The 50,362-nt window shown below is 54.7% G+C and carries 38 protein-coding genes; 14 read left to right on the forward strand and 24 right to left on the reverse strand.

Going from position 1 to position 50,362, the window contains the following annotated elements; genetic code table 11:
• Positions 1-343 precede the first annotated feature (343 nt).
• The 3 genes from HQL52_10050 to HQL52_10060 form a co-directional block, all read right to left on the reverse strand.
• Positions 344-1,336 carry a sigma 54-interacting transcriptional regulator gene (locus HQL52_10050; protein ID MBF0369787.1) on the reverse strand — a complete coding sequence of 331 codons (993 nt, stop codon included), beginning with the start codon at positions 1,334-1,336 and terminating at the stop codon, positions 344-346.
• A gap of 119 nt (positions 1,337-1,455) precedes the next feature.
• Entirely contained in the window at positions 1,456-2,127 is a 672-nt protein-coding gene (locus HQL52_10055) for a sulfite exporter TauE/SafE family protein (protein MBF0369788.1), read from the reverse strand.
• 348 nt (positions 2,128-2,475) lie between these two features.
• Positions 2,476-3,786: a serine protease gene (locus HQL52_10060; protein MBF0369789.1), complete on the reverse strand. Its 1,311-nt coding sequence runs from the start codon at positions 3,784-3,786 to the stop codon at positions 2,476-2,478.
• A gap of 613 nt (positions 3,787-4,399) precedes the next feature.
• On the opposite strand from HQL52_10060, the gene larC reads away from it, so the two are divergent.
• A complete protein-coding gene (gene larC / locus HQL52_10065) occupies positions 4,400-5,659 on the forward strand; it encodes a nickel pincer cofactor biosynthesis protein LarC (GenBank protein MBF0369790.1) in 1,260 nt (419 codons plus the stop codon).
• A gap of 58 nt (positions 5,660-5,717) precedes the next feature.
• Entirely contained in the window at positions 5,718-6,521 is an 804-nt protein-coding gene (larB, locus tag HQL52_10070; GenBank protein MBF0369791.1) for a nickel pincer cofactor biosynthesis protein LarB, read from the forward strand.
• 46 nt (positions 6,522-6,567) lie between these two features.
• On the opposite strand, the gene HQL52_10075 is transcribed toward larB, so the two are convergent.
• The 3 genes from HQL52_10075 to HQL52_10085 are packed head-to-tail and all read right to left on the reverse strand — an operon-like array spanning position 6,568 to position 9,945.
• Positions 6,568-8,658 (reverse strand): hypothetical protein, encoded by a 2,091-nt coding sequence (locus HQL52_10075; protein ID MBF0369792.1) that lies wholly within the window; start codon positions 8,656-8,658, stop codon positions 6,568-6,570.
• Between the two features lie 43 nt (positions 8,659-8,701).
• Entirely contained in the window at positions 8,702-9,532 is an 831-nt protein-coding gene (larE, locus tag HQL52_10080; protein MBF0369793.1) for an ATP-dependent sacrificial sulfur transferase LarE, read from the reverse strand.
• Complete coding sequence (locus HQL52_10085; GenBank protein ID MBF0369794.1) at positions 9,532-9,945, reverse strand: hypothetical protein; 414 nt, start codon at positions 9,943-9,945, stop codon at positions 9,532-9,534. Before HQL52_10085 ends, larE begins: the two co-directional genes overlap by 1 nt.
• Positions 9,946-11,673: 1,728 nt before the next feature.
• On the opposite strand from HQL52_10085, the gene HQL52_10090 reads away from it, so the two are divergent.
• The 3 genes from HQL52_10090 to HQL52_10100 all read left to right on the forward strand — a co-directional run bounded on the left by HQL52_10090 (position 11,674) and on the right by HQL52_10100 (position 20,511).
• The gene (locus HQL52_10090) at positions 11,674-16,200 is read left to right on the forward strand and encodes a response regulator (protein ID MBF0369795.1); all 4,527 of its coding nucleotides are present in this window, start codon (positions 11,674-11,676) and stop codon (positions 16,198-16,200) included.
• A 211-nt stretch (positions 16,201-16,411) separates the two neighbouring features.
• Positions 16,412-18,121 (forward strand): response regulator, encoded by a 1,710-nt coding sequence (locus HQL52_10095; protein MBF0369796.1) that lies wholly within the window; start codon positions 16,412-16,414, stop codon positions 18,119-18,121.
• A 494-nt stretch (positions 18,122-18,615) separates the two neighbouring features.
• Entirely contained in the window at positions 18,616-20,511 is a 1,896-nt protein-coding gene (locus HQL52_10100) for an ATP-dependent endonuclease (protein MBF0369797.1), read from the forward strand.
• A 50-nt stretch (positions 20,512-20,561) separates the two neighbouring features.
• Here HQL52_10100 and HQL52_10105 read toward each other — a convergent pair whose 3' ends face one another.
• The gene (locus tag HQL52_10105; protein MBF0369798.1) at positions 20,562-20,849 is read right to left on the reverse strand and encodes a type II toxin-antitoxin system RelE/ParE family toxin; all 288 of its coding nucleotides are present in this window, start codon (positions 20,847-20,849) and stop codon (positions 20,562-20,564) included.
• Positions 20,839-21,057, reverse strand: coding sequence for a hypothetical protein (locus HQL52_10110; GenBank protein ID MBF0369799.1), 219 nt, complete (start codon positions 21,055-21,057; stop codon positions 20,839-20,841). Before HQL52_10110 ends, HQL52_10105 begins: the two co-directional genes overlap by 11 nt.
• 470 nt (positions 21,058-21,527) lie before the next feature.
• Between HQL52_10110 and HQL52_10115 the strand changes: the two genes are divergently transcribed.
• Together HQL52_10115 and HQL52_10120 are read left to right on the forward strand one after the other, a co-directional pair.
• Positions 21,528-23,231 (forward strand): response regulator, encoded by a 1,704-nt coding sequence (locus tag HQL52_10115; GenBank protein MBF0369800.1) that lies wholly within the window; start codon positions 21,528-21,530, stop codon positions 23,229-23,231.
• A gap of 94 nt (positions 23,232-23,325) precedes the next feature.
• Positions 23,326-23,913, forward strand: a complete 588-nt coding sequence (locus tag HQL52_10120) for a hypothetical protein (GenBank protein MBF0369801.1) — start codon at positions 23,326-23,328, stop codon at positions 23,911-23,913.
• 86 nt (positions 23,914-23,999) lie between these two features.
• Here HQL52_10120 and HQL52_10125 read toward each other — a convergent pair whose 3' ends face one another.
• The 11 genes from HQL52_10125 to HQL52_10175 form a co-directional block, all read right to left on the reverse strand.
• On the reverse strand, positions 24,000-24,209 hold the full coding sequence (locus HQL52_10125; protein MBF0369802.1) for a hypothetical protein: 210 nt from the start codon (positions 24,207-24,209) through the stop codon (positions 24,000-24,002).
• A gap of 83 nt (positions 24,210-24,292) precedes the next feature.
• Positions 24,293-24,988, reverse strand: coding sequence for a Crp/Fnr family transcriptional regulator (locus HQL52_10130; GenBank protein ID MBF0369803.1), 696 nt, complete (start codon positions 24,986-24,988; stop codon positions 24,293-24,295).
• A 403-nt stretch (positions 24,989-25,391) separates the two neighbouring features.
• Positions 25,392-26,027: a NapC/NirT family cytochrome c gene (locus HQL52_10135; GenBank protein MBF0369804.1), complete on the reverse strand. Its 636-nt coding sequence runs from the start codon at positions 26,025-26,027 to the stop codon at positions 25,392-25,394.
• Positions 26,024-27,457, reverse strand: coding sequence for a hypothetical protein (locus HQL52_10140; protein MBF0369805.1), 1,434 nt, complete (start codon positions 27,455-27,457; stop codon positions 26,024-26,026). Before HQL52_10140 ends, HQL52_10135 begins: the two co-directional genes overlap by 4 nt.
• 449 nt (positions 27,458-27,906) lie before the next feature.
• Entirely contained in the window at positions 27,907-28,404 is a 498-nt protein-coding gene (locus HQL52_10145; protein MBF0369806.1) for a nitrate reductase cytochrome c-type subunit, read from the reverse strand.
• Positions 28,405-28,453: 49 nt separating this feature from the next.
• Entirely contained in the window at positions 28,454-29,281 is an 828-nt protein-coding gene (gene napH / locus HQL52_10150) for a quinol dehydrogenase ferredoxin subunit NapH (GenBank protein MBF0369807.1), read from the reverse strand.
• Positions 29,278-30,180, reverse strand: a complete 903-nt coding sequence (gene napG / locus HQL52_10155) for a ferredoxin-type protein NapG (GenBank protein MBF0369808.1) — start codon at positions 30,178-30,180, stop codon at positions 29,278-29,280. Before napG ends, napH begins: the two co-directional genes overlap by 4 nt.
• Complete coding sequence (gene napA / locus HQL52_10160) at positions 30,180-32,690, reverse strand: nitrate reductase catalytic subunit NapA (protein MBF0369809.1); 2,511 nt, start codon at positions 32,688-32,690, stop codon at positions 30,180-30,182. The genes napG and napA overlap by 1 nt, the downstream gene beginning before the upstream one ends.
• A gap of 181 nt (positions 32,691-32,871) precedes the next feature.
• Entirely contained in the window at positions 32,872-33,225 is a 354-nt protein-coding gene (locus tag HQL52_10165) for a chaperone NapD (GenBank protein MBF0369810.1), read from the reverse strand.
• A 230-nt stretch (positions 33,226-33,455) separates the two neighbouring features.
• The gene (gene napF, locus HQL52_10170) at positions 33,456-33,959 is read right to left on the reverse strand and encodes a ferredoxin-type protein NapF (GenBank protein MBF0369811.1); all 504 of its coding nucleotides are present in this window, start codon (positions 33,957-33,959) and stop codon (positions 33,456-33,458) included.
• Positions 33,960-34,990: 1,031 nt separating this feature from the next.
• A complete protein-coding gene (locus HQL52_10175) occupies positions 34,991-35,524 on the reverse strand; it encodes a cytochrome c (GenBank protein ID MBF0369812.1) in 534 nt (177 codons plus the stop codon).
• Positions 35,525-35,916: 392 nt separating this feature from the next.
• Between HQL52_10175 and HQL52_10180 the strand changes: the two genes are divergently transcribed.
• Together HQL52_10180 and HQL52_10185 are read left to right on the forward strand one after the other, a co-directional pair.
• Positions 35,917-37,455, forward strand: coding sequence for a sigma-54-dependent Fis family transcriptional regulator (locus HQL52_10180; GenBank protein MBF0369813.1), 1,539 nt, complete (start codon positions 35,917-35,919; stop codon positions 37,453-37,455).
• Between the two features lie 363 nt (positions 37,456-37,818).
• Positions 37,819-38,004, forward strand: coding sequence for a hypothetical protein (locus tag HQL52_10185; GenBank protein ID MBF0369814.1), 186 nt, complete (start codon positions 37,819-37,821; stop codon positions 38,002-38,004).
• Positions 38,005-38,106: 102 nt separating this feature from the next.
• Here HQL52_10185 and HQL52_10190 read toward each other — a convergent pair whose 3' ends face one another.
• A complete protein-coding gene (locus tag HQL52_10190) occupies positions 38,107-39,204 on the reverse strand; it encodes an ADP-ribosylglycohydrolase family protein (protein ID MBF0369815.1) in 1,098 nt (365 codons plus the stop codon).
• 191 nt (positions 39,205-39,395) lie between these two features.
• On the opposite strand from HQL52_10190, the gene HQL52_10195 reads away from it, so the two are divergent.
• Positions 39,396-39,926, forward strand: coding sequence for a hypothetical protein (locus tag HQL52_10195; GenBank protein MBF0369816.1), 531 nt, complete (start codon positions 39,396-39,398; stop codon positions 39,924-39,926).
• A complete protein-coding gene (locus HQL52_10200; GenBank protein MBF0369817.1) occupies positions 39,923-40,495 on the forward strand; it encodes a metal-dependent hydrolase in 573 nt (190 codons plus the stop codon). Before HQL52_10195 ends, HQL52_10200 begins: the two co-directional genes overlap by 4 nt.
• A gap of 77 nt (positions 40,496-40,572) precedes the next feature.
• On the opposite strand, the gene HQL52_10205 is transcribed toward HQL52_10200, so the two are convergent.
• The 4 genes from HQL52_10205 to HQL52_10220 all read right to left on the reverse strand — a co-directional run bounded on the left by HQL52_10205 (position 40,573) and on the right by HQL52_10220 (position 47,635).
• Entirely contained in the window at positions 40,573-42,594 is a 2,022-nt protein-coding gene (locus HQL52_10205; protein ID MBF0369818.1) for a transglutaminase domain-containing protein, read from the reverse strand.
• The gene (locus HQL52_10210; protein MBF0369819.1) at positions 42,591-43,943 is read right to left on the reverse strand and encodes a DUF58 domain-containing protein; all 1,353 of its coding nucleotides are present in this window, start codon (positions 43,941-43,943) and stop codon (positions 42,591-42,593) included. Before HQL52_10210 ends, HQL52_10205 begins: the two co-directional genes overlap by 4 nt.
• A gap of 11 nt (positions 43,944-43,954) precedes the next feature.
• The gene (locus HQL52_10215) at positions 43,955-44,908 is read right to left on the reverse strand and encodes a MoxR family ATPase (GenBank protein ID MBF0369820.1); all 954 of its coding nucleotides are present in this window, start codon (positions 44,906-44,908) and stop codon (positions 43,955-43,957) included.
• 240 nt (positions 44,909-45,148) lie between these two features.
• Positions 45,149-47,635, reverse strand: coding sequence for a PAS-domain containing protein (locus HQL52_10220; GenBank protein ID MBF0369821.1), 2,487 nt, complete (start codon positions 47,633-47,635; stop codon positions 45,149-45,151).
• 467 nt (positions 47,636-48,102) lie between these two features.
• Here HQL52_10220 and HQL52_10225 point away from each other — a divergent pair, with 467 nt between their 5' ends.
• From HQL52_10225 to HQL52_10235, 3 genes are all read left to right on the forward strand, one after another.
• Complete coding sequence (locus HQL52_10225) at positions 48,103-48,768, forward strand: transposase (GenBank protein MBF0369822.1); 666 nt, start codon at positions 48,103-48,105, stop codon at positions 48,766-48,768.
• A 41-nt stretch (positions 48,769-48,809) separates the two neighbouring features.
• Positions 48,810-49,853 (forward strand): mannan-binding lectin, encoded by a 1,044-nt coding sequence (locus tag HQL52_10230; GenBank protein ID MBF0369823.1) that lies wholly within the window; start codon positions 48,810-48,812, stop codon positions 49,851-49,853.
• Positions 49,854-50,091: 238 nt separating this feature from the next.
• On the forward strand, positions 50,092-50,328 hold the full coding sequence (locus tag HQL52_10235) for a tetratricopeptide repeat protein (GenBank protein ID MBF0369824.1): 237 nt from the start codon (positions 50,092-50,094) through the stop codon (positions 50,326-50,328).
• Positions 50,329-50,362: the final 34 nt, after the last annotated feature.

Here is a 50,362-nt window from a genome sequence, read left to right on the forward strand (position 1 = left end):
TCATTCCCGCGAATGCGGGAATCCAGGGTGCCAGACACGAAACTTTCCAAATCTTGCTTCACTTTCAACAAAATACCGACCTTGCTGAAGGTTTTGTTTTTTCCTTGAGGGTTGTGATTCTCTCTCTGGATCCCCGCCTTCGCGGGGATGACGAGTCAGGGAAGAGTGTCCAACTCTGAGGTAGACCTACTATAAAATGGCACATCAGTCTTGATTGATGCGGTTCGCACAGCTCACCACATCCTACGCATGCGTTCCCCCCCAGAGAGATGAACAAAAAAACCTTGAGAGAAGAGAATTCCCCCCAAGGTCTTTTTTAAATCCCTTAAAGCCAGAAACGTTTTTAGATCGGCAGGGCGTATTTTTTAATGCGGTAGAGGAAGGTATCCCGGGTGAGACCCAGGAGTCTCGCAGCCCGGGTTTTGTTGCCCCGGGTTTTTTCCAAGGCCTGATGGATCAGATCCTTTTCCAACTGCTCCAGGGAAATCCCTTTGGCGGGCAAGTGAAACGGAGAAGCCATCCCTTTTTCACCGCCACCACTCTCCGGCGTTAAAATTTCCGTCGGCAGGTGACCGGGACGCACGGTTTTACCGGAACAGAGCACCACCAGACGCTCACAGAGATTGCGCAACTCCCGCACATTTCCCGGCCAAGGGTGCTGCTCGATCAAACCAAAAGCCTGGGCATCGATTTGAGGGGCGCTCAGTTGATGCTCCCGGGCAAATTGGGAAATAAAACGCTCCAGCAACAGCTTGATATCTCCCTCACGCTCCCGCAGGGGAGGCAAGGCCAAAGGCACCACGTTGAGGCGGTAGTAAAGATCTGCCCGAAATTTGCCTTCCCGAACCTGAGTCAGCAGATCCCGATTGGTCGCTGCCACCACCCGCACATCCACCCGTTCCGGGGCAGGACTCCCCACCGCCTGGGTTTCGCCGGATTCCAAAAACCGCAGCAGCTTGGGCTGAATGGAGAGAGGAATTTCGCCGATTTCATCCAGAAAGAGCGTACCCCCCTCTGCCGCTCGAATGGAGCCTGTCTGGTTGGCAATGGCTCCAGTGAAGGCGCCCTTCAGGTGACCGAAAAGGGTGGATTCCGCCAAGGTTTCCGGCAAGGCCGCACAGTTGATGGCGACAAACGGACCCTTTGCCCGGCGACTTTCTTTGTGGAGATCCCGGGCGAGGAGTTCCTTGCCGGTGCCGGATTCGCCGGTGATGAGCACACTGACATCCGTCGCTGCCACCACTCGGGAGGAGCGCAGTACAGCCTGGAATTCCGGGGCGTTGCCCCAAAGGTGTTCAGACATGTTTTGTTCGCTTTTCAAAAAGGAAACCACCATCGCTGGATAAAATATATCGCTCGCTCAAAAAAGGGAGAGCCCCTCCAGAGAGACCACCCGGATGACGATTTGGTTCCCACAAAAATCGGGATGCGTCATCACTGCCATCAAGCCGGGACTCAGTGTCCATCGATCCCAAATAGACTCAATAGATTGTGCCAGGAGGCGTGTCCGGGGTCGTGACCGATCAGTCCCAACGTGACCAAACCCAACAGTATCAGTATAACACCCAAAATTTCCTTGATCCAGGACAAGTTGGACCAATGCAGCACCCGTCCCGACACCAAACCCGCCACCAGGGTCACCGGTAGTGTGCCCAGGCCAAACCCGAGCATCACCATGCCGCCACCAAAAAAACCATCGGCACTGGCAGCCATAAACAGGGCGGTATAGACCAAACCACAAGGCAACCACCCCCACACCACCCCGAAAAGCCCGGCATGCAGGAGGGTTGAAGCGGGTAGAAAACGCTTTCCCACCGGCTCGATATGACGCCAGAGAAGATGACCCACCCGCTCGATCATGGCCCAGCGTTTAAAAAGCCCCACCAGATGCAGCCCCAACCCCACCAACACCACAGCCGCTAAAGCCTGGGCGATCAGGTGACCGTGACGGGGGCTTAAGGCTTGAAACAGGGACTGCCCCAGATTGCCGATGATCAGACCTGCCAGAACATAACTGCCGATGCGACCGATATTGTAGGCGATGAGATAGCGAAACAGGCGTGGGGGATTATTGCGCACCTCGGGGGGGAGGCTGAAGCTCAACGCCCCGATGATCGCCCCGCACATACCCAGGCAGTGGAGGGAACTGACAAATCCCACCAGCAAAGAGATATAAAAATGATGGTCGGGTTGATCCAACAAGAGAAAACGCGGCTCCGGGGCTTAAAGAAAATTCTGACTGGGGTGACAGGGTGCACGCCTTCACCACGACAAGCGCGCCCCACTTCAACCACTATCTTGATTCACTGAGCCCCACGAAACAAGCCCCCATGCCCGAAAGAGTGCCACGATCCCTTTCAGGCTACCCCCAATCTCCCCTTTAGTTATTCTCCACAGGAATCAGCCAGCCCACGAAAAAAAAGCCGCCGAACCCAAAAGGAACGGCGGCCAAGGAGAGCTAACTGTGATGAAGCATTAGTTTTGGGGCGGGGGAGTCCCTTTGAGCATCAGGACAAAGCCGCCATCCCGCTGGAAGGATTCGAAAGTGATGCAACCGTCCTCATCAACTTGAGAGACCTGGGGATGCGCCCCTCTCTGCCTGAGGAGTGCTTCATGAATTTCACGACCATCGGCGATCTCAAAGCAAGCCCGAATCGCCACATTCGATCCCTCGGCACTGGCGGTATAGGCGGTGAAGGTGGCATCCGTGGTCAAAACCTCCTCACCAAAAACCGAATAGAGACGGGTATAAACAGTGGAACCATCTTCCGGGAGATCACTCACCGTCAACCGGGTTTCGGTGGTCTGGCTGCCGCCATAAATGTCATATCCACCCTCGCTGGAGCCCACATCCAGCTCATAATAATCAGCGCCGACGTTGTCCCAGGTGAAAGTCACTTCGGTGCCCTTGAGGGTATCGTCCACAGCAGGCCGGGTGATTTCAGCAGCGACCGGCTCGGCATCGCCCAAATAGCCATCCATCCAGTCGTCATACATGGAAACCCGGGTATAGACCCCATAATAATCAGGCATGGCACAGCCATAACCCCAGCTCACCACCCCGGCCAAGGAAAAGCTGCCGTCGCTGGCTGGAACCATCAAAGGGCCGCCGCTATCACCGGAGCAGGAATCCTTGCCCCCATCGTCATAGCCCGCGCAGAGCATGTTGTCGGTAATCTGGCCGTTGTAGCCGTTGTTGCAGGCGTCGTTGGTCACCAGGGGTACCTGCACCTCCTGCAAGGCATCCGGATAGTTGGCTTGCCCCGTGCCTTGGGTGTTGCCCCAACCGATGACGGTGGAGAGCACCCCTTCGGCGGTGAGTTCATCGGCGTTATCACCGGTCACCATACTGATGGGCTCCTGGGAGGCGGAGGAAGCCAGGTGTAAAAGCGCAATATCGTTATCCATGGTGTGGGTGCTGTAGTCGGGATGGACGATGATTTCCGACACTTCCAAGCGCTCGCCACTCTCTTCCCGCAGGTTGTGGATATCCAGCACCACATCCACCTGATTGGGGCGCTCTCCCTCCACACAGTGGGCCGCCGTCACCACCCACTCGGGGGTAACCAGCGTGCCGCCACAAAACTGACCGTGATACGCACTGGGGCTTGCCGCGTTGACCAGAGCCACCATCCAGGGATAACTGCCAGACTCCGCTTCGTTGCCGCCGACGATACGGGTTTCAGCCACACTGGAAGCGGCAAACAGGTCTGGAGTTCCTGGAGCAGCATAACCAATGAGGCCGGCGGTCAACATCAGAGCGGTGGTCATTTTGCGATTCATCATTCTATCCCCTTACAAACGAAACGCCCCGAAAGACGTATGGATCCGGATCTTACCTGACGGCCCCCACTTGGGGTGAAATTGGGTGAAGAGAAGAGTTTAATCGACTTCTGCTTTTCACCTGCCCGGCATGACCTATTGGTATGGATAGTTTGCAAAAGGTTCACCAGTTTTTTTTATTATTTGTTTTCAACATGTTGCATAAACAATCCACCTTCATCACCCCACTTGGCAGACCCGTCTGGATACATTTATTTTTACACACTGTCCAGTTTAGGTGACACATCAAAAAAACCGTCCAACCCAGTTTACACCTTCACAGAACTGTCCAACCTGGTTTACATATTGCCAATCATCCACACCCCCGGCCAAGCTCCAACCCCCTCCAGCCAAAGGCCATCACCAATCCTACAAGCCCCCCTCAAGCAACATACCGGCAGACCTTTGAGGGCGTCCAGCAAAACCCGAGCTGAGGCAAAAATTCAAACCAATCCGATACCCCAAACACCCCGCCCCCCTCCTCCACAAATCTGAAAACAGGGCGTGGGGGTTGCAGCAGGCTTGTGGCAGGCCTAATCTTGGCGTCGGCTATTACTGACTATGACAAGGTTAGAGCATGAAAATTCATTTGGACACCCAGAGCGGCATTGCCGGGGATATGTTTTTGGGAGCTTGCCTGGATTTGGGGCTGGACCAAGCCGCCTTGACCCAGGCGTTGACGGGGCTCGGAGTGGATGGCTGGTCCTTTGATCTCAGCCAAGAACGGCGCGGCGGCATTCGGGGGATGCGCCTGGAAGTGATCGCCCCGGAAGAAAAAAAACATCGCCATCTGCGCCATATCATCGCCCTGATCGAACAGGCCCACTTTCCCGCCCCTGTGGCAAAGCGGGCGAAAGCGATCTTCCACACCCTGGCTGTGGCGGAAGGGGCCATGCACGGGGTCTCTCCGGAAAAGGTCCACTTCCATGAAGTCGGGGCGGTGGATGCCATCATCGATATCTGCGGGGCGGCTTTTGCGCTCTGGCATCTGGGGGTGACCGAAGTCACAGCCACCCCCCTCCCCCTCAACAGCGGCCAGGTCACCTGCGCCCACGGCCAGATGCCCCTCCCTGCCCCAGCGGTGACGGAAATTTTAAAAAGCCATCAAGTCCCCCTGCAACCAGTCGCTTTCGACCGGGAGCTGGTCACCCCCACGGGGGCTGCGATCCTGGTCAACATGGTGGATCGCTTCGGCCCCCCCGACCTGACCCGCATCGACCGGGTAGGCTATGGCCTGGGTGGCCGGGAAATAGCGGGGCAAGCCAACGCCTTGCGGATTTTGGCCCAGGAGGCAACCGCCCCCTCCCCCGCTTCGGCCACCCCATCCGCCTCTACCACCCCCATCCCCACGCTGGATCGAGGATGGGTTGGCGAGCTGACGACCCATGTGGATGACATGAACCCCGAATGGTACGGCCCCCTCTGGGAGACTCTCTTTGCCGCAGGCGCCCTGGATGTCGCCCTCATTCCCATGACCATGAAAAAGGGGCGTCCCGGGGTGCGTATCGAGGTGATGACCCCTCTGGGACAAGAGGAAAAGCTGGCCCGACTGCTCCTCACCCACACCACCGCCCTGGGGGTGCGGTTCAATCGCCGGGAACGCTTCACCCTGCCCCGCAGCCATCGCCTTTTCGAAACCCCCTGGGGTAGCCTTAGGGCGGTGGAGGCTGGAGAGATCTGGCGGGTGGAGCAGGATGATCTGGCCACACTCGCCAAACGACAAGGATGGAGCCTGCCCCAAGCCCGACAGGAGATCGCCCCCCATCTCCAAACCGCCATCCAGCAGGATGCAGCAGCCCCGACAACCGAATCAAACTCCCAAGCCACTGAAGGGTAAGCCAACCAGGCACAACGCCTGAAAACCGTTTTCCCCCTGAGCGAAAGCCATTTTAAACATGACCCCCAGCCAGTTAAAAAGCCTTTTGACCGATCTCAGCCAAGGGCGTTGCAGCCTGGAGCAGGCCCTCTCCATGCTGCAACGTTTTCCCATGGATCCCGTCGCCCAGGAGGGGGGGGTGGTGGCCCGGCTGGACACCCACCGCCAAGTGCGCCACGGCTTTCCCGAGGTGGTGCTGGCCCAGGGAAAAAAATTCAAGCACCTGCGCGCCATCGTCGAGCGCTCCCTCACCCATGGGGGAGATCTCCTCATCACCCGCCTGGGCAAAAAACGGCGGGTCAAACTCCAAGGGCTCTTTCCCGAATTGAGCCACGAGCCGAGCACGGGATGCCTCTACCGACAGATGGAAGATCAGGGTGAGGAAGGGTTGGTGGCAGTCTTTTCTGCGGGCACCAGCGATATTCCGGTGGCGGCCGAAGCGGCCCTGGTCGCCCGGCTCATGGGGGCCCGGGTGGCGACCCATTTTGATTCCGGTGTGGCGGGGCTCCATCGGCTGCTGGCGGCGGGGGATCTGTTGCGGGAAGCCCGGGTGTTGGTGGTGGCGGCCGGCATGGAGGGGGCGCTGCCGTCGGTGGTGGGGGGGCTGGTGGATAAACCGGTCATCGCCATCCCCACCTCCCAGGGCTATGGCTCCTCCTTTAACGGCCTCTCAGCCCTCCTGGGCATGCTCAACAGCTGTGCCGCCAACGTGACAGTGGTCAACATCGACAACGGCTTTGGGGCAGGATATGTGGCGGGACTGATCAATCGCCTGGGGAATAATCGGGAAGCCCATGGGGAAGCAGGTGAGGAAAACAGTTGAATACCCCGACCCCGTTTTTCAGACTCCATCCCCCCTCCCACCGACATCAACCCCTTGGATCGGGATGCACCTCCCAGAGCTGATAATCGAGACCTTCCAACAACAGAGGCGTAAAATAACCATCCCGAGGGCGCTGGAGCAGCATCAGCTGGATCAGGGTGGAGCGCTCCACCCCCAGGTTCATGATGAACCCCTCATGGTCAGGCTCCAGCATCAGCAGGGTCCGGTCGAGTTTTTTATCACTGCGGCGCAGCCAGCGGGCGGTTTCAGAGCTTTGATATTGGTTGAGGGAATCTGCTGGCACCCGGAATGTCCCATCTGGTGAAACATACCCCCCGTCTGACACCTTCTGCACATTTTTCGGGATGGACTTGAAAAAAGAGTCCTCCCCGCGCCGATGATCGATATCCCAACTGCCGAAGGGATACCACCATCTGACCATTTTCAGCATCCTCCCGGGCAGGAAAAGATAGCTGGGCTTGGCACTTGCCGGAAAAAAGAAATCCAACCACCCCTCCACCCCACGCCACTCCCCCTGGGGAATCAAGTGCGCCCCACTGATCATCTCCCGGGCGGCCTGCGGCCCCGCCGCCAAAATCCCCTTCACCAGCTCCAGCCCCTGCTGCCGCTCTCCCCCCACAGCCCGATAAAAAAGCTGCATCCCCTCCCGCCCCCGCTCGGCATAAAAGCGGATAAAGTTGGCTGCCAGGCGTTGATCAGCGGTAGCCAGGGGAATAGCGGTATAGACGATGTGCTCACCGCTCGTGACATCGGAGTGGCCATCGCTGATCACCCGATTTTTGGTCCAGTAACGCAAGAGGTGGCCAAAATCCCACCAAGCCCAGATCACCCCCTGCTCCGACACCAACTCCCGGGCCTGGACCATCCCTTGGACCTGGGTCGCCTCAAATTTTCCGGGGAGGTAGGTGGTGCGATAAATGCGGGTTTGGCTCTGATACCAGGCAAGCCCCAACCCCAAAATCACCAGAGCCACAGAGGTGCGAAACTGTTTATCCCCCCAACGATCCAGGAGTGTCTGGAGCAGGTAACCGTAGCCCAAAACCATGACCGGTCCCAAAAAAATCAAAAAACGCTGGGTAAACAGAAGCCCCCAAAGCCCCAGCCCCACCGCCGGGAGCAAAAACAGTACCCCCTCTCGACGGCGCTGCCATAAAAGCAAGGCGAGCCCAATCCCGGAGACCAAAAAAATTTGCGGGTTACCAGAGGTCGCCCGCATCGAATAGTCAAAGGTGGGGGTTCTGAATTCAGAGATGGAGGCGGAAAGGTTGGGGAACCCCCCTGCGGCGGATTTGCTGAAAAAAGTCAAATTTCCAAGCAGGTTGCCAGGAATCCCCAGGAGATAATCGAATCCCAGCCACCCCCCAAGCATCCCCAACGCCAGGAGCGCCGTCCCGGCTAGAATCATCTGTTCCCGTTTTTGCCGATAAGGGCGATGGATCCCTGCCAGCACCAACAAAAACAGAAAGATGGCGGTAATCTGGGCCGGGGCCTGCTCCCACCACCAGACAAAGCCACCATAAACCGTAAGCGCCCCTCCCAGCCAACCATACCCCCGCCCCGGCTCGGCTTTGGAAAATCGCAAAAAGCAATAGACAAGCCCCATCAACCAGGTAACATTCAAGACATCGGTATCACACCACCCCAGGCTGGAACGCTGCACATAAAAGGGGGAGATGATGCCGAGAAAAGCCCCACTGAGCCCCATCACCACCCCGCCCAAGGCACGCCCCAGCAAAAAAAGGGGGATCGCCAAAAGCGGCCCCAAAAAAGCCGGAATCAATGCCGCAACCCAGAGGGGAGAATAAGCCGATATTTCGGAGCCTTTGGCGATCATCACTCCGAGCAGGGGCACCCGTTCGGGGCGGGGAAAGGTGTGTTGCACCTCCCCCTCCCGGGGCAATCCAGCTTCATAGGTGCCCTCCAGCAGATCCCGGCCCAGATCCAGATAATAGTAGCCATCCGCCCCCCGCAACAGCGGCTCTTCGGCATAAAAAGCCCGCTCAGGCTGAGCACTCCAATCGGCCAGATCATCCATACGGGCAAACCAGCCCGCCATCATGATCAGGAGCAGAGACAAAAAGGCGATGAGCCCTTTGGCGCTGGAGTGGGTGGGCATAGCGGTCAGGTGCCTGGATGGATTGGGTGGGAGAGAAAAAAAGTCATGGTGCGGATGGTTCCACCGGGATATCGATCACCCGATTGAGCTTGCCGCTCATGAATCCCTCCAGATCGAGGGTGACAAAGCGAAAGCCAAACCCTTGCAGGGTAGCGCTGACCTGCCTGCGCAGATCCCCTTCGAAAAACCGGTCCATCTCCCCTTCGAGCAACTCGATCCGGGCGGTCTCCCCCTGTTTGCGCACCCGCAGGGTGGTAAAGCCCAACTCTTTGAGATGGATCTCCGCCTGCTCCACCATCCGCAATGCGGCCAGCTCAATGGGATCCCCGTAGGCGATCCGGGAGGAGAGGCAGGGGGAAGCGGGTTTATCCCAGGTGGGCAGGTCGAGCTGTTTGGAAAAGGCCCGGATCTCCGCCTTGGTGAGCCCCATGTCCAGCAAAGGGCTCAACACCCGAAACTGATCCTTGGCCTTGAATCCGGGGCGGTAGTCATCGATATCGTCGGCGCTGGAGCCATCCAATACCCCGTCAAACCCTTCTGCTTCGGCGAGCCGGGTCAATCGACCAAACAGATCGCTCTTGCAGTAGAAGCAGCGATCTGGTGGATTTTTAACAAAATTATCGTCAGACATCTCACCGCTTTCGATAATGCGGTGATTGATCCGGCGGGCAGCAGCCCCTCTTTTTACTTCGGCCAGATCGTGAGCCGGCATGGTGGGCGAGGTGGCGGTCACGGCGAGATAGTCGATCCCCGATTCCATGACCGCCGCCACCAAAAAGGTGGAATCCACCCCCCCCGACCAGGCCACCACCACCCGGCCCAGGGTGCGCAAGTGATTGAGCAGGTCTTGATATTTTTGTTGAACCTCAGCCATCAGCGTTGCCACCTCCCCTTGCTTGTTTTTCGACTCTCTCCCCCCGGCCCGGCTCCGCCCCCTTTTCCCGATCCCGGCCCCTGGCGGGAGAGAAGGCGCACCATAAAGAAGGCCACCAACGTCCCCATCAACAGCGCCAGAAGGGTGATGACGGTAATCAACAGGATGGCACTACGGCTTCTTTCATCAGCCACCCGCTTGAAGGTACGGGTCTGGTGAAAAACCTCCTCCACCTGGGGATCCGTCGCCGGAATCCCCGCGAGGGAACGCTCCAGCCGCTCCATCTCATAGGCCAGATAGTTTTGTTGGGAGATCAAGAGATTAACCGACAACCCCGACACCATCGGCACCAGCAGCAAAAGCATCACAGCCATCACCGCGATTTTTTTGTGCAACGGCCATTTGTCCATCATCCCACCTCATTGATAAAGCCCTGATAAACGCCCCAATCGACCCCCAAGAAGATAGCCCAATCCAACAAACCGGTCGATCCCTCTTTCCTTACCTGCTGAAATCCCGGACACAGGGGTATGGGCACGATGAGCTGGGGGGAGTGCCATCCGGAAAAGGACAGATATAATGGATTTAAACTGTACGTCTTTTGCGATTTCTGAATGAAGACCAATATCATGAATAAAATCTCAATCGCAACTATTCAGCACCCTGTGAAAAGATTATTTCCAACGCATGAGATAGCCACCTCTGGATTCCTGCAAATGACGATCTTTATTCGCGGGCTTGTTCTGGCATATTTGCCAACGTCATTCCGCAAATTGGAGAACCCAGGAAAACTTCAGACCTCATCCTCTGTTCGATTCCAGGCATCATCCAACAGGGTGCTGAATAGATACCATAGGGCTACCAAATCCATCGTCTCTCTGGTTAAACCCTTTTTCAGGTCATAATAAACAGCTGGATGAATTGGGGGTGGCCAGACACTTCGTCCTTGAACGAAGGGGGGGTGGGTAATTTTTCACTTTGTAAAAATAATCACCACCCCCCAAAATCTGTCCGATATTCAAGGTTTTTTGCCGTTAATGAGAAGCAATCCCCATTCAGCGACTATATTTTTTTCACCCCCCTCCCCCCAGCTCACCCCCCAAACAATTTTGCCAGTCAATTGTTTTTGTTGGATCTTATATTCGAAAAACAATGTGGCACAGTTTGTGTTATCTATTTAAGGGTAAAAACAAGGAAGTATCCATCAACACGGAAGATGATGGATCCCGGGTTCTCCGGGATTCCTGCCAAAGGTTGGACTTGGCCCCCCCTCTCCCAACCAACCTTTGGCAAACTTTTACAACAATAACCCGGGAACTCCCAAGCAGACTTTGGGGCTGGATCCAAAAGCCCATCGCCTCCGAAAAAAAGAGCCCTACCCGGTTTACATAGAATACCCCCACAAGGGTTCAGAAAGGGCCGTAAGTTTCTTGCGTCCCAGACCGGGGCTGCTGAGAGAAAAATCCCCCCCTCCCTTTTCTCTCACCAGCCCCTGGTTCCTGCACAAATACACAATAAAACACAATATGTTGCCATACCTGATGGCCACTGACCCACAGGGCTTGGACAGAGAGGGAAGCGGCTGCGCATAACAGAATATCTTGATATTCTTAATTTAGATTTATTAATATGGCGATTATTGGATTTTTTTGGATAAACTTAACTTTCCAATCATCAAAAAATTCTTGGAAACAGTCGGTAGGCCCATCCAGTCCCCAGACCAGGCCCTATCCCGACACCCCACATTCCATTAAATTATTTATCCTCAAACCCAGCCAGCAAAAACATAGGCTCATAGGGGCTAAAGACACGGATCAAGAGGGGGCGACCAGTCCAGAGCGCCTGACTGCCAAATCGAAAGTTCAATCGAATTTTCAAGCGATGAAACGATTGTAGTGGAGAATGGCCATGGCTCACCAAATACCGTGCTCAATCAAGAGGCTTACTCCCTCGTTTATCAGGATTTATCAGCCGATTCACCCACGCCCCTTCTCCCCACCCCAGCGCCACACAACCTTCACCACTGATCAATCGCCCTGCATAACTTCTTCAATAGGGTTCCTCTCTTTACCGGCCAAGATCGCCTCAACCCGCAGGTCATTCCCCCCCAACCAAACCGGAAAGGGAGTAGCCAGTCGGATATGACGGATCTCGATCCCAAACAAGCCGAAAAAATCCCCTTCTATCAGGGTATCGGCAGAAGGCTTCTGCTGTGGTTCATGACCATCGCCATCCTCCCATTGGCTGGGGTGATGTGGGGAAGCTATGAAAATGCCAAAACAGAGATCCTCACCAATGCCGACCAGATTCTCACCAACTCCCTGGTCTTGAAAACCCGCTATATCGAAAAATATCTGGATGAGGAGTTGATGGAGCTTGACTGGATTTCCCGGTCACCCACCACCCTCCGGTTTCTCGAAGATCTCATCGCCTCCCACGAAAAAAGCGGGCTCACGCTCCAGGCGTTTACGCAAAGCGCTGCTTGGCAGGCCTTGGCAACTCAACACAAAAACGAGCTGGAAAATTTTCGGGAAAGTTTCGAATATACCGATATCTATCTGCTGGATCTGGACGGAAACGTTCTCTTTGCCCTGAAAGATACCATCTGCCTGGGAACCAATGTCCCGACTGGTGACAAGGGTGACACCCCCTTTGGGTTGGCCACCAAAGAAGCACTCCGAGGCCAAGGAGCGGTCATTTCTGATCTGGAAATCCATGAGGCGAGCCGGGGACAGGCCACTTTCCTGACCATGCGCCAAGTGAAGGATGGTGCAGGCCACCCCATCGGCTTGGCAGCCATCCGCCTCACCAGCAACGAAATCAATGAATTTCTCTCAGACCGCACCGGGTTGGGCTTGAGTGGCGAGACCTACCTGGTGGGCCGGGATGGTTTCATGCGCTCCAACTCCCGATTCGAAACCGAACCGACCGTTCTGAAAAAAGAGATCGACACCTTAGCCAGCCACCTCTGGTTCCATAACGAAATTGAAACACATGGTTCCGCATGGACCGGTCGGAAACCGGACATGAGTGCTCAAGTCCATGACTTTGAAAAAATGACGGAGGAACCCCTCACTCCGCTTAGTGAAATAAATGCCACCATTTTCAAGGTCGCCCAGCCCTATCCAGACTATCGCGGGAAGATGGTGCTGGGCTGGATCGTGGATATCGCTTTTATTGAAACATACGGTCTGGAGTGGGCTCTCATTGCGGAAATCGATGCCAATGAAGCTTTTGCGCCCATCGCAGAGCTTAAGGCACGGATGATCTTTACCCTGGCGGCCACCACGATTTTGGTATTTCTGGTGGCGGTTTTGGTGACTGGCTCCATCGTCGGCCCCCTGCGGCGTTTGACCCAATGGTCGAAACAGATCGCTGCGGGAAACCTGCAATATGCCGACATCAAAACACCCCCCGATGAGCTGGGGGCGTTGAATCAAAGCTTTCGGGAGATGGTGGACTCCTTATTGGATGTCTCGGAGGTGTGCCAGGTGATCGCCCTGGGAGATATTGGCGCCCCCCTCACCATCCGCAGCACAGAGGATGTCACAGGTCGCGCAGTCAACCAGATGCGAGAAAATTTAAGCCAGGTGATCGAGCAGGCCAACGCCATCGCCCAGGGTGACTATTCCATCGAAATCACCCCCCGCTCCAGCCGGGATACTCTCTCCACCTCACTTCTCAGCATGACCCACTCCCTGAGGGAGATGAGTTCCAGAAACGAACGGGATCAGTGGCAAAAAAGCGGCCAGACCATCTTGAACGACCGTATACGGGGGGAGCAGGAACCCGCCGCCCTGGCTGCGACCATCATTCGATTTTTGGCTGACCATATGGAAGCCCGGGTGGGCACCTTCTATCAATCCAAAGCGGAAGGAGCCCTGGAGCTACTGGGTAGTTATGCCCTGATTCAGGATCAATCCCCTGCCACCTATCAGCCTGGAGAGGGGCTCGTGGGGCAGGCCGTAGTGGAAAAAGAACCGATCCTCGTCACCAACGTCCCGGAGCACTATCTCCCCATTCACTCCAGCCTGGGAGAGGGGACTCCCCGGAATATCCTGATCTACCCCATCGTCCGCAACGGCTCGGTACTGGGGGTGTTGGAGCTGGGTAGCCTCAATGAATTCAACTCCGAGCATCTGGCCTTTTTGGATTTGGTGACAGAAAGCATCGCTCTGGCCATCATCGGTGCGGTCTCCAACCAGCAACTCAAGGAGATGCTTCAGCAGACCCGTCAGCAGGCTCTGGAGCTGGAGGCCAAGGGAAGGCAGCTCACCCACACCAACCAAAAACTTCAGGAGCAGACCGAAGAGCTGCAAGCCAGCGAAGAGGAGCTCAAGGAGCAGCAGGCGGAACTACAAGCCACCAACGAAGCCCTCATGGCCTCGGAAGAAGAGCTGAAGAAACAGCAGGAGGAGATTCGAGCTACCAACGAAGCTCTGTTGGAAAAGACCGAACACCTGGAAAATAATCAATCCGCCCTGGAAGAGGCCCAGCACGAAATCGAGGAAAAAGCCCGGCATCTGGAGGAGGTGAGCCGCTACAAATCCCAGTTCCTCTCCAACATGTCCCACGAGCTGCGCACCCCACTGAACAGCTTGCTGATTTTGGCCAAAAATCTCACGGAAAACGAAGAAAACAATCTCACCTCAGAGCAGATCGAGGCCGCCCAGATCATCCATGCCAGTGGCTCGGATCTACTCAGCCTGATCAACGACATTCTGGATCTTTCCAAGGTGGAGTCCGGCAAGATGGAACTCCACACCAGCTGGGTGGAAACCGACGACATGGCGCTCTTCCTGAAGCGCCACTTCACCCATGTGGCCAAGGACAAGGGGCTGACACTCCAGGTGGATGTGCTGGACGGCACGCCGACGGGGCTTTCCAGCGATGAAGGCAAAATCAGCCAGGTTTTGAAAAATCTGGTCGCAAACGCCATTAAATATACCGACCAAGGCACGGTTTCGGTCCGCTTCCGCCCCCCACCCACAGATCGCCGTCTTTCTGAAAATGAGCTGAGGCTGGCCGCTCCGGAACATTTGGCGGCCTCCAAGGCGCTGGCCATCGAAGTGGAAGACAGCGGCATCGGCATCCCTTCCGAAAAGTATGAATCCATCTTCCAGGCCTTCAAACAGGCAGATGGCACCACCAGCCGGAAGTATGGCGGCACAGGTCTCGGACTCTCCATCTCCCGGGAACTCACCCGCCTTCTGGGAGGAGAGATCCGCCTCATGAGTCGGGAAGGTCAGGGAAGCGTCTTCACCCTGCTCCTCCCCAAAAAAATCGAAGAGGCCTGGTCCGAGCCAGACACCCCCCCCACCACCCCCATGGGCAATCCCCTCACTCGCCGGGCTTCGGATCGGCGAGCCCCAAGATCGCCCCCGGTCATCACCTCCCCCCCACCCGCCTCACCACCCGTGGTGGACGATCTCAAAATAATCACCAGCGGGGATCGGGTCATGTTGATCGTCACCGCCGACCAGAATGAGGGTCAGGTTCTCCTGGAGATGACCCGGGAAAAAGGCTTCAAGGGCATTTTGGCCAAAGATGGCACCTCTGGACTGGCACTGATTGCCAAACACGAACCCACAGCCATCCTCCTGGACGCTTCCTTGCCGGGTCTGGATGGTATGGAGGTGATGGAGCGTCTCAAGCAGGATCCCGAAACCCGCCATCTACCGGTCCACATACTCTCCGACGATATCCAGAAGGATCAACTGGGCCTCAAAAAAGGGGCGGCGGGATTGATCCAGCGACCGGTCAACAAAAAACGGATGGCCGAAATTTTCCGTCAAATCGAACGTCTGACCGGTCCCGAGCCCCGGCAGCTGCTCATTGTTGAGGACAACAGCGTCGCCAGGAAAGAGCTGGGACGAATTTTTGCAAGCCCCGAAGTGCAGGTTATCGCTGTCGGTAATGGTGAAAAAGCGTTGAATCTCCTTAAAAAGAGGGATTTCGACTGCCTGATTCTCGATCTGGGGCTACCGGATATGACCGGCATGGAAATGCTGGAGCGTATGGCGCGGAAAAAATATGCCGCCAAAACCCCGGTGATCGTCCACTCCGCCCGGGATCTGAGCCGGGAAGAGATTCTACTTTTGCGCAAATATACCGAAAGCATCGTCATCAAAGGGGTGCACTCCCAGGAACGACTCCTGGATGAAGCGACCCTGTTTTTACATCGCCCCACCAAAAAGCTCCCCAAAAAACAGCGCTCCATGCTGGAAAAACGCCAGGATCCGGCACAAGCCTTTCAGGGTCGGACCATTTTGTTGGTGGATGATGACATGCGCAACACCTTTGCCCTGAAGAGAATTCTGGAACCAAAGGGACTTAAGGTGGTACCTGCGAGCAATGGCCGGGAAGCCATGGAAGAGTTGCAAAAATCATCCGACATCGATCTCATTCTGATGGATGTCATGATGCCGGAGATGGATGGCTTTGAAGCGATTCGCAACATTCGTGGGGATGCCCGATTCCAGGAGATCATCATCATCGGTCTCAGCGCCAAAGCAAGCCCCGAGGATCGTAACGATCTCCTCAAGGTGGGGGCCAACGACTATCTCTCCAAACCGGTGGATCAGGCATTGTTGCTGGCCAAGCTGCGTAACTGGCTGGAAAAATATCCGACAAAAGAAGAGACTGATCATCCAGGGGAACAGGCCTAAAGGCTATGGCGTATCTCTCCAAAACAAAAGAGAGCGTCGTGCTGGCAGGCTGGCTAGACATAGAATATATGAATGAATCATTAATTCCATACCATCTGTTACATCTTAATGGCTGACAGACCTTTACCATCAAGCAAAATGACCCATAATCTCACCCCAGTCCAAAAAGCCGCACCGATCCCTGTAGAGCGAACGGTTTGTCTGATCAAACATGGATAACAGCCTCCCCAAAATCCTCATCATCGACGACAAGCCGGCCAACCTCACGGCCATGAAAAGCATGCTGGCCAAAGTCGACGCCCAACTTTTCACAGCCGAATCAGGCAATGAGACCCTGGCTCTCTGCCTGAAAAACGACTTTGCCCTGCTGCTTTTGGATGTCCAGATGCCGGACATGGATGGCTATCAGGTGGCGGAATTTCTCCGGGACGAGCCCCAAACCCGGCACATGCCGATTATTTTCGTCACCGCCTATTATGCGGAAGAAAAAAACAAGCTTAAGGCCTACTGCTCCGGGGGGGTGGATTTTATTCTGAAACCCATCGATACCCGGATTTTGCTCTCCAAGGTGGAAATTTTTCTCAATCTTTACAATCAAAAACACCAACTCCAACGGCAGGCCACCCTTCTGGAAGAACAAAACGCCCGTCTGGAGCGGGAGTTGATCCACCGCCAAGAGATGGATGTGAAAATCCAAAAGGCGCTCAAGGCTGCGGAATCGGGCAACCGGGCCAAAAGCCGTTTTTTGGCCGCCATGAGCCATGAAGTGCGCACCCCCCTGAATGGTGTGCTGGGCTTTGCCCAACTGCTCACCAATAGCGAACTCAACGAAAAACAGCGCCGCCATGTGGATACCATCATTCGCTCCGGCAACGATCTGCTCCTGATTATCAACGACATTCTCGATTTTTCCAAAGTGGAGTCGGGGGTGGTGGAGCTGAACAAGGTCGCTTTTGATCTGGGGCCGTTGGTTGAAGAGGTGATCAATCTGCTCACTCCCCGAGCCCGACAACAGGAGGTTGAGCTTCTCTGGCAATTTTTTCCCGATATACCCACCCGGCTGATCGGCGATCCCCAACGACTCAAGCAGGTGTTGGGCAATCTGATAGGCAACGCCATCAAGTTTACCGAGGGGGGGCTGGTGACCCTCTATATCAAGCTCAAGGAAGCGACTTCTTCCCGGGCGGTGCTGGAGTTTATGGTGGATGACAGCGGCATCGGTATTCCCAAAGAAGCGCTGGATCAACTGCTGGTGCCGTTTTATCAGGTGGATGGTTCCAGCACCCGCAGGTTTGGTGGTACGGGCTTGGGGCTTGCGATCTCCTCGGGGCTGGTGGAGCTGATGGGGGGTGGGATGGAGGTCAAATCCACCGAAGGCTTGGGCTCCTCCTTTCGTTTTTCAGCCCGCTTCGAAAAACCGACCCAACAACCCCTCCCCTCCCCGATTCGCAAACCCGCCACGCCCCCGGTCGACCAACACACCCAGCGTCCCCCGGTACCCTTTGGCGGCCTCAACCTGCTGGTGGCGGAGGATGAACCCATGGCCCAATCCCTGATCGGGGAAATTTTGGTCCGGTTGGGTTTTGCCAAGGTCGAGGCGGTTTCTAATGGCCAGGAGGTTTTGGATCGGATGGAGGCTGGGCGCTACGATCTCATCATCATGGATTGCCGGATGCCGGTGATGGATGGCTATCGGGCCACCCAGGAAATTCGCCGTCTGGAAAAGGCGCAAAATTTCACCACCCGAATCCCCATCATCGCGCTAACGGCCAACGCCATGCAGGAGGAGCAAAAGGCCTGTTTTGATGCGGGAATGGATGCTTTTGTTGCCAAGCCTTTTCGGATTGAAGAGTTAAAAGCGACCATTCAGAAGATGGTTTCGACTTCGATGGCCAAGGGTGCTATTCCCTCCCCGGAGTGATGCTTTGGGATGGTTCCAAAGCACCCCCCTCCCCCCATTATTCCCCCAAGGCCTCATCCCGGGCCTTTATCGATAATTCAGCTTTGTTCCTATAGCCCAACCCTCAATACAACAAAACCTGGACCCACTCCCCCTAACGACGGCATGCTTTACATATACCACAAAAAAACATCAAGGTAATTTCAGAAAGTCACAAAATACACTGTAAAATGACGAAAAATTTTCAATAAATTCCCTCCCAGACAAGACTCACCTTCCTCTCACATATTGACCCAACCTTGGTACTAACAAAGGAATACATTGCCCGCACTATACATACAGACCAGACTATATACCACTTTCTTCATTGACAGACAGCTGTGCACCGCACACAATACCTCTTGAAGTTGTAATGCAGTCAGTCCGCATACAAGCCTAAACTGTGAAAGCACAAACTGAAACAAGCTTTTCTTGTCTCAAGATACACCCTCATCACCTCAAGGAAATCATTAACGATGATCATCAAATCAGTGATAGTTAATGGATATAAAAGCTTAAACGTGGCAAACATTAAGTTTGAAAAATTCACCCGGATACTAGGGCCGAATAACAGCGGAAAATCAAACCTGATTTCGGCCATTGAGTTTTTTGTTTCCACAAAAACAAAACCTTCTCCACAAGACGTGTTCGTTAACCACAAACACAAAAGTCCAATCTGGGTTGAGATCGTTTTTTCTCATTTAACAGCAGACGAAAAAGACACCTTTAAAAAGTATGTGCGGAATGATGGAAGCATAAAGATAAGAAAAACAGCAACATTATCTGTTGAAGGGGCAAAAGTTTCCTATAATGGGTACATATCTGAGCCTGCAGAAAAATACCTCAAGGAATCAGAAGCTAAAAATCTAACCGACAGAGAGGAGATAAAAAAAACACCGCTACAAAATCTGGTTCCAGAAAAAGGAAAACTCACCAAGAAAAAAATCCTGGAGGCACAAGAACAGTATATACAAAACAACCATAATGACATTGAGTTTATCGAATCTATTGAGTCTGGGCCTTTTATGGGCCAAATGAATGTTGCTGGCGGATTATTGCCAGAATTAATAATCATCCCTGCAATACGTGATTTGTCAGAAGAAACAAAAATAAAAGCGACGACATCATTTGGCCGACTACTAACTAGAACCATAAAGGAAATGACTGAAAACAATAAAAAATTTCAAGATATTCGAAACCAATTGGATGGTTTGGTTAGAAGTTTGAACTCGAGAGAAGATGATGGTGAAAGTGAGGAAGAAGAGTTTGCCAATGAGTTGATTGAGTTGGAGAAGGCTCTTGCAAGTGAGCTTATCGATTGGAATGTAAAGGCTCAGATAAAAATCAACCCTCCAGAAATTGAGAAAATATTTGAACTTGCATCTGAATTGCACTTAGACGATGGTTTATCAACACCAGCTGACAGAAAAGGACATGGACTACAAAGAGCAGTGATTTTCGCTTTACTTCGAGCATGGTCAAACACTTTGCGAAATGCTAGTGAAAAACAAAAACTTAAAAAGGGTGCCAGCCAAAAAAGATCAGCTTCTGAATCTGTAATATTTGCAATGGAGGAGCCAGAAATATTCCTCCACCCACAGGCACAGAAAAGACTAGCAAAGTCACTTCAAGAAATATCTAAAACTGACGGACACCAAGTTATCATCTCAACCCACTCCCCTTCTTTTGTAAACCTTGATTTTTACAAAGAAATAATCATTGTTTCAAAAGAGTATGGGGAAGTTGAATCAAAAATCCGGCAATGCACTAAGGATTTGTTTGAGGGAGACAGCCATCAGGGAAGAAAAAACAATTTCAATATGGTTCACTGGGTAAACCCTGACCGATCAGAAATGTTTTTTGCGCGAAAGGTTGTTTTCGTTGAAGGGATAACAGAAAAAGTTGTAATACCTTTTGTGGCTGAACGAATTGGATTGTTTGACCCAAGCATTTCAATCATTGATTGTGGCTCCAAATTCAATCTCCCCATTTACACTGAAATAGCAAACTCGTTTGATTTTGAATATTTTGTTGTACATGACCAAGATCCACTACCAGAAACATGGCCAGACAATTGGAATGAGGACAAGAGGAAGTCGAAAAAAAGAACTTATGAGTTAAATGCTGAAATTGCTGACAGAGTTAATGGTCATAATGGCAATGTGATCATGTTTTCTCCAGACTTTGAAGGTAACATTGGTGTCTCCAAAAACCAGGGCGAAAAAAAAGGAAAAGCTCTTGCAGCTCTCGATTTCCTGAAAGATCTTGATCCAGAGAGCATACCTGACAACCTTTTATACCTTATTGACTATGTGAAAAAAATATATAAACCCGTGCAACCTGAGCAGAAAATGACAACTCTTCCTGGTTGAAAGCCCAGCTGACCTGAATATAATCTGAATTCCTTCTGGTGTTGAAAAAACTACCGGAACCGATCCTGTGATGTATGCCAGATAGTGAGGATTTCCACGATCTGTTCGTCCTCTTTTACGCGATACCAGATGACGAAAGGATAGCGAGGGACCACGGCCTCCCGAAACCCGGAAAACGCCCTGCTTTGTGGGGAGAGGTAGGGATGTTCGGCGATTTTATCTACGACACGTCTGATAGCTGTTATGACCTTCTTTGCAGCCTCTGGGTTTTCCTTGCGGATATATTTTGTTCCGTCATAAAGCCTGTATTCAGCTCTTTTTGTCCATCTAACCCGCATCCGAATTCCATCTATCAAAAAAAGCCTCTATTTCTTCCGGATCGGCATATTCCCCCCTATCCCCTTGCGTGGCTGATTCAGCCAACTCTTTCCCCAGAATCTGTTTTTCCAAGGCCGTTTGAGCCGCCTTTACGATGAAATCATTGGCATCCGGCTGCTCTCTGACCCTTTTGCCCAACTCATCCGGAAAGTGGATAACCATATCCATGGTTGCTCTCCCCTCGGTTACTGGTCTGAAAAAAGGTTGATACACCTACCAGAAGATAGTCCTTATTCTGGTCGCAAGAAAGACAAATCATTTCGCCCATCCTCCCCCACAAGCTCTCGCTGGGCTCCTACTCATGGGGCTCAGGCTGGAGTGCGTCAATCCCACTCAACCAACGACAGCCTTGGTTCAGGCTGCCATCCTCTTCCGGCTCATAAAACGGGGTGGGATGTTGAAAGAGGCATCCTATCCCTGGACAAATGGGAGAAAACCCCAAAAGATGGGGGGATCAATAAGATCAGATCGGTCGCCCACCAAGCACCACGGATCTTTCCTTGATTTTACCCGCTTCACCACCCAGATCGCACCTCGATCCATGGCAGATCATCCTGTGATTTCGTTCTACACCTCTCCACGCCCTGGGTTGCCTGGCGTGGGCCTCATCTTAACATCCAAGAGGCCCCGGGATCGTCATGTCTGAAGCTTCCCCCAAAATCCTGATCGTCGATGACAAGCCCGCCAACCTGATCGCCCTGAAAAGCCTTCTGGCGAACGTTCCAGCTGAGATCGTCACCGCCCAATCCGGCAACGAAACCCTGGCGCTCTGTCTTAAAAACGACTTTGCCCTCCTGCTTCTGGATGTCCAGATGCCCCAGATGGATGGCTATGAGGTGGCGGAGCTGCTGCGGGGGGATCGGCAAACCCGCCACATTCCCATCATCTTTGTGACTGCGGTCTATGCTGAGGAAAAAAACAAGCTCAAGGGGTATGACGCCGGGGCGGTGGATTTTATTCTGAAACCCATCGATGACCGCATTTTACTCTCCAAAGTGCGAATATTTCTGGATCTTCACCAACAAAAGCGGACTCTCTCCCATCAGGCGGATTTGCTGGAAGATAAAAACAACCAGCTGGAACAGGAGATCCGCCAACGACGCCAAGTGGAGCAAGAGTTGCGGCAGGCCAAACAGGAAGCCGAAGCGGCCAACATCGCCAAAAGCCGCTTTTTGGCCGCCATGAGCCACGAAATCCGCACCCCCCTTAATGGCGTACTCGGATTTGCCCAGCTGCTGATCTCCAGCGCCCTCGATGAAAAACAGCGCCGTCACGTGGATACCATCATCCACTCCGGTCAGGGTCTGCTCACGGTCATCAACGATATTCTCGACTTTTCCAAGGTGGAGTCCGGTGCCATCCATCTGGAAAAAATTCCCTTCGACCTGGCCCCGGTCCTGGAAAATGTCAAAACCCTCCTCACCCCCCACGCCACCGAAAAAGGGGTGGAGATGTTATGGCAGATTTTCCCCAACGTCCCCACCCGGCTCACCGGTGACCCCAACCGTCTGCGGCAAGTGCTCCTGAATCTCCTGGGCAATGCGGTCAAATTTACTGAAAAAGGAATTGTGTCGCTCTATGTAGAGCAGGTAGAGGTAACTGAATCAGAAGCGCTTTTGCGTTTTTTGGTGGATGACAGCGGCATCGGTATTCCCGATGAAGCCAGGAGCAAGCTCTTCTCCCCCTTTTATCAGGCCGACAGCTCCACCACCCGCCGGTTTGGCGGCACCGGCCTGGGGCTGGCCATCTCCTCGGGCCTCGTGGGAGTGATGGGAGGGAGCATGGAGGTGGATTCCATCGTCGGCAAAGGCAGCTCCTTTCGCTTTACCGCCCAATTCGGCCTTCCCAGCACCCAGGCACAATCCCCCCAGCCCAAAACCGGTGGCGATGTCCAGCAGCCCCATATCGATAACGTCCGCTTGCTGGTGGCCGAAGATGATCCCATGGCCCAATCACTCATCGGTGAAATATTGGAAAGAATGGGGTTTGCCCAGGTGGATCTGGTCTCCAACGGCCAGCAAGTGATCGAAAAATTGGCCAAAGCCCCCTACGATCTACTCATCATGGATTGCCGGATGCCCCTCATGGACGGCTATGAAACCACCCGTGAAATCCGCCGCCTGGAAAAAAATACCGATACTCCCCCCCTCCCCATTCTCGCCTTGACCGCCAACGCCATGGAAGAGGAACGCCAAGCCTGCTTTGCCGCTGGCATGGATGATTTCATCACCAAACCCTTCCGCATGCAGGATCTGCGGGAACGCATCCAACACCTCGTCCAAACCAGGGTCCAAAACACCCCATGCACAAAAAAAACCGGCCACAGCCGCCCCCCCCCATGACTTGATGCAACCAACCAGCAACCGAAGCCGAAATATCGAAACCGCTGTTTAACCAATAAACTCACTCAACCTTTCATATCCGGAGCCCACGATCATGTTCCCAGATACCCCCGTCATCCAATTCCAAGACCCCCTGGGAGATCTCCTGGGAGCTGGAGAGGACGCATTCCACTACACCTTCAACGATGCCGTCAAGCTCGCCGGACACGCCTGTCCCACCGTGGCTGGAGCCTTTCTGCTGGTCAAAAGAGCGGTGGAAATTCTCTATCCCGACTCCCCCCCCCAGCGGGGAGATATTGAAATCAAGGTGAGTGGTGGGGTCGCGGAAGGGGTGAACGGTCCCATGAGCCAGGTGATGACCCTCCTCACTGGCGCAGCGGCGGAAAACGGCTTTAAGGGATTGGGAGGACTCCACGCCCGGGAGGGATTGCTCAGTTTTGATTCCGGAGAGCCCCACCCCCCCACCCGCTTCACCTTCAAAAGCCGCTCCAATGGCCGCTCCACCTCCCTGGTTTATTCACCCCAGGGCTTTCCCCCAGCACCAGAGATGGGGCCTGCTCTCCAGGCCATCCTCTCCGGCAACGACGACCCGCAGGTCAGGGAACAGTTTCAAAATGCCTGGCGGGGACGGGTGCTGGCGATTCTGGCCGATGGGGGGGAAACCACGGTGGGGCAAGTCTAACGGGGAAAAAAGAGCACCTGGGTCCGGAATCGAATAAATGGTTCACAGGAACATTCCGGATCCAGTCCGCTTGTATGAAAAAGGGATTATTCTTCGATACGAAATTCCGGGGCATCCACCGAAACCACCTCCACCCCATAGATGGTGGTCAATCCCTCGCCGGGATCAAAGCCATAGAGGTGGTGCAGCTCCCGCCGTATAATCTTAGCCTGTTCAGCCGTGAGATGAATCCCCCCGGCTTGGCGGCCATCTGCTTCAAACGCCTTTTTCAACACCTTGATCTCTGCCAGTGTCATTCGTCGGTCATCCCTGTTCCGAGAGTGAATTTCTTAAAAAAAACCGTTTGCCATCATCGTCATCCCCATTCCCAAAAAAAAACTCACGCCTCCGTGGTACCATACTCCCGCAGCGCCTCGACATCCGGAATACAGATGGTCTTGTCCTCCACCTCAATCAACCCTCTCTTGCGCAGCTTGCCGAGAATTCTGGAAAAGGTCTCCGGCTGAATGGAAAGCCTGGAAGCGAGCACCCGCTTTCTGGCCCCCAATTGAAACCGGCAAGGACCGACATTCCCTTCGGGAACCTGATTGAGCAGATAGCGCACCAGACGACCCGAAGCGGTGTTGAGGCAGAGGCTGTCGATCTCCGCCACCTGATTAAAGAGCCTTCGGCTCATGTCAGCCAGCACCCGGAAGCAGGTTTCCGGAGACTCCTTGAGAATATCCAAAAACTGGCGGCTATCGAAGGAGAGCACCACACTCTCCCGGGTCGCATCCGCACACACCGGATAGAGCCGGGTTTCCATAAACATCACGGCGGTCGCAAAAAGTTCCCCCGGATCAATAATCTTGATGATTTTTTCCGCACCATTGGCTGAGAGCCGAAAAAGCTTTACCTGCCCCCGGTAGAGCAGAAAAAACCGTTCAGCCTGCTGTTGATCGTCAAACAGGTTTTCATTTTCAGCCAGCACCACCACCCGCATCCCCTGGCGCATTCTGGCAAGCTGTTCCTCGGAGAGGGCGGTAAAAAGAGCTGTCTCGCGGAAAGTCCGGTCGCTGATCTGACTTGCTTTCATCAATGGTTTCCAGCCTCCCGGGAAAAAAAATCCATCAGCCGAGCCAATCCACTACCGGGCATATCCACCGATCGGAGGCAGGATCGATGTTTGGCTTGAACCACAGGGAATCTAGCCCCATCGGCATCGAATTGGAAAGGGGTTTCCTACACGGAGCGGGCAAAATTGAGGAAAGTTCCCCCACCACCCAAATCCTCTGAGAGCCACGGGATTTCAGAAGAAGGGTGAATCAGGAAAAGCTGAAGAGAAAACAGGGCGTGAATACGGAAAAGGACGGGAAAGGATTTTTTCTTGGATCATGCCTATCTGGCACTTGGAAACCGAATCCCACAGGGGGAACGGCTCCCAAGGCCAGAAAGGATTGCCGATCAGTGAGGCCAGGCTTTAAATCGGCCTCCCTTGATCAGGAGGTGCGTTCAAAAATTTTCGCTGCTTCACCCGGCTCCAGGTTGAACTCCTGTTCAATCATCTCGTTCCAGGCATCCCGCTTGAAGGTTTTGCGGTCGGGTACCTTGCGATGGACCAGGTTGTAGTGACATTCGATGCAGGTTTTACCCTCCTGGACCTCCTTGGTGTGCAGCTCTCTGACGTGGGGACGGCTGCCGATGATCGCCTCATTGACGTGACACTTCAGACAGGTGGCCGAACCGGTTTTCTTAAACCAATCCCGGGTCTTGAAGGCCATTTCGGGGCGGTGCAGTTCAAAAACCACCTCATCGCCGTAATCACCGGTGATCTCCGCCACCAGATCCTTGTAGGCCATGATGTGATCCCAGGTGGCCGCAAAGATGCCCGGGGAGACATGGCAATCACCGCAGATGGCCCGCACCCCGGAACGGGAGTTGTAGTGAACCGAGGTGCGATATTCATCCGCTGCAAAATCCATGGAGTGGCAGGTGGTGCAAAACTCTTCGGTGGCGGTCAAATGGTCGAACTCCACCAAAAACACAATCCCAGCCATCCCCACTACGATGCCGCCAGCCAGCCAGGGCAGCATGCGTTTATATTTGGTGAAAAGCCCGACGATCCAATTCTTCATTGAGCGCCTCCCTTGGCTTCACCGGTCTCCTGTATATATTCATCCATCTGCATGTGCAGGATGGGATCATCGATGTTGTGATGATTCATCCACTCGTGGTGCTTGCTTTGGCCCACATGGGTCGCCACCAGGTCACTGCCCAGCTGGAAGCCGGCCACTTGATGCACCTCGGGGAGAAACTTGGTGTAGAAGTTACGGGCCACCTGATACATCCCTTCCCACCAGACGTGGTTGGGGCTCCCCATGGAAGCGCCGTGCCTGGCACGGGCACCTTCATCATGCCACAGCTCCCAATAGGTGTATTCGATGGGCTCGTCAAAGGGGGTCGGTGTCAGCTTACCCCGCTTGTAAAGCTCCTGCATGATGGCCAGCGCCGGCTTGCCGAACTTTTCGTTGTAGAGCACCACCACATCGTCGAAAAGCTTCATGAAGCCGTTGGCAAACGGGGTGCCGTGACATTCTACACACACCTTCATCATGGCTGCCCGACGCCGTTTGGGGCCAGCCACCACCTTGACGATACCGGTCGTGCCATCCCGTTTGGCCAGGCCGTCGCCTTTTTTCGGAGGCTCCTTGCTGACGGGCCAGTTTTGTTTGTCGCCATCCTCAAAGATGATCAGGTATTGCTTTTCGGACACCGGGGTATTGAGCTTCCAGGCGTTGCGCATACCCACATCATGGGTTCCCCGCAGGGAGGGCGTGGCAGCCATGTGGCAGGTGACGCAGGTGGGAGCGACGTTGTTGTCAACACCGGTGACCCAGCTGTCGCTTTCAAAATTCATTTCATGTTGCCGGGAGGAATAAACCATGCCGTGCTTGGAGGCGTCATAGATTTCCTTGTCCGGGGAGTCCAAACCGCTGTGGCAGCGGGAGCAGGCCTGGGGATCCCGAGCCTGGGCCTTGGAAAAAGAGTGGCGCACGTGACAGGAGGAACAAGAGCCCCGGGAACCATCGGGGTTGATGCGACCGATACCGGTATTGGGCCAGGATTCGGGCTCCAGAGAGCCATCACCCCGCACCTTCACCCGGGAGCCGTGGCACTGGGCGCAACCGGCATTGACCACCGCCGGGCCACTGACCAGATTACCCAGGGTCTTGACATATTTATCCAGACGCACCACGGCATCGGCATGGGTGGAGCCCTGCTGCTGCTTGAACTCCTTGGGATGGCAACGGGCGCAATCCTTGGGAGAGACGATCAGGGAGATGATATTCCCCTTGTGCTCAAAAGCATCGGCATCGCTCTCCTCAGCCCGGTGGCAGTCATAGCAGTTGACGTTGGCCTTGCCATGGGCTCCCCCTTTCCACTGTTCAAACAGGCCGTGGGAAGATTTTTTGTGACACTTGACGCACTGGCCTCCATCCTCATGCCCCCAATTGGAGGGGTCCAGGTCCACCTTCTCGGCATATGCCGGTTGAACCAGGGCCATACAGACCATTGTGATGGACAATACTGCAAAAATTTTCCTTAGAACGCTCATAAACATCTTCTTTCCCATGGCTCCCTCCCCGTTCAAGGGGCGCTCGTTTGCAAAAGGGGGTCATCAGTGCCATCTGTATTTTAAGAGAGGCCCTAGGCCCCCTCTCTCAAAAGCCAGCCACCCTCCCCCACCACTCCGCTCTCTCTCCAACCCCACCACCCATGCCCTCGCTCCGGTCATCGGGGAGGGGGATTGTGCCACTGGTTGCGGCAAACCTGCCACCAGCTTTCTTTGAACCGTTGTCACTGTCTCAATCAGGCTGCTGCCTGGCCAAATCGAATACCCCCGTCACATGCCATCAGCCTATAATGGCCATCCGTTGGGGAAATTTGAAACGCTATGAAGGGAGGAGTCGCCTCCCCCCTTCATATTCAAACAATGCAACAGATCAGGATGCGCTAAAAGATATCATCCTGGGCTGCTTTTTTCTTGGCAACCTTCTTCGTGGCCACGTAGGGGATGCCCTTGAAGGTGTTACCCACCAGAGGCTTGCCATCCACCATCTGCACGTGACACTGGGAGCAGTTGTAGCGGCCCTGATAGAGCTTATCCAGCGCCTTGCCGGTGCGATCCTTGTAGTGGCTCTCACCCATCACCGGGGCTTCAGCCATTTCATAGGTGGAGATGTCATGGCACTCCAGGCAGGTGTTCTTGCCCTTGAGGATCACCATTTTGTCCTGGGTGTGGGGAATCTGTGGGGGGGCGGTGTTCCAGGCCCGACTCATCACCTTCTGCTTACCGGGCTTGTCTCCCAGATAAGGCTTGTCCGGAGCTACCACTTCATCGGCAAAAAGACTCTTGTCACCACGCAGTGAAACTATGCCACTGGCCGCAGCCAGGCCGCTCATGCCCAGCAGCACGAAAGCGGAAAGTAGAACCATAAACTGACGTTTCATGAAACCTCTCCTTAAGATTTTCCTCTGATATCCCGTTCAGGATCAAGGCTTAAGATTGGCGTTTCCCGAAGCGGAACACCTCTTGGGGGCAGATATCGATACAGCGCCCGCAGTTGGTGCACATCGCATCAAGAATCGTCACATCCTTACCTCGAATTGCCGGTACGATCACCTGGGGTTCGGGACAGATATAGTAGCAATCGCCGCACTCGTCACACTTTTCCTTTTCAGAACGAATCCGCAAAGGACTCCACTGACCAACCAGGCTGTAGGTGGCCCCCATGGGACAGAGATGGGAACACCAGGCCCTTTCAGCAAAAAACGCATCCAGCAGGAAAATCCCTACCAGAATGGTCCAGCCCATTCCCAGACCGAAGATGATCTCCCGGTGCATGATGGAAACGGGATTGACCGGCTCCCAGGCGATGACCCCCAGCAGAGCACTCACCAACAGCACCATACCGAGTACCCAATAGCGCAGATTGCGAGTCAGTTTGGCATAGCTTTTCAGCTTCAGCCGCCCCCGAACCCAATGTGCCCCATCGGTGACCAGGTTGACCGGGCAGGCCCAGGAACAGAAGAGCCGGCCCCCAACCAAGCCATAAAAAACCGTCACCACCAGCAAACCAATCCAGACCTCTTTTGCCAATGTCCCACTGGCGAACCACATCTGTAGAGCCAGCAGGGGATCGGTCAGGGGAACCGTATCCAGAATGAGACTCGCGGAAAGATTCCCCTTGATGATCCAGATGCCGAACCACGGTCCGAGCAGAAAAAGTGTGAGCACGAAAAATTGCGACATCCGCCGCACGAACAACCATTTGTTGGATTGCCAAAAACCTTTTGCTTGAGACTTGCCCGGAGTGGATGTGGTCATTCCCCCACCTCCGACCCCTGGTTGAGAATATCCATGGCGGAAGGACCGAAACGGGCCTTCAACTCCGCCGGGGTATCCTCTGGCTGCACCAGGCCAATGGTGCCGTGTTGATAGCTCACACCGTCAGGGAGGTTGTAGCGATGAGGCACGTCAGGCGCGACCAGACTTTTCCCGGCCTTACGCTTCTCTTCCCACCCTTTGCGGTAATGTGCACCCAGCTGCCCCTTGGCCAGCTTGATGGGCAATACCTTGATGGCCGCCTCCTCCAGAATGCAGGCGCGTTCGCACTTGCCGCATCCGGTGCAGGCGTCGGAGTGAACCACCGGTATGAACTGCGCGTGCACCCCGGAGCGAACGTTGTGCCGGTATTCCAGGGAGATCGCCTGATCAATCGCCGGGCAGACCCGATAGCACACTTCGCACCGAAGGCCCAAAAAGGCGATACAGGTTTCCTGGTCGAGCAACACCGCCAGCCCCATACGGGCTTTGTCGATGTCGGTCAATTCCGGATCCAACGCCCCCGAGGGGCAAGCTTTCACACACGGGATATCCTCACACATTTCGCAAGGAATCTCTCTGGCGTGAAAGTAGGGAGTCCCCAAACTCACCCCATCTCCCACCCGGGAGAGTTTCAGGGTGTCAAAAGGGCAATCCCTGACACACAATCCACAACGCAAACACTTGGCCTGGAAATCAGCCTCCGGCAGGGCGCCCGGAGGCCGGAGGGCTTCGGCGGGCAGATCTTTCTTTGCCCCTTCCGCCTTCCAGGCCACCAGCATCCCCACCAGGGAGACGGTGCAAGCGGTCTGCACCGTCTCCTTGATGGCTTGTCGGCGAGTCAGCTGCCGACGACCATCAGGAGGGCTTGCCTTCAGCTCCGATTTCCGACTTTCCGCCATTAGACCTTAACCAGTTTGACCGCGCACTTTTTATAGTCGGTCTCTTTGGAAATAGGACAAGTGGCATCCAGGGTGACTTTGTTGATCAGCACCCGGGCATCGAACCAAGGCACATAGATCAGACCCACTGGAGGCCGGTTGCGACCACGGGTTTCCACACGGGTGGTCACTTCACCCCGACGGGAGACCACTTTCACCTTGTCACCCCGCTTGAGACCCCGTTTTTTGGCGTCGTCGGGATGCATCTCCACCAACGCGTCCGGGAAGGCCCGATAGAGCTCGGGAACCCGTCCGGTCATGGAGCCGGAGTGCCAATGCTCAAGGACACGACCGGTGCACAGCCAGAGATCATACTCTTTGTCGGGCATCTCTGGGGGAGGCTCATAGGGAGCGGCGATGATCCAGGCCTTTTTGTCGGGCTTGCCGTAGAACTGGAAGTCGCTGCCCTTCTCCACGTGGGGATCGTAGCCTTCTTTGAAGCGCCACAAGGTCTCCTTGCCGTCGATCACCGGCCAACGCATGCCACGGGCCTTGTGATAGTCGTCGAAGGGGGCCAGCTCATGACCCTTCTTGGGACCGTCGGAAGAGAAGCGACGATACTCCTCGAAGAGACCCTTCTGGATGTAAAATCCGAAGTGTTCCATCTCGTCGTTCTGGTAGGTGTTGCCAGCGCTGTCAGTGACCTTGGTCGCCGGGAACCGATCCACCTGACCGTTGCGATAGAGCACATCATAAAGGGTCTTGCCACGATATTCCGGCATCTGCTTGATCAGATCCTCGGTCCAGACATCCTCAACCTTGAGATATTTGGAAAATTCGACGATCTGCCAGAGGTCGGATTTCGCCTCACCCGGAGCTGAGACCTGCTGACGCCAAAACTGGGTGCGCCGCTCGGCGTTGCCGTAAGCCCCTTCTTTTTCGGTCCACATGGCGGTAGGCAGCACCAGATCCGAAGCCTGGGCGGAAACCGTGGGATAGGGATCGGTGGTGATGACAAAGTTTTCCGGATCCCGGGCGCCTTTGAGCCAGGGATTCAGGTTGGCAAAATCCTGGAAAGGATTGGCGCATTGGACCCAGAGGACGTTGACCTTTTTGTCTTCCAGGGCGCGCATCATCGCCACAGCATGGGTACCGGGTTTGCCGGGGATGGTGCCGGAGGGGAGCTTCCAAACCTTTTCGGCAAACTTCCGATGGGGCTCTTTCATCACCACCAGGTCAGCCGGGAGACGATGGGCGAAGGTACCCACTTCACGGGCGGTGCCGCAGGCGGAGGGCTGACCGGTCAGGGAGAAGGGACCGTTGCCGGGCTGGGAAATCTTACCTGTGAGCAGATGGATGTTATAGACCAGGCCGTTCATCCAGGAACCCCGGGTGTGTTGATTCATACCCATGGTCCAGTAGGAGACGATCTTGAGCTTGGGATCGGCATACATCTTGGCCAGCTCTTCCAGCTTCTCTTTGGGCACCCCGGAAATTTCGGCGGTGTGCTCGAAGGTGTAGGTGGAGAGAAACTTGGCGTAAGCATCCATGTCGATGGGCTGGGAGCCAACCTGGGCCTTGCGGGGGCTGGAATTCTTGGCAGCCTTTTCCAGGGGATGGTCGGGCCGGAGGCCATAGCCGATGTCGGTGTTGGCCAAGCGCAGGTTGACGTGCTTGTTGACAAAGTCGCTGTTGACCGCACCCGACTGCACGATGTAGTTGGCAATGCAGTTGGCAATGGCCAGATCGGTCTGGGGCTTGAAGACCATTTCCAGGTCGGCCAGATCGGTCACACGGTTGGTCAAGGTGGTGAGATTGACCAGCTTCGCACCCTTGGTGAGCTTGGTGTCGGTCAGACGGGAGAAGAGAATAGGATGCATCTCCGCCATGTTGGCGCCCCACAGCACGAAGGCGTCGGCATGCTCCAGATCGTCGTAGCAACCCATGGGCTCGTCGATGCCGAAAGCCCGCATGAAACCAGCCACAGCTGAGGCCATGCAGTGACGGGCGTTGGGATCGATATTGTTGGAGCGCAGGCCTGCCTTGTGGAACTTGGCAGCGGCATACCCTTCCCAGATGGTCCATTGACCGGAGCCGAACATGGCCACCGAGGTGGGACCCTTTTTCTTGATGGCGGCTTTGTATTTTTCAGCCATCAGCTTGAAAGCGGCATCCCAGGAGATGGGGCCAAATTTCCCATCCTTGGCAAACTTGCCATCTTTCATACGCAGCATGGGCTGAACCACCCGGTCGCTGCCGTACATGATCTTCGAGAGGAAATAGCCCTTGATGCAGTTGAGACCCCGATTGACCGGTGCGTCCGGATCACCCTGGGTACCCACGACCTTGTCATTTTTTACACCTACCAGAACGCTGCAACCCGTACCGCAAAAACGGCAAGGGGCTTTGTCCCAGCGCACATCACCATGGCCGTCGGCCATGGCTGTTACCGGATTGAGTTCCACACCGGCCGCCGCTGCTGTGGCCGCCACTGCGGAGGACTTGATAAATTTCCTGCGAGTTAGATTCATGCTTTAAGTCTCCTCCCTTGCTGTTGACATCCCGAACAAATTTTTATTGATCTCCGTATAGTCACTGCCGGTCGCCAGACCGGTTTTTCCACTTTTTTAAAACGCCTCACCTTCCAGTTGATTCCGACCTCTCAGCCTCCTTGGGTCAGATCACGGCCATTTCTTCGACCGGGGAGACGCTTCAGCGCTGAGACTCCTTTTTCTTCTGCTCTTCCCGCTCGCTGGTCTCATCGTTCTCTTCCTTGACCTGCAACGCCTTGATCACATTATCGGTGAGCTTCATCTGTGCCGCCCGCTCATCGGATTCTTCCTCAAAATAGTGGTAGACCATCGCCGCTGAAATCACCCCGGAGGTGTGGTGCAGATTGCTGATGAGCCGGGCTTGGGTCCCCATCCCCGTGCTTTCGTAGGTGATGATGATTTTACCGTTGTCGAGCACCTCATGAACCTCGATGCCCTCCTGCTCACCCAGATTTTCGGCCACCTCATGCTGTCGACCGGGTTTGGCGTAAACCAGAATGCCGCTGATATTCATGATGCAAAACCTCGGGATCGATTCAGGGTGGAATGGGCAGAGGAATCCTGGCAGTTACCAGGGAGCAGTCCGGACGGTGTGACAGGGGTGTTCGATGGGGGGGGTAGGTCGGTTGGTTCGAAACAATAGATCCCAGAGCCGGATGGCATCCTGGTGGATAAAACAGGGTGGTGTCCGTGGTGCGTCAAGAGGTTCGAGCCAAGGTTCATCGTCATCCGTTCAATCCGATCCTAGGCGGCATGGGCCTTCGCCTCCGTTGCCATGGTGATGGCGTTGGTGGGGCAGGCTGCAACACAGGCCCCACATCCGCTACAGCTTGCCAGATGGACTTCCGGCAGCTCAGCCGCCCCCAGACGGGGTTTGAAGCGCAAGGAGCGGGGCTCACAACAATCTCCGCAAGCCCGGCAAAACACCCCTTTGTGGGCCAAACAGCCGCTGCCGATATTCGCCTTGATGTACCAAGGTGGGGCACTCTCCCCGGCTGGCGGCGCCAGCAACGCCCCGTCCTGGCAGATTTCCAGACATTTTTTGCAAAAAGTACACTCTCCCCGGCTGAAATCGACCTGGGGAAAACCGGCCCGATCCAGGGTGAGAATCCCCTCAGGACAGCTTTTTATACAGTCGCCACATCGGGAGCAGAGCGTCGTAAAGCGGGAATCGGAAACATGCCACGGCGGGCGGGTGGGAGGCGTTCCCCGAAAAAGGAGGTTTCTTCTGGAGATGGCCTGCGGCATTGTTGTCCGGTTGGCAGGGGGTGGAGTCATTCATTTTGGATGGCTGGTAACAGCCGATCCGTCCTTTACCTAAAATGGTACGTGCATCCGGCGCGGCTCTCCATGATTCACCATGGCAACCCTGAGCCCGATGATGGTTCGGTACGACCTGTCTCAGCCGATCCGAATCCCTCCCCTCCCCCTTTGTGTCCGGTAATGATCCCAGCCTGAAAAAAACCAAGCTTGGGTGGCTCCCAGCTGCTTTTGACGGCAACCTGGAACATTCACCGCTACCTCTACCTGACATTTTGCGAGACTAACGGAAAAAAGGCACGGGTTCTATATCAGAAAATGTAAATTTTTTGTAACTGCACGTAAACAAAAGAAAAAAACGTTTGTATTCACTGATATTTATCAATCTTAGGCTGGGATGATGCACCCAAAAAACATTTTCAAAATTGATCGGCGTTAATTTTTTGCCGTTATCCATTTTTTCTGTCCGCAAAGCGCTGGCGCTTGTAAAGATGGCTGGTCATCTCTCGAAAAACAACCCGTCTGCGCACTGGCAATGATATTAATTCTCAATACGCTCCGATTTCTTTTCAATCAGCACAATTTCGAAAAGTCCCCCTGAAAAACAGTGATGCCGAAAGAAGGCAGCTCCCCAAAAAAAAGCGACTGCCAAATCTGTTTTTGATTGGTGCTACATTCCAGACAGGAAAAAAGATCGGCACTCAAGGAAGGAAGGGAGAGACAGGGAAGGGAAAAGCTGGGCGGGAGAGAGACCATCAGGAGAGGACTCTTGACGGTAATGATGTGCTTCCATCGCACCTCCCTCTCACAGGAAGGTGCTGCTCTTTTCAGCCAAATTCCCGATAGAGCAGACGAAACGATAAAACCGACGGAACCCAATCGCTTCGTCAGCCAACGCATTGGCTTGGGACCATGCCCACAGCAAGCATAGCCCCCCAAACCATAAAATGGTTCCGTCAGCCGAAACCCGGGTCCAAACCCAGGCTGGTTTCACCACAAAAACCGGATGCCTGGAAACATTACAACTGTTGCAAAAAGAGAATGATCTGCCAAATTTGCCGGGTGGTGAGTCTCTCCTTATAGGCTGGCATATCCGATCCCAAAGGTATCCCACCCTCGGCAATGCTCCAAAACAGATACCCCCCTTCATCCCCGATCCCACGACCGATGAACGCCAGGCGGGCTGGGGGTGGGGAGAGTGTGGCGGAGTGATAGCCGAAACCAAAGCCGTCCGCGCCATGGCATTCAGCACAAAACTGCCGATAGAGATCCCCTCCAGCCACGATATGGCCACGGGTGGCTGGGTACGGATTGGTAACAAACAGATAATCAGCCGGTTGCCCTTCGGCATAATAGTCCCGTCGATAGCTGTACCAGTCCCGCTCCTCCTGGGCAGAAGGGGCCGCCAAGACCAACGGCTCCCAACCCCCGGTCACAAGGCCTGCCGTGACCCAAAAAACCACCACAGCCACAACGCCCACCCCCCTTTTCAACCAGGATGGTGCCCCAGGCTCTCCCCGAACTCTTTCTGTTATTTCCTGCCGCTGATTCATAGCCCCCTCCAGGCTTTATTTTACGGACCTTTTACTTCTGTTGGACACCCTTTTTCGGTTAAAAAATCCCGGATAAACGAGACTGTCCACGCCCCATTTTCAGATATCCATCACGCCCCAAACCCCTCCTGTTCCAGGCCCGGACCAAAAGCAGACACACCCCAAAACAGCACTTCTTTCAGCAACCACCCTCTCCATTTGATATAATAATTGAATGATTACGTGCACCTCTTTCGGGAAGAGGGAGCCCCCTCAACCCGGGAAAAAGTGTAAACTATTTTTTTGACATCTCCCAATCCCTCGGTTATCTCTAGGATTTCCAGCCATACCTGGGACCGGATAGCCAGCGAACAAGAGATGCTGGACGATCAGCGCGTCCCGGGAAATCTACCATGCGTGAGCCCATGGATATTCATCAACGATTAATCAGACTGAAATCCAACCTGGAGCGTGTCAACCGGGCCTGGACCCATGACGACTATGACCAGCTGATGGGTTTTTTCGTCGATATTTTTCCCCAACTCATCGGTGGCCAGCGCTGTTCCATTTTCATCGCCGACCGGGATAGCGAAGAGGTGTGGCTGAAGTTTGGCACCAACCTCACGGAAAAACAGATCAAGGCCCCCAGAACCGGTTCCATCGTCGGCAAATCCATCAGCACCGGACGGGTCATCATCCAAAACAATCTCGACACCCAGGAGGGATATCACTCCGTCACCGACCGCAAGACCGAATTCGTCACCCGCGACCTGATCTGCGTGCCCATCAAAAGCCTCTTCGATGACACCTATATCGGTGCGGTGGAGGTTCTCAACAAGATTTCCGGTGAATCATTTTCCCAGACCGACGCCAAACTCCTGCAAAGAGCGGTCAAATATCTCTCCCTGGCCATCGAAAGCAACTCCGTCTCCGAAAGAATTTCCACCATTTCCCAGCAGGTGGAAGAGGATATCGAAAAATCCGGGGAGGATCTTTTCGGCTCCAACCGGGTAATCGCGGAGAGCGATGGCATGCGCAAGGTGATCCAAATCACCCAGCAGGTGGGTGCGCTACCGGTCAATATTTTTATCTCCGGAGAGAGCGGCACCGGCAAGGAAGTGATCGCCCGGATGGCCCATCATATGGGGGATAAGAGGGGACGCCCGTTCGTCGCTGTCAACTGCTCCTCCATCCCGGAACAGCTGATGGAGAGTGAATTTTTCGGTCACGAAAAAGGGGCTTTCACCGGCGCGATGAACAGCCGTCAGGGCCGTTTTGAAGAGGCTGAAGGAGGCACCCTGTTTTTGGACGAAATTGCCGACATGCCCGCCTCCATTCAACCTAAATTTTTACGGATTCTGCAAGAGATGGAAGGCGCCCGGCTCGGAGGCAACCGAGTCCGTAAATATAACTTTCGCCTGATCAGCGCCACCTCCCGGGATCTGCGGGGAGAGGTGGAAAAGGGTAAGTTCAGAGAAGATCTTTTCTTCCGCCTTTTCGCTGTGGATATCGACATCCCCCCCTTGCGGGAGCGGCGGGACGATATTCTACCCCTGGCGTTGATGTTCTTGCGGCGAACCAACGAAAAATTTGAAAAACGGGTGGCAGGCTTTTCCCTGGAAACCCTGCAACTCTTCGAGTCCTATTATTGGCCCGGCAACGTCCGCCAGCTGCAACACGAAGTGGAACGCCTGGTGGCGCTGACACCAAACAATGAAACCATCTCCCCGGAAAGCTGCTCCCAAAAGCTCCTGCCCAGCATGAGCAAAACCAACGAACCCACCTTCGACACCCTCTCCCTGCCGACCCAACGGAAAAACCTGGAAATCCAGCTCATCAAAAAAGCCCTGAAACGGGCTCGGGGCAATAAAATCAAAGCGGCCCAGATGCTGGAAATCACCCGGCAATCCCTGCACAACAAAATCCGCCAATACCAGCTGGAAATGGCCTGATTACCCTACCCCGGGTTGAATCTCACTTCAACCCGGGAAATGGCGGAAGCCACCCTCCTCTCACCCTGTTTTCTGGACAAACCTTTCCCACATAATGCCCCCAGAACCCACTTCCATGCCCTATCCGCTCAAACCAAGCCGTTATTTTTACCCTTATTAAACAATAGATTCAGCTTGACACCCCGCTCACCAAGCCACTATTTATTTTCCGAATACACCCCATGAGTTTGATATTGACAAAAACGGTACAAGACGTTACATTAGAAAAACACATTGTAACGTTAAGTTAATTTTTCTCCATCCTGGTGGAATATTTTTTACTAGAGATGGCCATGGAATCCATACGCTGCCAAGGGGCAACCAATGGAAAACCGCATCATTTCTCAATCTCAATCTCGATTCCAACCGCACACGCCATTCATCGCCCCCCAAGCGACCTCAGAGCGGCGCTGTGGCCAGGAACGTCGGAAAGACTCCTTCGTCTTTCGGGATGAGGAAACCGAGCGCCGGGGATTTTTTCAGCGGCGTCAGCACAGTCGGCACGCCTAAAAGCTTCACGCTGAACCCTGCCTCATCCATATAATGTATCGACCATCCCCCGAGAGTCTGAAACGAGGGCCGCTCATGTTTTTTTTGTGGCCTCTCATTCCCTCACCAAGGGGGTAAAAGTCGCCGAAAGCCGTGTAACAGAACCACTATAAAAAACAGAAAATTGCGCAGGGGCAGGAACAAAAAGCCCCCACTCGATGGAAACCTCTCCTCTCTACCAACCAACCTCCCGGCAAGCACCCGAGCCACCCCCCGCATCCAGACCACACTCCTTGGCCACTCCCACACCTCGTCAAGCCACTTTTCAGGAATGCCCTCCTCCCCCACACCCGCACCGAGAATTCCCCCCAGGATGGCTGCGGTCGTATCCGTATCCCCTCCCAAAGCGATGATTTCTCGAATGCCTCGCGGATAATCCCCGGGAAAACGCAGCCAAATCTGCAACACCACCGGCACGGTATGGAGGATGTAACCACTCACCCCTTTGTCACACCCCAGGCTCTTGGCAAAATGATGGGGCGCCTCCCCCCTCCCGGCACTCTCAACCGCCCCTCTGACCGCTTCCAGAAACGTGTCGGCGCCACTCCCCCGGAGCACCCCCGTCAGTTGGGCCAGATAATCCTCTCCGGAAACACTCCCCCCGGAACGAAAGGCCATTGCCGCCGCCAGCGCCACCGCCAAGGCTCCCTGCTCTGCCAGGGGATCGGTGTGGGTCACCCGGGTGGAGCGTCGCACCAGATCCCGAAGGGTGTCGATATTTTCCCCGTAAGCGACCCCCAAAATCGGCGCCCGCATGGCCGGACCGTTGCCAGCGGAAAAAACCCCGCTTTTCACCGGTGAAAACCCCAGCCAAAGCTTGATGATCGCCTTCCCTGTGGCCATCCCCACCCCGGCTGGCAGCCCCATGAGCCAAAATCGCAGCCGCCACCCCAAACTCCGGGAAAAACGATCCCCCTCCCCCTGTGAGCGGATCAAGGCCATGGCCGTCATGCAGGCGTGTTCGGTATCGTCGGAACAAAACCCCTTGCCGAACAAAAACCGATAGCCGTCATGGTCAGGCTTAAAGCGGGTCTGCCGCCCACGGGAGATCCCCTCCCAGGGCAACCCCATGGCATCCCCCACCGCAAGCCCCAGCAGAGAACCGGTGATGGCTGCCGAAAGTCCCGCTGAATCTCCCTTGCCGCGATCCGTTTCCCCCATTTTCCCCTCCTCCATAGTCCCGATACACTCAAAGTCGTCATAAAAATGGAGAACGCCACCCCCCATTTGGGATATCCTGTTGGCAGCCTGGGGCAGATAATCCAAAAGCAGCGAACACCTGGGCAACCGCTCTTGGCAAACCAAGGGCGTTCATTCCATTTCAGGGATAACCGACTTCAGGGATAACCATCATGCCCATCACCCCCCTTCATTTTGGACCGGGACTGGCTCTCAAGGGGATCGCTCCCAGAGGGGTGAGTTTTTTGGCCTTCGCAGCAAGTCAGGTGATTACCGATACCGAGCCCTTCTACTGGATTTTTATCGCCAACGAATTTCCCTATCACCGTTTTTTCCACACCCTCCCCGGAGCCTGTGTGGTGGCCTTTCTGGCGATACTCACCACCTGGCCCATCCTGAAATGGCTGGGGCCCTTCTGGAACCAAAGACTACCGGAACAATTAACCCCGGCCTGGAGCGTGCCCCCGGGCTCCCCGCCCCTCCCCAACCTGGCCATGGGGGCCTTTCTCGGCAGCTTCAGCCACGTTTTTTTGGATATGATCATGCATAGCGATGTCCTCCCCTTCGCCCCCTGGTCACCCTGGAGCGGCCCCTTGGGATGGCTGTCGCCGGGGGGATTGATGCTTGTGTGCCTGGTGAGCGGCATCATAGGGCTCACCCTGATCCATTTTCGCCACTCCCCTTCCCACAAGAGCCCGTCATGAGCCCCATCACCCACGGCCTCATAGGCTGGATTGTCGCCAACAGCTCCCCCAAGCTCAATCCCAAGGAACGGGGCATCATTACCCTTGCAGCCCTGGTGCCGGATCTGGATGGCCTGGGAATCATCATGCAATATATTACCCAGGATTCCGATCACCAGGCGACCTGGTATTTCGACTATCACCACACCTTCGGCCACAATCTTTTTTTCGGAATATTTTTGATGGGGGTGGCGTGGATGGTGACGGAAAAACGGGGAGTTGCCGCCCTTCTCACCGGCTTGAGCTATCATCTCCACCTGCTGGGAGATCTGGTGGGCTCCCGGGGAACCCATGTGGACGACAAGTGGCCCATCCCCTATCTCTTTCCCATCTCAGATGAATGGACCTGGAACTGGTCGGGGCAGTGGCAGCTGGTCTCCTGGCAAAATTTTACGGCCACAGCTCTCACCCTGGGGATCACCTTTCATCTCGCCTGGCGCCGGGGCTATTCTCCTCTGGAGTTGATTTCAAACAGAGCAGACCAAGCGTTCGTAACGACCCTTCGCAAGCGTTTTCCCGCTTCCGGATAGCGGCATGCAACCACAGGCCTGGATAGCCGACTCATTGGGATAGCCAACTCACCGACAGACCCTGCCAAAATCACCCCTCACCCAGCCCGCTCCTGACCATGGCCACCCCCTGAATTTTTCTCCCTCCCAACCCCGGACAACCAGTTGGAGAGAACCGCCTCTAGCTCTTTCCGGCAAAGGCTGCGATCCACCTCCGGGTCAAAACGGTAACGATAGTAGAGGGTGATCACGGGGATAAGCTCCGGTCGTTTCAGACGCCTGATCCAATCACCAAGGGATTCCCCAGCCTGGCGCTCCTGCCCCAGGCCTGCCAGATGAGTCAGCAGAGGATCAAGAGGTGTCTGCCTGGGGGTACTGCTGGAAAGGGCTGTACGTGGACGCCTTCTACCCAACCCGGCCCGCACCGCTCCCCCCTTTTTCCACAGCCGCTTGCCGAGAATATAGCCAGGGATCAGGACCAACCAATAAAACCCCGGAATCTCCCTTAACCCCCGAGCCCCCTGCCACTGGGAAAAGTGAAAGCGCGCCTTGCTCCAGAGATCCATCAACCCCTGCCAAAGCTGCGCTCGGGCCTCCTCAAAATCAATCCAGGCCCCGGGGGTGTTATCCACATCCTGCCAGTGGCCGTTCACAAAAGCCGTCGCCCAGGCGTGGGCGTGACGACCCCGCACCACATAGACCCCCTCCTCCTCCCAATATTCCTGCACCGACCAGCCAGAGGCATAACGCGCTGGAATGCCCGCCGCCCGCAGCAGCAAAACGGAAGCGGTGGCAAAATATTCACAGTGGCCCGAGCGGGTGTGGCGCAAAAAATCTCCCACAGGGGTGGCCTCTTTGCCGGGAGATTCCAGATAGAGGGAATAGCTGAATTGATTGACGAAAAAAGCTTCCAGACGCCCCAGGCTCCCTTCAGGATCATCCGCCGTCAAGCCAAGCTCCTGGACGATCTCCTGCAACACCGGGAGTTCCTCAACAGGCACCTGAAGATCCCGATCATCCGGGGCATCGCTTTGGGACTGTTTTTTTTGGTAGAGGAGTCCATACCCCGGAAAGGGCGGCCCTTCATCCACCTTCACCGAGGCGAAGCGGTTGAATTGCATGCGTTGAACCAACAACTCCTGCAATTGGTAGGTACCCAGTGGGATCGGCAGCACCCCCCGCCCCCGGGAAAAATCCTTCCAAACATGGATCCGAATCGGCTTCCCTGCCCCCTTCTCACCCAGTTGCCAGGTTCCGCTCTGGTTGAGAGGTGTCATGGCCCGAAATCCCGGTCGGGAAGCGTGCCACTCGGAGCCCATGAACAGATTAAAACTCCCCTCCCGCAAGAGCAGAGGTTCCACATCCAGGGGGTTGGCCTGCACCCGAAAAAGAATCCGCCCGGAGCCCTTCAGCCGCCCCACATCCCCAATCGCCGTGCGCCGCTTGAAGGAATCCTTTTCCCCGGCAAACATCTCAATCAACCATTCGGAATATTGTTCCGCCATCACCTCCTGAAGCTGGTTCAAGCCCGCCTGCCCCACATAACCCATTCCCACAGCCAGACTCAAAAACATCCCCCACACCCAAGCCGGGATCCATCTGCCCCGCACCGGCCAAAGGGACCAGGCGACCAAAACCACGATGCCGACAAAATACCAGGGATTGCGGGCCTCCACCGCGCCAGCCGCCACCAGACAGATACCAAAATAGGGATACGCCGGGGCAATGCCTTTGGCCGTCTCTCCCACGGCTGGTTTTTTCTTGCGGAGGGAAAAAAACAGACTGCTCAGGGGAATCGTTTTCCGGTCGCTGAAAAGAAGGGCGGTCATCAGCAGAAAAAAAACCAGCGGCAACATCCGCAGCACCCCAATCACCGGGGCATCGCTTCCCTGTACGAAAAAGGCCCAACCAAGCACCATCACCAACAGCCCGGTGGAAAAATCGGCCACCCGATAAAAATCCCGATCCGTCGCCGACCACTGCCAGGGAACAAAGGGGCGGCTTTCAATCACCACCGCCAGCACCATCCCCAGCACCAAAAAACCGGTCTGCCAACCCCAAAAAAGAATCCCCGCCCCCAGCAAAACAGGCGGCATTTTCACCAGAGATGGCCCGTTCATAACTTCGCCAACCCTTCCCCAATCTGCCCGGCCTCCAGCACATGAAACCGCTGGGGTGCACCCGCCATGGGGCCGGGATTGAGCCGCTCCCCCCCTCCCCGAGGCTGAATCACCATCACCTCCAGGGGCAATCCCCGGGAGAGCAGTTTGGAGACCAACTCCTGGCGCTCTGCATCCCAGGCAAGGAGTATCAGCAGCACCCCGCTCAAAACCGCCACATGATCCAACACCCAGGCGGCGAGTTGGGAAAAGGGTTTGTTCAGCTCATGGGGCACCGTCGCCAAAATTTCCAACACCTGCTCCGCTCCCCCCACCCCCCGCCCGGTGGTCACCTGAATCGCTGTGCCCGAGAGCAACATCCAGTCGAGCAACGCCTCCCCGGAATCCAAGGTCACCGCCATACTGGCCGCCACCGAGACCGCCTCTTCGAACACCTCTTCCGGCCCCTGGAGAAAGGTGTCGAGAATCAACGCGTGGCGGGTAAAATATTCTTCCTGAAACTCCTTCACCACCGGCTTGCCACTGCGCGCCCAGGCAGGCCAATGGATATGGCGAGGAGAATCCCCATCCCGATACTCTCTTAAAGAAACAAACTCCTCGGCATCTCCCACCGATCCAGCCAGGGACTCCCCTCCCGGCTGATATTGGCGTCCTCCGGGCAGATTAAAACTCACGGGAAAGGGGTGGCGGCGAGGCAGCACCAGAAGGGTTTGGGGGCTGGGAACTCTGGCAAACCCCTTGAACAATCCGAAAGGATCAGCCCGGGTGACGGCAATGGCGGCGAATGAGATACGCCCCCGGCGTTTGGGGGTGGCGTGCATTTTGATCCGCACCTCCCCTTGGGGAGCCAGGGTGGGAACCTGTTGGGAGCCCGTTTTGATGCCCACCTTTTTGGCGATCAGCCACATAAAGCGATGGAAGCTCACCTTGCGATCAAACCAGTTGCGCTCCTCCTCCCCCGGCTCCCGGGCTTGTTGAAACTCGGCCAACGTCGGACGGGGATCGGCCAGCTCCTCTTCCACCCCCAGCCCGATCCAGCGTTTGTCAGAGGGATTTTCCAGGACGATTTCATAGGAGAAGGATTCCCCGGCGGTAGCGAATTGGGGAAGCTGCCGGGAGGCTCTAAAACGGCCCCGAAAAAAGAGCGTGGAGAGCATGGCCGGGATCAACAGGGCCATGAGCCAGGCAAAGAGCTGATAGTCGAGGGTTTGGGAGGTATCGATGCCAAAGATGGCGGTGACCCCGATACCGGTGATAACGAGGAGGCCGGGGGAGGTAAAACGCCTGCGCCAGCGGTGGGTCATTCCCGCAAAACGCCGAAACAGGGGATAGAGCAGCCGACGGATCATCCCGCCCCCCGTCAAGTTGGAACAGGGGTGGAAGCGAGGATTTCCCCGACAATGCCTTCTGGGGTTTCTCCGGAAAATTTGGCTTGGGGATCCAGCTGCAAGCGGTGGGCGATGCAGGGTATGGCCGCCTCCCGAACGGGATCCGGGCTCACAAAATCAAGACCATCGGCCAGGGCCAAAGCCTGGGAGATGCGCATGAGGTTCAATGATGCCCGGGGGCTGGCACCGAGCTTGACTCCGGGACGGGTGCGGGTGGCTTGCACCAGATCCACCACATAGCGTTTCATCTCATCGCTGATACGTACCCTGGCAACACTCTCCTGCAAAGCGATCATCTCCTCCAGGGTGGCTGCAGGTTGCAGATCGGCCAGGGGGTTGGCGTGGCCCTGGTTGGAGAGAATCTCCACTTCCATTTCCGGGGAGACATACCCCAAACCAAAGCGCATGGCAAAGCGGTCCATCTGGGCTTCGGGGAGGGGATAGGTGCCGTGAAACTCCACGGGATTTTGGGTGGCGATGGCAAAAAAGGGTGCGGCCAATGGCTTCACCACCCCGTCAACACTCACCTGCCCCTCGGCCATGGCTTCCAGAAGGGCGGATTGGGTGCGGGGGGAGGCGCGGTTGATTTCGTCGGCCAGGAGAATGTGGGTGAAGACCGGCCCTTGGCGAAAATTGAAGGTGTGGGCGGAAGGATCAAACACCGACACCCCGACAATATCGGAAGGGAGGAGATCGGGGGTAAACTGAATGCGTTTGAATTCGGCGGATACCGTAGCGGCCAAGGCCTTGGCAAGGGTGGTTTTACCGGTGCCGGGCACATCCTCCAAAAGCACATGCCCCCGCCCCGCAAAGGCCGCCACCAGCCAACGCAAGGCTTTGGTGGGATTACGAATAACCGCCGCCAGATTTCCCTCAATCCGCCCAAACAGCCCCTGCCCCCGTTCCAGTTCCAGTTCCCCGTCCATCCAAATCCCCCCATCCCATGGAATGAATCAAAGAGTCTACAGGGGGTTGATAAAACCACACTCTGGCAGCTGGGTCCACATTAGACTGAACAATATATTCATAAGAGGAGAGTCTATTCTGAAGGCTCCCGGGTTGGTGGGTATATCTGTGCGGGGGGCGTTGGCGATAAACGCATTTCTTCCCAGGCCTTGTTAAAATGCATGGATAGCTTGAATGCCTGAAAGGATGATCACACCTTTTTATTCGCGCTTACGAATATCCTGGATGGCCTGTTCCAGTTCAGCCAAGGCTTCCTGGCGCTCCTCATCCTTGAGGGTGGCGAGATCCATCATCACCAGCAGGCCTTTTTTCTCCAAATGTACGTAACGTTGATTCCGGGCCAAATCCCGGTAGAGCCCCACCACTGAAAAAGGCCGGACCGGGCGGTGGATGCCTTTGACTTTGATTGTGGGCTGTTCCTCGGCATGGACCATCTCCCGGGCCAAGGCATAGGTTTCATAGGTCATCATAATGCCGTCCGGTTCGGCTTTGTCTTCCAATCGGGCGGCCAGATTCACCTCGCCACCGATGATGGTGTAATCCATCCGATCCTGGCTGCCAAAATTGCCCACATTGCAATAACCGGTATTGATGCCGATACGCATATGGAAGGTTTGTTCATAGCCCATGCTCTGCCATTTGGAGCGCAAATCCTGCATTTTTTTTTGCATGGCAATCGCCATCCCCACGCAGGCGATGGCATCTTCCTTGGCTCCTCTGGTCTCCGGATCACCAAAAAACATCAACATCGCATCACCAATAAATTTATCGATGGTGGCCCCATAGGTGATGGCAATATTGGACATTTCGGTCAAATAATCATTCAAAAGAAAGGTGAGATCTTCCGGCTCCAGATCATCGGTAGTGGCGGTAAAATCCTTGATGTCAGAGAAGAAAACCGTGAGTTTTTTGCGCTCCGTGGAGAGGGTGACATCCCGCTCGCCGCTAAAAATCGATTGATAAACCTGGGGGGAGAGATATTTGGATAGTTTTATTGAAAGTACCTCCAACATCCCATAAGCCTCGTCCCGCTCCGCCTGGGTCTGCTTGCGGGCGGTGATATCTTCCCAAATGGCCACAAAATGGGTAATTTCCCCCTTGGCATTGGTCAGAGGCGAGATGGATATGGATTCCCAATAGAGTTCACCATTTTTTTTGCGATTCTGAAATTCTCCAGTCCAAATACGGCCCCGCAAAATAGTATTCCATAAATCCTTATAAAGTTCGGGATCGGTGTTGCCCGAAGCGAGGATACGGGGATTCTTGCTCGCCACCTCTGCCAGGGTGTAGCCGGTAATGTTGGTAAACTCGGGGTTGACGTACTCGATTTCCCCTTGGGGGCAGGTGATCAAAACCGCCACAGGGCTCTGCTCCACCACCCGGGAAAGCTTGCGCAGCTCCTCTTCCGACTGTCGGCGCTGGGAGATGTCCATATAGGTGCTGACAAACCCACCACCAGGCAAAGGGCCTCCGGCGATCTCCAAAACCGTCCCGTCCCGACGGATCCGCTCAAAACGGTGTACTTTGGAATGTTTGGCTTGCTCCACCAACTTGTTCACCAGGGTTTCCTGATCCCCCGGGCCAAACTCTCCCCGGGCCACCTCATATCGAATCAGATCGGAAAAATGGGTCCCCGGGCGGACCAATTCTTCTGGAATGTCGCGTAATTCGCTAAAACGTTCATTGGCTATGATGACCCGCAGATCCCCATCATAGGCCACCAACCCCTGATGGATGTTGGCCAAAGCGGTTTTCAACAAAATCGACTGACGGGAAAGCTTGTGTTCAGTGTTGAGACGATCGATGAGCCCGGCCAGGGTGTTGGCCACGGTCACCAAAAAAGCATCCTCCTCCCCTCGGCGCATATGCCCAGCCTCGGTATAGAGGTTCAAGACACCCAACAGACGCTCCTGCAATAAAATGGGCACACAATAATGGCCGTGATCATGGATGCCCTCAAAGGTGACGTCATGGCGGTGATCCAGATGATCCGCAAAAACCACCTCCCGGCTTTCAGCAGCCTTGCCGCAAAGACAGTGGCCAAATGGAATCTTCTCACAACGTTCCAGAAGAGGCCCCGCCAACCCTTTTTGTGCGACCAGGGACAGCTCCCGACTATCCGGGGAGACTAAAAATATGGAGCCCTTGGATTCCAGGGATATCCACGGAATTCGGAAAATGACTTCCAAAATTTCCGCCAACATCTCTTTCATGGGCATGTTTTTCAGACTGATATAGGTGATTCGGGTGATCACCTGGTCGGCAACTATCCCGCGCTCTTCTTCGGTGACATCCTGGACTGTACCGATAATTCGGATGGGCTTGTTGTGCTTGTTGAGCATGACCGTCCCTTGTGTTTCCAGGATGCAACAAATGCCATCGGGACGGAGAATGCGATATTTAAAATGGTGGGGGGATCCTTCAAGGGAAGCTTTGACCGTTTCGATATAGTGGGCCCGGTCTCCAGGGTGGACCCGGTTTAACATGGTCTCATAGGAGGGCTCGAACTCCCCTCTTTTCAGGCCGTATATCTCCCAAACTTCGGCAGACCAGATAAGCTTATCCTGCTGAATATTCCACTCCCAGTGGCCCAGGGAACCTTTTGGGGAGGCGGATGACATTTTTTGGAAACTGGGGCGTGAAGTGGAATTTTCCACACCCTCATTTTTGGGAGGATTATTCTTCATTGGGAAAATCCCGGTTGAATTGAAAATATAGAAGACGTTGCAACGGCCCCCATTGCCCAGAAATCCTGATAAGAAGGAGGGGCAAAAATCGCCTCCTCACTTCTGACTTGGGTAACATTGAGCGTCATCTCCCACTTCCAAACTTTTGGCAAGAGGCGAATGTTCACCACTAAATAGAGCGAACCAGTCATCGTCCCTGATGTTTGGAAATGGCTTTTGAAGCGAAATTTTCTTTAGTAATACAATCCTCACATAATGAAGCTGTTTCAAAAAAAAGTCAAACAAAAGGGGGTGAAACAGCTCTTATCCAAGTAACAAGTACTAACCAATTTGTAACAGCTTGCTTTTTTCGTGAAAATTGTTCAACGGAACGGCGTTTTGCAAAATATTTGAAAAAGAGAGCAGGGTTAACAGGGACAGTATATTCAAATTGTATTTATTGGCTGGTTATGCTAATGATGTTTCCCATGGCACGTATTCCAAGAATCACCGTTCCCGGCATCCCCCACCACGTCACCCAATATGGTAACCGGGGGATGACGACCTTTTTTGGCCAGGAGGATTATCAGGTTTATCTCGACCTTTTGCGGCAATTCAGCAGCAAGGCCGGTACAGAAATTTGGGGCTATTGTTTGATGCCCAACCACTTGCATTTGATTTTGATGCCCTCCAAAAAAGATGGACTGCGCCGCGCATTGGGGGAGACCCATCGCCGATATACCAGCCGCATCAACCAGAGGCAAAAGACCCGGGGACATCTGTGGCAGGAGCGATTTCACTCTTATCCCGTGGACGAAGAAAATTTGCTCCTTTGTGCGCGTTATGTAGAGTTAAACCCGGTGCGCTCCGGGCTGGTCAAAAAAGCAGCCGATTGGCCATGGTCCAGTACGAAGGCACATTTATTGATTCATAATCAAGATGTTGTCCAGGTAAAGCCGTTATTGGAGCGGGTGGATGATTGGCAGCGGTTTTTAAAAAAAGGGCTTTCCAGTGAGGAGCTGGAAACCTTGCGCCGTCACAGTCGAACCGGCCACCCTTTGGGCTCAGATGATTTTTTTGAAATGCTTCGAATGAAGCTTGGCAGGGATGTCAAACCCCGCAAGCGGGGACGCCCGAAAAAATCTGATGGATGACTGTTTCCTTCATTATTCATCAAGAGTGAGGGGGGTAAATCATGTCTGGGAAGAAAATTTGGTTGTTTTGGTTGGTATTGATGGTCGGTCTGCCCTGGGTGACCCCGGAGCAGGGGGAAGCCGCCCCAAAAGATCGGTTCAGACCCCACAGAGACTTTCCCCCTGGGCTTGAACCCTCAGGTGCTCGGGAGTTTCCCGCCGGCCCCATCTGGAACCATAAAGATGCCAAAATCAAATGTTCCATGGTGTGCCAGGCGGTTGGCGGGGAGTGGACCGGCCAGTGGCGTACGGTAAAAGCTGCGGAAAAATCCCTTTGTCAGTGTGGCGGATTCACTCGGGATGTGGTGGTATCCAATATCGACCGGTCGCTGATGCTGGGAGAGTGGCCCTTTGACAGGCAGTTCGAAGGTGAACGCTATTGGGGAAAAATCGTCATCGACCGAAAGGTGGGTCGCAATAAATATACCGGGAAAAATTATACTTCATTTATCTCTGGGGGTAAGAAACATGCGGTGGTGATGGATGTTGACGCCATTGTGACCAAAAAGAAAGTGACGTTTCATGGGATCAACTTTAAATACACCAAAAACCCCAACCATAATAAAGTATACTATCCAGACAATTTTGTCTGTCGCCGAAAAATCGGTTATTTCGACTGCTACAGCTATGATGGCGTTCGGGAGACCGTGAATAACTCCGGTGGCAACTTTACCATCCAAAAAGAGCCCTCATTCGATGAACCGGTAGAGGTGGAACCCGAGCCTCTTCCTCTGCCTGAACCGCGCCCTCTCAAATCCAAAATAGCCGGCCTCTGGGAGAGCCGCTTTGGAGAGGTGGAGTTGCGTCGTGATGGTGGGGATGTGACCGGAGATTATGGCAAGGATGGGCGCATTTACGCCCTGGTGGATGGCAACGTGGTCGAGGGTGTCTGGGTTCGACCTGTCAGCAAGAAAAAATGCCGAAAATCCCGACACGGTTCCCGTTATTGGGGGCGCATGGTTTTTCGGTTTTATGGCGACCATTTCAACGGTTTTTGGAGCTACTGCAATGCTTCCCCCAATCGGGAGTGGAACGGTTTCCGCTGATTTTGCAGGCGTACCCGTTTTCCCCCTCAGCGCAATGATCGTGTTGGTGATGGCTTGATGAATAGATCACCCGGGAGGGGAAGAGGCCCACAAAATCCCCAGCCGCCCCCTCCCAAGGCGTTATAGTTGCTGTGCCAAGCGGTCCCATGGCACCAATCCGGGCACCTCTAAAGAGGCTATCTCCGGCTATCGGCAAACCCTGGCGATTCAGCCGAATAACATCGATGCCTGGAACAATATGGGGGCCGCTCTGGCTGGCCTGGGTCGATTCGCTGAAGCCATTGAAAGTTATCAAAAAGCCCTCTCCATCAACCCCCGTCACCATGAGACCTTGAACAATCTGAGTTCGGCTCAAAAGAAGCTGGGGCGGCTGACTGAAGCCCTGGCGAGCTTTCAACAGGCCCTGGCTATCAAGCCCAACTATCCCAAGGTTCACTATAGCAGTTCTATCTCAAAATTGGACACTCTTCCCTGACTCGTCATCCCCGCGAAGGCGGGGATCCAGGGAG

The sequence above is a fragment of the Magnetococcales bacterium genome (genome assembly GCA_015232395.1).
Classification (GTDB): Bacteria; Pseudomonadota; Magnetococcia; order Magnetococcales; family JADFZT01; genus JADFZT01.

Coding starts and splice junctions, on each gene's coding strand:
- HQL52_10110 (MBF0369799.1), bottom strand. CDS start 21,057: ATGGATATGGTTATCCACTTTCCGGATGAGTTGGGCAAAAGGGTCAGA.
- HQL52_10105 (MBF0369798.1), bottom strand. CDS start 20,849: ATGCGGGTTAGATGGACAAAAAGAGCTGAATACAGGCTTTATGACGGA.
- larB (MBF0369791.1), top strand. CDS start 5,718: ATGACCCCCAGCCAGTTAAAAAGCCTTTTGACCGATCTCAGCCAAGGG.
- HQL52_10060 (MBF0369789.1), bottom strand. CDS start 3,786: ATGATGAATCGCAAAATGACCACCGCTCTGATGTTGACCGCCGGCCTC.
- HQL52_10205 (MBF0369818.1), bottom strand. CDS start 42,594: ATGAACGGGCCATCTCTGGTGAAAATGCCGCCTGTTTTGCTGGGGGCG.
- napH (MBF0369807.1), bottom strand. CDS start 29,281: ATGACCACATCCACTCCGGGCAAGTCTCAAGCAAAAGGTTTTTGGCAA.
- HQL52_10195 (MBF0369816.1), top strand. CDS start 39,396: ATGCCCATCACCCCCCTTCATTTTGGACCGGGACTGGCTCTCAAGGGG.
- HQL52_10175 (MBF0369812.1), bottom strand. CDS start 35,524: ATGAATCAGCGGCAGGAAATAACAGAAAGAGTTCGGGGAGAGCCTGGG.
- napG (MBF0369808.1), bottom strand. CDS start 30,180: ATGGCGGAAAGTCGGAAATCGGAGCTGAAGGCAAGCCCTCCTGATGGT.
- HQL52_10140 (MBF0369805.1), bottom strand. CDS start 27,457: ATGGCCCTGGTTCAACCGGCATATGCCGAGAAGGTGGACCTGGACCCC.
- HQL52_10085 (MBF0369794.1), bottom strand. CDS start 9,945: ATGATGGACAAATGGCCGTTGCACAAAAAAATCGCGGTGATGGCTGTG.
- HQL52_10125 (MBF0369802.1), bottom strand. CDS start 24,209: ATGACACTGGCAGAGATCAAGGTGTTGAAAAAGGCGTTTGAAGCAGAT.
- napF (MBF0369811.1), bottom strand. CDS start 33,959: ATGCCGCAGGCCATCTCCAGAAGAAACCTCCTTTTTCGGGGAACGCCT.
- HQL52_10225 (MBF0369822.1), top strand. CDS start 48,103: ATGGCACGTATTCCAAGAATCACCGTTCCCGGCATCCCCCACCACGTC.
- HQL52_10200 (MBF0369817.1), top strand. CDS start 39,923: ATGAGCCCCATCACCCACGGCCTCATAGGCTGGATTGTCGCCAACAGC.
- HQL52_10185 (MBF0369814.1), top strand. CDS start 37,819: ATGGAAAACCGCATCATTTCTCAATCTCAATCTCGATTCCAACCGCAC.
- HQL52_10095 (MBF0369796.1), top strand. CDS start 16,412: ATGGATAACAGCCTCCCCAAAATCCTCATCATCGACGACAAGCCGGCC.
- larE (MBF0369793.1), bottom strand. CDS start 9,532: ATGGCTGAGGTTCAACAAAAATATCAAGACCTGCTCAATCACTTGCGC.
- HQL52_10220 (MBF0369821.1), bottom strand. CDS start 47,635: ATGAAGAATAATCCTCCCAAAAATGAGGGTGTGGAAAATTCCACTTCA.
- HQL52_10100 (MBF0369797.1), top strand. CDS start 18,616: ATGATCATCAAATCAGTGATAGTTAATGGATATAAAAGCTTAAACGTG.
- HQL52_10130 (MBF0369803.1), bottom strand. CDS start 24,988: ATGAAAGCAAGTCAGATCAGCGACCGGACTTTCCGCGAGACAGCTCTT.
- HQL52_10145 (MBF0369806.1), bottom strand. CDS start 28,404: ATGAAACGTCAGTTTATGGTTCTACTTTCCGCTTTCGTGCTGCTGGGC.
- HQL52_10165 (MBF0369810.1), bottom strand. CDS start 33,225: ATGAATATCAGCGGCATTCTGGTTTACGCCAAACCCGGTCGACAGCAT.
- HQL52_10190 (MBF0369815.1), bottom strand. CDS start 39,204: ATGGGGGAAACGGATCGCGGCAAGGGAGATTCAGCGGGACTTTCGGCA.
- HQL52_10075 (MBF0369792.1), bottom strand. CDS start 8,658: ATGCCCACCCACTCCAGCGCCAAAGGGCTCATCGCCTTTTTGTCTCTG.
- HQL52_10230 (MBF0369823.1), top strand. CDS start 48,810: ATGTCTGGGAAGAAAATTTGGTTGTTTTGGTTGGTATTGATGGTCGGT.
- HQL52_10210 (MBF0369819.1), bottom strand. CDS start 43,943: ATGATCCGTCGGCTGCTCTATCCCCTGTTTCGGCGTTTTGCGGGAATG.
- HQL52_10090 (MBF0369795.1), top strand. CDS start 11,674: ATGACGGATCTCGATCCCAAACAAGCCGAAAAAATCCCCTTCTATCAG.
- HQL52_10050 (MBF0369787.1), bottom strand. CDS start 1,336: ATGGTGGTTTCCTTTTTGAAAAGCGAACAAAACATGTCTGAACACCTT.
- HQL52_10055 (MBF0369788.1), bottom strand. CDS start 2,127: ATGTGCGGGGCGATCATCGGGGCGTTGAGCTTCAGCCTCCCCCCCGAG.
- napA (MBF0369809.1), bottom strand. CDS start 32,690: ATGAATCTAACTCGCAGGAAATTTATCAAGTCCTCCGCAGTGGCGGCC.
- HQL52_10115 (MBF0369800.1), top strand. CDS start 21,528: ATGTCTGAAGCTTCCCCCAAAATCCTGATCGTCGATGACAAGCCCGCC.
- HQL52_10180 (MBF0369813.1), top strand. CDS start 35,917: ATGCGTGAGCCCATGGATATTCATCAACGATTAATCAGACTGAAATCC.
- HQL52_10235 (MBF0369824.1), top strand. CDS start 50,092: ATGGGGGCCGCTCTGGCTGGCCTGGGTCGATTCGCTGAAGCCATTGAA.
- larC (MBF0369790.1), top strand. CDS start 4,400: ATGAAAATTCATTTGGACACCCAGAGCGGCATTGCCGGGGATATGTTT.
- HQL52_10120 (MBF0369801.1), top strand. CDS start 23,326: ATGTTCCCAGATACCCCCGTCATCCAATTCCAAGACCCCCTGGGAGAT.
- HQL52_10215 (MBF0369820.1), bottom strand. CDS start 44,908: ATGGACGGGGAACTGGAACTGGAACGGGGGCAGGGGCTGTTTGGGCGG.
- HQL52_10135 (MBF0369804.1), bottom strand. CDS start 26,027: ATGAAGAATTGGATCGTCGGGCTTTTCACCAAATATAAACGCATGCTG.